69 protein-coding genes, 1 other RNA gene and 1 pseudogene (2 of these 71 running past the window's edge) are annotated in these 52,995 nt (G+C 57.7%); 50 read left to right on the top strand and 21 right to left on the bottom strand.

Annotated elements, in window-relative coordinates; translation table 11 throughout:
* The 5 genes from radC to KFS80_RS26885 all read right to left on the bottom strand — a co-directional run.
* A protein-coding gene (radC, locus tag KFS80_RS05255) for a RadC family protein (protein WP_125970718.1) crosses the window boundary here: on the bottom strand, nt 1-146 show its 5' end (the start). The gene continues 352 nt to the left of window position 1, outside the view; 146 of the gene's 498 nt are visible here — the first part of the coding sequence; it begins with the start codon at nt 144-146; the stop codon falls past the left edge of the window.
* A gap of 29 nt (nt 147-175) precedes the next feature.
* Nucleotides 176-1,084, bottom strand: a complete 909-nt coding sequence (locus KFS80_RS05250) for a recombination directionality factor (RefSeq protein WP_125970716.1) — start codon at nt 1,082-1,084, stop codon at nt 176-178.
* 86 nt (nt 1,085-1,170) lie between these two features.
* The gene (locus tag KFS80_RS05245; RefSeq protein WP_125970715.1) at nt 1,171-2,172 is read right to left on the bottom strand and encodes a YqaJ viral recombinase family nuclease; all 1,002 of its coding nucleotides are present in this window, start codon (nt 2,170-2,172) and stop codon (nt 1,171-1,173) included.
* A 79-nt stretch (nt 2,173-2,251) separates the two neighbouring features.
* A complete protein-coding gene (locus tag KFS80_RS05240; RefSeq protein ID WP_125970713.1) occupies nt 2,252-3,220 on the bottom strand; it encodes a DUF932 domain-containing protein in 969 nt (322 codons plus the stop codon).
* Nucleotides 3,221-3,315: 95 nt separating this feature from the next.
* Nucleotides 3,316-3,588: a hypothetical protein gene (locus KFS80_RS26885; protein ID WP_240661757.1), complete on the bottom strand. Its 273-nt coding sequence runs from the start codon at nt 3,586-3,588 to the stop codon at nt 3,316-3,318.
* A 245-nt stretch (nt 3,589-3,833) separates the two neighbouring features.
* Here KFS80_RS26885 and KFS80_RS05235 point away from each other — a divergent pair, with 245 nt between their 5' ends.
* Nucleotides 3,834-5,048: an SIR2 family protein gene (locus KFS80_RS05235; protein WP_125970710.1), complete on the top strand. Its 1,215-nt coding sequence runs from the start codon at nt 3,834-3,836 to the stop codon at nt 5,046-5,048.
* A complete protein-coding gene (locus KFS80_RS05230) occupies nt 5,045-6,850 on the top strand; it encodes an ATP-binding protein (protein WP_125970709.1) in 1,806 nt (601 codons plus the stop codon). Before KFS80_RS05235 ends, KFS80_RS05230 begins: the two co-directional genes overlap by 4 nt.
* A gap of 288 nt (nt 6,851-7,138) precedes the next feature.
* Here the strand turns inward: KFS80_RS05230 and KFS80_RS05225 are convergent, their stop codons facing one another.
* Nucleotides 7,139-8,395 carry an integrase domain-containing protein gene (locus tag KFS80_RS05225; RefSeq protein ID WP_125970978.1) on the bottom strand — a complete coding sequence of 419 codons (1,257 nt, stop codon included), beginning with the start codon at nt 8,393-8,395 and terminating at the stop codon, nt 7,139-7,141.
* Nucleotides 8,396-8,804: 409 nt separating this feature from the next.
* Here KFS80_RS05225 and KFS80_RS05220 point away from each other — a divergent pair, with 409 nt between their 5' ends.
* Nucleotides 8,805-9,443, top strand: a complete 639-nt coding sequence (locus KFS80_RS05220; protein ID WP_212544150.1) for a Clp protease/crotonase-like domain-containing protein — start codon at nt 8,805-8,807, stop codon at nt 9,441-9,443.
* 21 nt (nt 9,444-9,464) lie between these two features.
* A complete protein-coding gene (locus KFS80_RS05215) occupies nt 9,465-9,635 on the top strand; it encodes a hypothetical protein (RefSeq protein ID WP_212544149.1) in 171 nt (56 codons plus the stop codon).
* Nucleotides 9,636-9,676: 41 nt separating this feature from the next.
* Here the strand turns inward: KFS80_RS05215 and KFS80_RS05210 are convergent, their stop codons facing one another.
* The 6 genes from KFS80_RS05210 to KFS80_RS05185 all read right to left on the bottom strand — a co-directional run bounded on the left by KFS80_RS05210 (nt 9,677) and on the right by KFS80_RS05185 (nt 13,447).
* Complete coding sequence (locus KFS80_RS05210) at nt 9,677-10,852, bottom strand: Arm DNA-binding domain-containing protein (RefSeq protein ID WP_212544148.1); 1,176 nt, start codon at nt 10,850-10,852, stop codon at nt 9,677-9,679.
* Nucleotides 10,853-11,011: 159 nt separating this feature from the next.
* Nucleotides 11,012-11,272 (bottom strand): helix-turn-helix domain-containing protein, encoded by a 261-nt coding sequence (locus KFS80_RS05205; RefSeq protein ID WP_212544147.1) that lies wholly within the window; start codon nt 11,270-11,272, stop codon nt 11,012-11,014.
* The gene (locus tag KFS80_RS27140; protein WP_212544146.1) at nt 11,269-11,853 is read right to left on the bottom strand and encodes a hypothetical protein; all 585 of its coding nucleotides are present in this window, start codon (nt 11,851-11,853) and stop codon (nt 11,269-11,271) included. Before KFS80_RS27140 ends, KFS80_RS05205 begins: the two co-directional genes overlap by 4 nt.
* Nucleotides 11,846-12,058, bottom strand: a complete 213-nt coding sequence (locus KFS80_RS05195) for a hypothetical protein (RefSeq protein ID WP_212544145.1) — start codon at nt 12,056-12,058, stop codon at nt 11,846-11,848. The genes KFS80_RS27140 and KFS80_RS05195 overlap by 8 nt, the downstream gene beginning before the upstream one ends.
* Before the next feature lie 268 nt (nt 12,059-12,326).
* Nucleotides 12,327-12,740, bottom strand: coding sequence for an Arc family DNA-binding protein (locus tag KFS80_RS26875; protein ID WP_246541630.1), 414 nt, complete (start codon nt 12,738-12,740; stop codon nt 12,327-12,329).
* Between the two features lie 269 nt (nt 12,741-13,009).
* Nucleotides 13,010-13,447 carry a tellurite resistance TerB family protein gene (locus KFS80_RS05185; RefSeq protein ID WP_212544144.1) on the bottom strand — a complete coding sequence of 146 codons (438 nt, stop codon included), beginning with the start codon at nt 13,445-13,447 and terminating at the stop codon, nt 13,010-13,012.
* Here KFS80_RS05185 and KFS80_RS26870 point away from each other — a divergent pair.
* Both KFS80_RS26870 and KFS80_RS27395 read left to right on the top strand, forming a co-directional pair.
* Nucleotides 13,446-13,679: a hypothetical protein gene (locus KFS80_RS26870; protein WP_246541684.1), complete on the top strand. Its 234-nt coding sequence runs from the start codon at nt 13,446-13,448 to the stop codon at nt 13,677-13,679. The genes KFS80_RS05185 and KFS80_RS26870 overlap by 2 nt on opposite strands.
* A complete protein-coding gene (locus KFS80_RS27395) occupies nt 13,680-14,090 on the top strand; it encodes a hypothetical protein (RefSeq protein ID WP_476748419.1) in 411 nt (136 codons plus the stop codon).
* On the opposite strand, the gene KFS80_RS05175 is transcribed toward KFS80_RS27395, so the two are convergent.
* The gene (locus KFS80_RS05175; RefSeq protein WP_105225920.1) at nt 14,079-14,858 is read right to left on the bottom strand and encodes an XRE family transcriptional regulator; all 780 of its coding nucleotides are present in this window, start codon (nt 14,856-14,858) and stop codon (nt 14,079-14,081) included. The genes KFS80_RS27395 and KFS80_RS05175 overlap by 12 nt on opposite strands.
* Nucleotides 14,859-14,944: 86 nt before the next feature.
* Between KFS80_RS05175 and KFS80_RS27135 the strand changes: the two genes are divergently transcribed.
* From KFS80_RS27135 to KFS80_RS04985, 38 genes and pseudogenes are all read left to right on the top strand, one after another.
* On the top strand, nt 14,945-15,241 hold the full coding sequence (locus KFS80_RS27135; RefSeq protein ID WP_127648876.1) for a transcriptional regulator: 297 nt from the start codon (nt 14,945-14,947) through the stop codon (nt 15,239-15,241).
* Between the two features lie 207 nt (nt 15,242-15,448).
* Nucleotides 15,449-15,754 carry a hypothetical protein gene (locus KFS80_RS05165; protein ID WP_100831478.1) on the top strand — a complete coding sequence of 102 codons (306 nt, stop codon included), beginning with the start codon at nt 15,449-15,451 and terminating at the stop codon, nt 15,752-15,754.
* Nucleotides 15,751-16,044 carry a hypothetical protein gene (locus KFS80_RS05160; protein ID WP_010564168.1) on the top strand — a complete coding sequence of 98 codons (294 nt, stop codon included), beginning with the start codon at nt 15,751-15,753 and terminating at the stop codon, nt 16,042-16,044. The genes KFS80_RS05165 and KFS80_RS05160 overlap by 4 nt, the downstream gene beginning before the upstream one ends.
* The gene (locus KFS80_RS05155; protein ID WP_127648874.1) at nt 16,037-16,327 is read left to right on the top strand and encodes a hypothetical protein; all 291 of its coding nucleotides are present in this window, start codon (nt 16,037-16,039) and stop codon (nt 16,325-16,327) included. Before KFS80_RS05160 ends, KFS80_RS05155 begins: the two co-directional genes overlap by 8 nt.
* The gene (locus KFS80_RS05150; protein ID WP_212544143.1) at nt 16,324-17,067 is read left to right on the top strand and encodes a Rha family transcriptional regulator; all 744 of its coding nucleotides are present in this window, start codon (nt 16,324-16,326) and stop codon (nt 17,065-17,067) included. Before KFS80_RS05155 ends, KFS80_RS05150 begins: the two co-directional genes overlap by 4 nt.
* Nucleotides 17,064-17,657 carry a hypothetical protein gene (locus tag KFS80_RS05145; protein ID WP_212544142.1) on the top strand — a complete coding sequence of 198 codons (594 nt, stop codon included), beginning with the start codon at nt 17,064-17,066 and terminating at the stop codon, nt 17,655-17,657. Before KFS80_RS05150 ends, KFS80_RS05145 begins: the two co-directional genes overlap by 4 nt.
* Nucleotides 17,654-17,881: a hypothetical protein gene (locus KFS80_RS05140; RefSeq protein WP_212544141.1), complete on the top strand. Its 228-nt coding sequence runs from the start codon at nt 17,654-17,656 to the stop codon at nt 17,879-17,881. Before KFS80_RS05145 ends, KFS80_RS05140 begins: the two co-directional genes overlap by 4 nt.
* Nucleotides 17,878-18,630 carry a hypothetical protein gene (locus KFS80_RS05135; protein WP_212544140.1) on the top strand — a complete coding sequence of 251 codons (753 nt, stop codon included), beginning with the start codon at nt 17,878-17,880 and terminating at the stop codon, nt 18,628-18,630. The genes KFS80_RS05140 and KFS80_RS05135 overlap by 4 nt, the downstream gene beginning before the upstream one ends.
* A complete protein-coding gene (locus tag KFS80_RS05130; RefSeq protein ID WP_212544139.1) occupies nt 18,614-19,411 on the top strand; it encodes an ATP-binding protein in 798 nt (265 codons plus the stop codon). Before KFS80_RS05135 ends, KFS80_RS05130 begins: the two co-directional genes overlap by 17 nt.
* Complete coding sequence (locus KFS80_RS05125) at nt 19,408-20,802, top strand: replicative DNA helicase (protein ID WP_212544138.1); 1,395 nt, start codon at nt 19,408-19,410, stop codon at nt 20,800-20,802. Before KFS80_RS05130 ends, KFS80_RS05125 begins: the two co-directional genes overlap by 4 nt.
* Nucleotides 20,799-21,434 carry a hypothetical protein gene (locus tag KFS80_RS05120; RefSeq protein ID WP_246541627.1) on the top strand — a complete coding sequence of 212 codons (636 nt, stop codon included), beginning with the start codon at nt 20,799-20,801 and terminating at the stop codon, nt 21,432-21,434. The genes KFS80_RS05125 and KFS80_RS05120 overlap by 4 nt, the downstream gene beginning before the upstream one ends.
* The gene (locus KFS80_RS05115) at nt 21,431-21,715 is read left to right on the top strand and encodes a hypothetical protein (protein ID WP_160055691.1); all 285 of its coding nucleotides are present in this window, start codon (nt 21,431-21,433) and stop codon (nt 21,713-21,715) included. Before KFS80_RS05120 ends, KFS80_RS05115 begins: the two co-directional genes overlap by 4 nt.
* A complete protein-coding gene (locus KFS80_RS05110) occupies nt 21,712-22,101 on the top strand; it encodes an antiterminator Q family protein (RefSeq protein ID WP_212544137.1) in 390 nt (129 codons plus the stop codon). Before KFS80_RS05115 ends, KFS80_RS05110 begins: the two co-directional genes overlap by 4 nt.
* Before the next feature lie 341 nt (nt 22,102-22,442).
* A pseudogene (locus tag KFS80_RS05105) lies at nt 22,443-23,252 on the top strand (phage tail tip fiber protein); the annotation flags it as partial.
* Between the two features lie 341 nt (nt 23,253-23,593).
* Complete coding sequence (locus KFS80_RS05100; protein ID WP_115146270.1) at nt 23,594-23,968, top strand: putative holin; 375 nt, start codon at nt 23,594-23,596, stop codon at nt 23,966-23,968.
* A complete protein-coding gene (locus KFS80_RS05095; protein WP_212544136.1) occupies nt 23,961-24,245 on the top strand; it encodes a phage holin family protein in 285 nt (94 codons plus the stop codon). The genes KFS80_RS05100 and KFS80_RS05095 overlap by 8 nt, the downstream gene beginning before the upstream one ends.
* Nucleotides 24,246-24,304: 59 nt before the next feature.
* Entirely contained in the window at nt 24,305-24,535 is a 231-nt protein-coding gene (locus KFS80_RS05090) for an Acb2/Tad1 domain-containing protein (protein ID WP_004573849.1), read from the top strand.
* Between the two features lie 184 nt (nt 24,536-24,719).
* Nucleotides 24,720-25,034, top strand: coding sequence for an HNH endonuclease (locus KFS80_RS05085; protein ID WP_212544135.1), 315 nt, complete (start codon nt 24,720-24,722; stop codon nt 25,032-25,034).
* A 157-nt stretch (nt 25,035-25,191) separates the two neighbouring features.
* Nucleotides 25,192-25,668: a TerS protein gene (locus KFS80_RS05080; protein ID WP_127648860.1), complete on the top strand. Its 477-nt coding sequence runs from the start codon at nt 25,192-25,194 to the stop codon at nt 25,666-25,668.
* Nucleotides 25,668-27,209 (top strand): terminase large subunit, encoded by a 1,542-nt coding sequence (locus KFS80_RS05075; RefSeq protein WP_212544134.1) that lies wholly within the window; start codon nt 25,668-25,670, stop codon nt 27,207-27,209. The genes KFS80_RS05080 and KFS80_RS05075 overlap by 1 nt, the downstream gene beginning before the upstream one ends.
* A gap of 7 nt (nt 27,210-27,216) precedes the next feature.
* Nucleotides 27,217-28,428 (top strand): phage portal protein, encoded by a 1,212-nt coding sequence (locus KFS80_RS05070; RefSeq protein ID WP_212544133.1) that lies wholly within the window; start codon nt 27,217-27,219, stop codon nt 28,426-28,428.
* Nucleotides 28,412-29,056 carry an HK97 family phage prohead protease gene (locus KFS80_RS05065; protein ID WP_212544132.1) on the top strand — a complete coding sequence of 215 codons (645 nt, stop codon included), beginning with the start codon at nt 28,412-28,414 and terminating at the stop codon, nt 29,054-29,056. The genes KFS80_RS05070 and KFS80_RS05065 overlap by 17 nt, the downstream gene beginning before the upstream one ends.
* Nucleotides 29,053-30,258 carry a phage major capsid protein gene (locus KFS80_RS05060; protein ID WP_212544131.1) on the top strand — a complete coding sequence of 402 codons (1,206 nt, stop codon included), beginning with the start codon at nt 29,053-29,055 and terminating at the stop codon, nt 30,256-30,258. The genes KFS80_RS05065 and KFS80_RS05060 overlap by 4 nt, the downstream gene beginning before the upstream one ends.
* 57 nt (nt 30,259-30,315) lie before the next feature.
* A complete protein-coding gene (locus KFS80_RS05055) occupies nt 30,316-30,534 on the top strand; it encodes a DUF7302 family protein (RefSeq protein WP_212544130.1) in 219 nt (72 codons plus the stop codon).
* Nucleotides 30,535-30,834 (top strand): head-tail connector protein, encoded by a 300-nt coding sequence (locus KFS80_RS05050; protein ID WP_212544129.1) that lies wholly within the window; start codon nt 30,535-30,537, stop codon nt 30,832-30,834. It begins immediately after the preceding gene.
* Complete coding sequence (locus tag KFS80_RS05045; RefSeq protein WP_212544128.1) at nt 30,834-31,166, top strand: head-tail adaptor protein; 333 nt, start codon at nt 30,834-30,836, stop codon at nt 31,164-31,166. The genes KFS80_RS05050 and KFS80_RS05045 overlap by 1 nt, the downstream gene beginning before the upstream one ends.
* A 10-nt stretch (nt 31,167-31,176) precedes the next feature.
* Entirely contained in the window at nt 31,177-31,344 is a 168-nt protein-coding gene (locus KFS80_RS05040; protein ID WP_212544127.1) for a hypothetical protein, read from the top strand.
* A 3-nt stretch (nt 31,345-31,347) separates the two neighbouring features.
* Nucleotides 31,348-31,926 carry an HK97-gp10 family putative phage morphogenesis protein gene (locus KFS80_RS05035; RefSeq protein WP_212544126.1) on the top strand — a complete coding sequence of 193 codons (579 nt, stop codon included), beginning with the start codon at nt 31,348-31,350 and terminating at the stop codon, nt 31,924-31,926.
* Nucleotides 31,919-32,305, top strand: a complete 387-nt coding sequence (locus KFS80_RS05030; RefSeq protein ID WP_212544125.1) for a DUF3168 domain-containing protein — start codon at nt 31,919-31,921, stop codon at nt 32,303-32,305. The genes KFS80_RS05035 and KFS80_RS05030 overlap by 8 nt, the downstream gene beginning before the upstream one ends.
* A gap of 54 nt (nt 32,306-32,359) precedes the next feature.
* A complete protein-coding gene (locus tag KFS80_RS05025; RefSeq protein WP_212544124.1) occupies nt 32,360-32,860 on the top strand; it encodes a hypothetical protein in 501 nt (166 codons plus the stop codon).
* 38 nt (nt 32,861-32,898) lie between these two features.
* A complete protein-coding gene (locus KFS80_RS05020) occupies nt 32,899-33,228 on the top strand; it encodes a hypothetical protein (RefSeq protein WP_212544123.1) in 330 nt (109 codons plus the stop codon).
* Nucleotides 33,229-33,320: 92 nt separating this feature from the next.
* The gene (locus KFS80_RS05015) at nt 33,321-33,476 is read left to right on the top strand and encodes a hypothetical protein (protein WP_212544122.1); all 156 of its coding nucleotides are present in this window, start codon (nt 33,321-33,323) and stop codon (nt 33,474-33,476) included.
* A 54-nt stretch (nt 33,477-33,530) separates the two neighbouring features.
* Nucleotides 33,531-33,788 carry a hypothetical protein gene (locus KFS80_RS05010; RefSeq protein WP_212544121.1) on the top strand — a complete coding sequence of 86 codons (258 nt, stop codon included), beginning with the start codon at nt 33,531-33,533 and terminating at the stop codon, nt 33,786-33,788.
* Nucleotides 33,789-33,850: 62 nt separating this feature from the next.
* Nucleotides 33,851-37,258, top strand: a complete 3,408-nt coding sequence (locus KFS80_RS05005) for a phage tail tape measure protein (protein WP_212544120.1) — start codon at nt 33,851-33,853, stop codon at nt 37,256-37,258.
* Nucleotides 37,258-37,602 (top strand): phage tail protein, encoded by a 345-nt coding sequence (locus KFS80_RS05000; RefSeq protein WP_159245089.1) that lies wholly within the window; start codon nt 37,258-37,260, stop codon nt 37,600-37,602. The genes KFS80_RS05005 and KFS80_RS05000 overlap by 1 nt, the downstream gene beginning before the upstream one ends.
* Nucleotides 37,603-37,656: 54 nt before the next feature.
* A complete protein-coding gene (locus tag KFS80_RS04995; protein ID WP_212544119.1) occupies nt 37,657-38,358 on the top strand; it encodes a phage minor tail protein L in 702 nt (233 codons plus the stop codon).
* 3 nt (nt 38,359-38,361) lie between these two features.
* Complete coding sequence (locus KFS80_RS04990) at nt 38,362-39,144, top strand: C40 family peptidase (protein ID WP_212544118.1); 783 nt, start codon at nt 38,362-38,364, stop codon at nt 39,142-39,144.
* Complete coding sequence (locus KFS80_RS04985; RefSeq protein WP_212544117.1) at nt 39,141-39,728, top strand: tail assembly protein; 588 nt, start codon at nt 39,141-39,143, stop codon at nt 39,726-39,728. The genes KFS80_RS04990 and KFS80_RS04985 overlap by 4 nt, the downstream gene beginning before the upstream one ends.
* Nucleotides 39,729-39,759: 31 nt before the next feature.
* Here KFS80_RS04985 and KFS80_RS04980 read toward each other — a convergent pair whose 3' ends face one another.
* A complete protein-coding gene (locus KFS80_RS04980) occupies nt 39,760-40,110 on the bottom strand; it encodes a hypothetical protein (RefSeq protein WP_212544116.1) in 351 nt (116 codons plus the stop codon).
* 129 nt (nt 40,111-40,239) lie between these two features.
* On the opposite strand from KFS80_RS04980, the gene KFS80_RS04975 reads away from it, so the two are divergent.
* The 6 genes from KFS80_RS04975 to KFS80_RS04950 all read left to right on the top strand — a co-directional run bounded on the left by KFS80_RS04975 (nt 40,240) and on the right by KFS80_RS04950 (nt 47,237).
* Entirely contained in the window at nt 40,240-43,881 is a 3,642-nt protein-coding gene (locus tag KFS80_RS04975) for a TipJ family phage tail tip protein (protein WP_212544115.1), read from the top strand.
* Nucleotides 43,881-44,177, top strand: a complete 297-nt coding sequence (locus KFS80_RS04970; RefSeq protein WP_212544114.1) for a hypothetical protein — start codon at nt 43,881-43,883, stop codon at nt 44,175-44,177. Before KFS80_RS04975 ends, KFS80_RS04970 begins: the two co-directional genes overlap by 1 nt.
* 8 nt (nt 44,178-44,185) lie before the next feature.
* Nucleotides 44,186-44,911, top strand: coding sequence for a hypothetical protein (locus KFS80_RS04965; protein WP_212544113.1), 726 nt, complete (start codon nt 44,186-44,188; stop codon nt 44,909-44,911).
* A gap of 64 nt (nt 44,912-44,975) precedes the next feature.
* Nucleotides 44,976-46,262, top strand: a complete 1,287-nt coding sequence (locus KFS80_RS26855) for a phage tail fiber protein (protein ID WP_246541618.1) — start codon at nt 44,976-44,978, stop codon at nt 46,260-46,262.
* A gap of 43 nt (nt 46,263-46,305) precedes the next feature.
* On the top strand, nt 46,306-46,728 hold the full coding sequence (locus KFS80_RS04955; protein ID WP_212544112.1) for a cell wall hydrolase: 423 nt from the start codon (nt 46,306-46,308) through the stop codon (nt 46,726-46,728).
* On the top strand, nt 46,728-47,237 hold the full coding sequence (locus tag KFS80_RS04950) for a lysis system i-spanin subunit Rz (RefSeq protein ID WP_212544205.1): 510 nt from the start codon (nt 46,728-46,730) through the stop codon (nt 47,235-47,237). Before KFS80_RS04955 ends, KFS80_RS04950 begins: the two co-directional genes overlap by 1 nt.
* Here KFS80_RS04950 and KFS80_RS04945 read toward each other — a convergent pair whose 3' ends face one another.
* The 7 genes from KFS80_RS04945 to KFS80_RS04915 form a co-directional block, all read right to left on the bottom strand.
* A complete protein-coding gene (locus KFS80_RS04945) occupies nt 47,238-47,849 on the bottom strand; it encodes a hypothetical protein (protein WP_212544111.1) in 612 nt (203 codons plus the stop codon).
* A gap of 174 nt (nt 47,850-48,023) precedes the next feature.
* Nucleotides 48,024-48,420: a transfer-messenger RNA gene (ssrA, locus tag KFS80_RS04940) on the bottom strand.
* 96 nt (nt 48,421-48,516) lie between these two features.
* On the bottom strand, nt 48,517-48,792 hold the full coding sequence (locus KFS80_RS04935; RefSeq protein WP_212544110.1) for a hypothetical protein: 276 nt from the start codon (nt 48,790-48,792) through the stop codon (nt 48,517-48,519).
* A gap of 160 nt (nt 48,793-48,952) precedes the next feature.
* Entirely contained in the window at nt 48,953-49,231 is a 279-nt protein-coding gene (locus tag KFS80_RS04930) for a hypothetical protein (protein WP_053117007.1), read from the bottom strand.
* A gap of 130 nt (nt 49,232-49,361) precedes the next feature.
* Nucleotides 49,362-52,172 (bottom strand): FAD-binding and (Fe-S)-binding domain-containing protein, encoded by a 2,811-nt coding sequence (locus tag KFS80_RS04925; RefSeq protein ID WP_212544109.1) that lies wholly within the window; start codon nt 52,170-52,172, stop codon nt 49,362-49,364.
* Nucleotides 52,169-52,840 carry a LutC/YkgG family protein gene (locus KFS80_RS04920; protein ID WP_212544108.1) on the bottom strand — a complete coding sequence of 224 codons (672 nt, stop codon included), beginning with the start codon at nt 52,838-52,840 and terminating at the stop codon, nt 52,169-52,171. Before KFS80_RS04920 ends, KFS80_RS04925 begins: the two co-directional genes overlap by 4 nt.
* On the bottom strand, nt 52,840-52,995 hold the 3' end of the coding sequence (locus KFS80_RS04915) for a LutB/LldF family L-lactate oxidation iron-sulfur protein (RefSeq protein WP_212544107.1). The gene runs 1,299 nt beyond the window's last position; the window shows 156 of its 1,455 coding nt (coding positions 1,300-1,455); its start codon lies off the right edge, out of view — the gene reads right to left on this strand; it ends in the stop codon at nt 52,840-52,842. The genes KFS80_RS04920 and KFS80_RS04915 overlap by 1 nt, the downstream gene beginning before the upstream one ends.

Genomic DNA, 52,995 nt, shown 5'->3' with positions numbered 1-52,995 from the left:
GCTTTGGGAGTCGTGAGCGATCGCCCCCGATGCAGACGTTGACTGGCCAGTTGATGAGCCATCATCAGAATGTCGGCTTCGCTCACGGGTGATTCGACCAGATAGGTGCCAGTGGCTTCACCGGCTTTAAGCTTGTGCAATTTCATCTCTTGCTCCATGGGCCGGCTGGCCGGTTTTAGGCGTTAAGGGGTTGTTGCTGGCATTGGCTTTCAAGCTTTTCAGCCAGGCTGGGTTTGCTTGATTGCTGTTGTGTAGGTTTGGACGATGGCTTCTCAGCGCCGCCTTCGACTGAAAAGAACTCCTCAATCACCGCGCCGCTGTCTTCTTCGCTGTCCTCGAACGCGCCGTTGCCGAAGCCACGTCGTGCCGCCTCATCTAGGGCGGATTGATCGAAACCGGCGTTTTGCCGTTGTTCATCCAACTCATTAGCAACCCGCAGCGCTTCACTCATGTCGACGCCACTACGCACCGTCAGGTCTACGTAGAAGATCGGCGTGCCATGGCTCTGTCGGGTGGATTTTCCACGCAGGCGCAGCTCCAACGGCAGGCAGGCCAACCGATTGCCCGAAATAGCCTGGAAGTAATGAAGCCGAGCAGCCAGGGTGCGGATGCTGTTAAAGCCAGTGGTGCGGAACACGAAGCTGCCCAGTGGATCATCATCACCAATCAGCACATTCAGCCGGCCGTAAGGCTTACAGGCGCCACCCTTGGCCAATGGGCAGGCATCGGGCGATGGGCAGGGCAGTGATTGCATGCCGTCCTGAGTGACGCGCTTGCAGGTTTCGCCATTGCCCACGCACAGCGGCCTGCCAGACTGGCGATCAAACAGCGTGTAGTCGGCGCGGAAATTCAGCTCCGGTTCGTTGAACAGCAGGCGCACCGGGATACTACGTAGCTTGTCTTCTTGACCTTTACGCAACTCATCGTTGAGCGGGTGCAGCAGCCAGCCGTCCTTACCTTGCACCTGAGAAGTGATGGTGAACTGGTCATCCTTCTCCGGCAGGCGTTTGCCGTTCTTTTCGATGATCTTACCGATGGAAATTCGCCCGAGTACCGGCGGTGTAATAGCCAGACCTTTGAGCATGGTGGTTCTCCTGGAAATGAAAAAAGCCAGCCATGCAGTGCGAACTACATGGGCTGGCCAGGGGGGAATGGTTGAGTTTGGGAGAGTCAGCCAACCAGAAAGCGCCGACTGCCTTCCTTGAGCTTGGTGTAGCGAACCTGCAGGTAGGGCTTTTCTTCGAGCATTCGATCCACGTCGAGTACGGTACTGTCCTTGGATTTCTTCCAGCTGATAAAGCCGTGGCTGAACTCCGCTCGTCTAGCGTCGCCCATTGCCTGTTGCAGCATCTGCTTGAGCTGGGCTTCGCGCGTTTCCTTCTCGCTGATGGATTGGCGCACTGCCTTGAGCTCCAGATAGGCCGCAGCCAACCCAGCACGGTCACTGAAATCGACGGTCTGGCCGTTGTCCTCCGGATAGAGCGCACGCAGTGCTATTTCAGCCGACGCTGAGCCATCGGCAGGTGGTGGTGTATCGGTCTCCACGTAGTGCCAAAACTTGCGTTCCAGCTCGATCAGGCGGGCAATCATCTGCTCGTCCCGTTCGATGCGGTGGATCTCCAGCGTCTGACCACCGAGCAATACCGCCACATCCGCCGCTTGCTTGCCAGTGACCGCGAGCTGGTGCATTACCTGCAGTTGCACATACTCCGGTACACCTTCCTTCCAGAGACGTGCGCCGTTGATGCCGGCTGTCTTGCATTCGAGGATTTGCACATCGTCAGCACCGATTACCTCGCGGTCGATGTTGGCCAGCATCCAGGGCAGCTCCGGGTCCGGGTGCTGCAGTACGGCGTTGATGCGCCGTACGCGTTTGCTGGTCCGCTTGCTGTAATGCCAGGCCACGATGGGCTCCAGCACATTGCCCCAGTACATCGGGCTTTCTTCATCGTGCGGATCAGCCTTTGGCAGCATGGTGTCGCGACCGGTTTTTTCTAACCACAGTTCCAGCTGCGACTTGTAGGGGTTTAGTCCTACCGCAGCACCTGCATCCGAGCTGCCGATACCCTGTTTACGCACCATCAGCCAATCTTCACGCGGTAATTCCTTGGTACTGATTAAACGCAGCGCTGGGCGCGGCTTGCTGGCGCGGCTCAACGAAGTAGCTTTCATAGCGTTCACCTTGTGGACATAAAAACGCCCGATCAGCAACCAGGCTGATCGGGCGTTATGGGGTGGAGGAGGTAAGCGGTCAGGCGACCAGCTGCAAGGCAGTGTCCAGGGCGCGTTGTTTGATCTGCGCGCCCTGGCCGAACCAGGCAGAGTCCATGCGGTACTCATTGCTGCGAGCACGGCGTTCATGATCCACGTACTCGGTCACGGCATTGAGCAGGCCCCAGGCAGTGCCATTGGCTGACGCCAGCGTGGCGCCACGACCTTGGCTTTCATACAGCGCCTGCACTTTGCGTAGCGCACGTTCGTTGGGCAGTACTTCAGGCAACTTGCTGTTGGGGCTTACGTCGCACAACACTGTCATGAAGAAGCCCAATGCCTCATGCCACTGAACCTTGCGCTCAGACAAGGTCCGCATGCGGTACATAAACTCATCCCACTGCGAGACGGCGATGCCGAGCTGTTTCTTCACTGCTTTCGGATCGAAGCGAGTGTTGTGCGGCACTTTGATCGCGCGACTGGTACCGTCCAAGGCAATAGTCAGGGTGTTGTTGCAGACCACGCGCACAGTGGTCGGGGTTGCCGTGGTAGCCAGGGTGCCGTCGCAGGACGTTGCCAACAGCAGGTAGCCGTTGACCTGGTCGTTACCCTTGAGCGCTGCGCCCTGGCCAGTGCGCGCCAGCGCCCAGAACTTGCGTCCACCCTTGAGCACGCCAGCCGTTTCCAGCTCATAGCCTGAGACTTCGGTGAGATCCCGGTAGAACTCCAGCACCTCACGCGGCTGCACGGTGTGGTAGCGCTGGGAAACCACCGATAGCGGAGCCTTGGTGTCTGAACGGAAGAGCACCTTCTGCTCCGGGAAGGAATGGATAGCGCCCAGCGTGCCGATGCTGTCCGATTTGAAATGCACGGGGCTTTCCTGGATTTTCCAGTCCATGCCGGCCTCGCGTTGCCAGATTTCAATGGGTTGTTTCTGGGTTAGTTGATTGCCCAAGCCATGCCAGGGAGCAGCGCCAGCGTAGGCCATGGTTTCGACGAGATGAGCCATGTTCGAGATTCCTTTGGGTGCGCGCCGGCATAAAGCGCCGCGCATAGCGCAGCACTGGCCGAACGATATGGATAGAAAGGTGTGATGCGGCCAGGTCAGGTCGGCAGGTTGAAGCGATGACCGCAGAGCAGGCAGAGGTTATGGGCCAGGACGTGGCGGTCCAGTGACTCACCCAGCTGCGCTCCGAGCGCACAACCACCAACCCCACCGGCTAGGCCACCGAGGATGGCGCCTGACACTGAGCCGAGAGTGATGCCGACAGGCCCGGCGATAGCGCCGATGAGCGCACCAGCTTGACCACCTGCTAGAGCTGAGCTGATGCCGCGTGCGGCACCGCCTACGGTGCCGATGGCCGCCCCGATTTTCATGGCGTGATGGAAAGAAGCTACTTTGGGGGAGTGACAGCGAGGGCAGTGCAATGACATGGGGGCAAACCTCCTTGGTGGTGTGGTCAAGGCGATTATGTGTGGCTGAGATTTTTTTGAATCGAATGGCCTAGTCAGCCGGTGCATCGCCGCGCTCCATTGCGTGCAGAATACATTGCTATGCCTTGTCGACTGTCTCCTGGCACGATTTACTCATCTAGAACAACAGCCACAATGGGGAAGTGCCAGTGATTTCGATAGGCGACATCTACGATAAGGACGTCAATTTTCTGTTTGGATCGGGGGCTTCATCAGGGCTTTTGCCCACACTCCAGCTTCAACTGCGGAATGGCGACGGCAAGTACACACTGGAGGAGTTGGCAACTAAGTTTGAGCACGAAAAGGATCGGCGCCTTATCCCACTGTTCATGCACTACTACAACGAGTGCATCCGGCCTGCAGAGCAGCTCACCATCCAGATCGCGAACGCCACCGAAGAGGGGCGGAAAGTCATCGAAAACTATCGAACCTTCTTATCGACGGTCCTTGAGATGGTGAAGCGCCGAAAGGCGTTAGACCGTCGATGCAATGTCTTCACCACGAACTACGACGGGTGCTTCCCTCTTGTGGCAGATGAGTTGCTCAAAGAAGGCAACACTGACTTCGTACTCAACGACGGCGCGCGGGGTTTCACACGGCGGATCCTGCAGGCCAGGAACTTCGGATCTTACCTATGCCAGGCTGGTGTCTTTGGCCGCTACCAGAGCAGCATCCCTCAGATTAATCTAATTCATCTGCATGGGTCGGTGTACTGGAACAAGATGCACGAGGTCATCCAGATTCGCTACGACCTGTCGGACAGGCCTGCGCTGATGAATGCCGAAGCAGTGGCCCTGCTGCAACCGTTCTCCGCGACGTTAGCCAATCCCGATGCGACATTGGCGGACTTGAAGGCCCCCGGTTTCACCGATGAAGTGCTGAATGCGTTCTGGGAGGAGTACGAGCAAGCTCCCATCGTCAACCCGACTAAATGGAAGTTCCACGAGACGGTGTATGAGGAGCACTACTACCAGATGCTCCGACTGCTGAGCTACGAGCTTGAGAAACCGAACGCGGTGCTGATCACCTTCGGTTTTTCGTTCGCAGACGAGCACATCCTTAACTTGGTTATGCGCTCGCTGTCCAACCCGGGTCTTGAGGTGTTCATCTGCTGTTTCAGTCAGAACAGTTACGAGGTAATGCGCCACAAGTTCAAGGGTAATCGCAACGTCAAGTGTGTTGTGCTCGAAGACGGTGTGCTCGACTTCACTGCATTCAACGAGAAAATTTTGGTTTGGCCTGAAGCTGCAGGAGCGGCAACGGCAGCGCTGGCCGTGCATGCTGCTCCACTGCCGGCTCCCCGTGCCGCCGAGGATGCTGCACCCGAAGCAGGTACTGCGGATGATCTGGAGGATTTGATATGAGCCTCCGCGTTGGTGAAGTCATCGCTGTTCATGGCACCAAGATCATTTTGAGGATCGACGAACAGTCCAGTAAGGAGACACTCTTCCATGCTGGTGAGAAGTACAAGGGGGTGTCGATCCGGGAATACCTGTCAATTCAGCGGGGCTTTCGCGACATCATCTGTATGGTCGAGGGGGAGTACCTCGATGAAACCCGGATGGATACGCAGGATGGTAAGCCCACGTATGTCCGGAAAGTTGAGGCCAAGCCCATCGGATTCTTTGACAGAACAGGCTTCACGCAGGGCATCAAATACCTGCCAATGATTCAGGATCCGGCATTCCTGCTTTCGGAGGAGCGCATCCGATCGATTTTCGATCGTAAGGTCCAGAACGAATTCAAGATTGGTAGCATGCTCAAGGAGGAAATCGTTATAGGGCTTCCTTGGAAGCGCCTGTTCAATAGCCATATTGGCATCTTCGGAAACACCGGCAGTGGTAAGTCCAATACGCTGGCAAAGCTCTACACCGTCCTCTTCGATCAGAAGCTGCAGCTAATTGCGGGCAAGAGTCGCTTCATCATCCTCGACTTCAACGGAGAGTACGGAGGTGAGCAATTGGCGCCAGCAGCCCACAAGATGGTCTACCAGCTTTCGACACTGACTAACCCTGATGTTGATGATGTCAGCTCAAGGTTTCCGTTGGCACTGTCGGAGTTCTGGGATCTTGAGACGCTCTCTCTGTTGTTCCAGGCGACCCTCAATACGCAGCGCCCCTTCCTCAACCGGGTCATAGTGGGCAAGCAGAAGTATGGGGCGATACCGGCATCGCTAGCGGCCTATGCGAAGAGCAAGTTTCGCCAGTCGTTCTGCGCCGGTGAGGTCAAGCCCGCGACGCTGGATCTGATGCGCACGGTCGCTCGACGCATGAACAACCAAGCTGTTCAAAATTTGCTGGGTGATGTCACTTGGTATCGAAACGGGCGCTTCAACTACAGGGGAGCGTTCATAGATCCAAACGGCGACGCATACAGAGCGCACATTGAGCAGACCGTCGACACGCTTAATATCCAGGGCCTTGACGAGTTCGACCAGCTTGTCCTTCGCGTCAATCTGCAGCTGATGTCTGACCTGAACGCCGGTTATGTGCAGTTCGAGCACATCCAGCCGCTGCTCAAGCGCGTCGAGTCATCGCTTGCCAGTTTGCGAAGGGTTCTGGTAATCACGGATGTGCCGCAGATCGAGAAGCTACTTACTGTCATTTCGCTTCGCCGCTGCAACAACGAGGTCAAGAAGGTCTTACCGCTGCTTTTCGCTAAGCACTACTACAACGTGCACAAGTCCACTGTGGCCACTCCTCCTGACCGCACGGTCCACATCATCGTTGATGAGGCTCACAATATCTTGTCCGAACAGTCCAAACGCGAAAGCGAAAGCTGGAAGGACTATCGGCTTGAGCAGTTCGAGGAGATCATTAAAGAGGGGCGCAAGTTCGGCATGTTCGTTACGATCGCCAGCCAGCGCCCGGCCGACATCTCCCCGACCATCGTTTCGCAGCTGCACAACTTCTTCATCCACCGGCTGGTCAACGACAGAGATCTATTCCTCATTGATAACACAATCTCGACGTTAGACAGTATGTCGCGCAGCCTAATCCCTGGGCTATCTCAGGGGTGCTGCGTTGTAACGGGAACGGCTTTCGATCTGCCAATGGTGATCCAGGTGGACCGGCTGCCTAGCAACAAGCAGCCGGCAAGTGAGGACGTCGATCTCGAAAAGCTTTGGAGCGAACCAGCCCCCGAAGGGCCTGCGGCTTTAGACTGAACAATAGAGAGCTTTACTTGGGCTGGACGCGCTGTCCCGCTCTGCATTGCCTCATTCAATACGTCTCTGTGGCAGCTATAAGCTTTCGAAAAAGGGGGGCAGATTGATTTTTCGCTGGTCGTTTCTGACTCAAGCAGTGTAGAAGCGCGGGCGTCCGTGTTTCTACGTTAAGCTTGCAACAACAGCAGACAAATATTTTACGTAGAGGCGTAAAAGTCGCGCTGATTTTTGACTGCTGCTTTTATCGAAAAATCTTTTTTAACGGTCTCGGTCGATATTGGTCACTGATCAGCGTATCGATACGACTTTTTTGTCCCGGTTTTCCTTGATCGCTGACACCGACAAATTCCCAGTTGCAGCTTCCTGAATGTGCTCGCTCCACCAAGTCATCATCGGTCGTCTGCGCTCGATGTAGTCCGCCCTGTTGTAGGCGCTGCGAACCTCGTCCTTATCGACGTGGGCGAGCGCTACTTCAATCAACTCAGGATCCCAGCCGTGTTCGTTGAGAATAGTGCTAGCCATTGAGCGCATGCCATGGCTCACCAACCGACCTTCGAAGCCCATGCGCTTTAGCGCCATGTTGGCGGTCTGGCTGTTGCAATGGGTTCGAGGGTCCCGGTCTGCAGGAAATACATACTCCCGGTGTCCGCTGTATGGTTTGATTGCCTCCAGCAGCGCCAGTGCTTGATCTGTGAGCGGCACGATATGTATGCGGCGTTTCTTCATGCGCTCAGCAGGAATCGTCCAGATCTTCTTCTCGAAGTCGATGTCCGCCCAGCGGGTGGTGGCTGCCTCTGCTGGGCGGGTCATGGTGTTGAGTTGCCATTCGATAAGGCAGCGAGTGGTCCTTTTTATGCTGGCATTGGCAATTGCCACCATGAGTTCTTTCAGCTCATCGGGAGCAAGTGCCGCCATATTCTTCTTTTTCGGCTTCTTGAAGACGGATCGAATCCCACTAAGCGGGTTTGCGTGAATCAGTCCCGAATTGACCCCGTAGGTCATGATCTCGTTGAGTCGCTGTGATAGCCGTTTAACTGTTTCAAGACTGCCTTTGGTTTCGAGTGGCCGAAGCAGGTTGATGACTTGCGGTGCGCTGATGGCTGAGATCGGTGTGGTGCTCAAATCCGGAAAAACGTGCAACGTCAACGAGCGCCAGATGTCCTCGGCATAAGCTGGTGTCACTGCATCCCTCTTCAGTTCATACCAGGACGTCGCAACATTCTGAAATGTGTGCTCGGTTTCAGCTTGCTTTGCTTGCAGCACTGCATCTCGTTGATCTTTAGGATCGAGGCCTTGGGCAAGTACTTCCCTCGCTGCAATGGAACCCTTTCGTGCCTGCGCTAACGAGACTTCAGGGAAGGTACCTAAGCCCATGTTGATCCGCTTCTTCGTCACGGGGTGTCGATAGTTGAAGTTCCATAGCTTAGAGCCATTACTTCTCACTCGCATTTGAAGTCCGCCGCCGTCAAACAGGACGTAGTCCTTTTCAGAAGGCTTGGCAGATTTTATTTTGAGCTCAGAGAGGCGAGTAGCTTGTGCGCACATTGGCATTCCAGGATTGGATTTGGCATTCCAAAAATTAGCACTTATGGGCTTGGAATGCCATTTGGAATGCCAAAAGGGATGGCTGCTCATGGACGTCCGTGGACGCTGGTGGCGCTGAAAGCCCCGTATTTACTGGTTTTCAGGCACAAAAAAAGACGTCCGTGGACGTCTTTAGATGTTGTGTTGGTGGAGCCGGGGGGATTTGAACCCCCGTCTAAGCCTCGTAGCATGCGGCTTTCAGCTCAGAGGTTGGCATAAACCTGGCATTTATGAAATTGAGCAACCGTTCCGCTTTTAAACCCGGCGACTAAACGAATAGGTTGTGCTCGTTTAAATTCATAAATTATGTTGCTGGCACAATGAACCATCTATAGAATCGCGCATCCATTTCGCCGTGGTTGATAAAGCAGTGGACGCTCAAGTAGAACCCCAAGCAGCCGATACCCTACAGGCAGCTGACGATACGAATACGTTAAAGCTGATGCTTCCTGATGAAATTTCGGTTGCAAGCGTGGCGCCTATCCTGAACGCTCTGGCAGCAGCGGCGACAGGAGAGAAAATTGAGCTACATTTACGTCACAATGGCGGTGGCGACGTAGATCAGATGATCGAACTGATAAAAAATCTTCATGAGACAAAAGCGTCCGTTGAGATTACTTTCAGTAGATACGTGATGAGTGCCGCAGCCACTATTTGGTTGTGGTTTCGAGTGTGGCCTACTGCGAGAGTGCAATCACTTCCTCCTCGAAAGCCTGGCGTAGTCATGTATCACCGGCCTCGTCTTGGCGAAGGCTTGTACATCTGCTTTACAGATGAAATGGATGATGGGCACGTGCTGAAGGCCCATTTTGAGAAGAAATTCAAGCTCTTCGATTTGCTTTTCGAAGAGATGTATCTACGGATGCTTGCTTCGGGGAACGAAGGCCAACCGGCCGCAGTCCCAGAAGAGGCCAAGATCCATGAGCAGAATGGCTTGTCCTACCGCCATGCGATTTACAGGATGCGTGATTCGTATTACGGGAACCAAGACTGCTTGATTCCCGTCTAAGAAATACAACGGAGTGGAGAGATGAAAATGCTGGGGAATTCGTTGCGTAATCTCAGGCCTGCTACGGCCGACGAACGGAAAGCCAATCAAGAGAAGGCGATGCAGGTACTAGCCGGCTACAAGCAAGCCTCTCGTGAAATCCATGAGATCTGTACAGCGAAAGGTCTTGTCGAGCCCGTCGTGATCGCTTGAACGTAAAACCTCAAAAAAACCCCTCCAAGTGAGGGGTTTTTTCATTTTAGCTTTATCTTATTTTCGTTTTCTGTTTGGCTCCACATTAGCTCCGCCTTTTCGCCTGCCACAAGGTCTGCTGCTGGCATCCACCTGCCATAAACTCTCGCTATCATTGTCCAATCTGTGTGCCCCATCTGCTTGGCAACCCACATCGGATGTTCACCAGCCGACAGCATCATCGAGGCGTAGGTGTGGCGAGTCTGGTACGGCCGGCGGTACCGAACGCCAGCTTTCTTCATCGCCGGCACCCACATTGTCTTGCGGATCGGGCCGTCCCCCGCCCATCGTTCAAGCGTACGCGGGTTCTGAAACACCTCGGCATCTGCGAGGAACGTGTGCGCTTTCTGCGCTTTCAACGCTTCCATCGCCGGGCGAAGCAGTTTCACGCTCCGCCTACCTGCAGCAGTCTTGGTTGTCTCGGCCTTTCCTTTTCCGGCTTGGGTCATTGCACGACTCACCATGACCTCTTGCCGCAGCCAATCGATGTCGCCCCAGTCCAGCGCAACGAGCTCACTAGTGCGCAAGCCGGTCCATAAGGCGAACTGCATCATGTTGCGCGCCTGGCCGGTGAGGGCGCCCAGCACCGCCTGTTGCTCCTCGGGACTGAACGGATCGACATCGTCCTCTTTCGGCGGCGCAGCCTTGCGCGTATAGGTCCAACCCGCCAGTGGGTTCTGCTCGATCAATTCCTCCTCAGTCGCATCGTTTAGCGCGGAGCGGAGACAGCTCTGGATGTTGCTGAGCGTCTTGTTGCCCACCTCCAGTGTGTCCAGCCAGTCCCTCACCGCCTTGCGCTTCAGATCCACGAGCATAGTGTCGCCTAGCTCCGGGATCAGGCGGAGGGTGACCAGCTTTCGATAACCATCGAACGTGCTGCTCGCGACGTGCTTCTTCTTCGCCTCGAGCCATCTGGTCAAAAAGCCGTTCACGGTTTCGCGCGACGCCTCGGGCGCGAACTTCGCCGCCCGGGCCGAGCCAGGGAAGGTTACCGAGTAGTCGAAGGTGCCGATCGATATCGCATGCTCGATCGCAGCCTTGTGCTGCTCGGCCTTCTTCAGATTAGTGGCGGTGGGCTTGAGCGTGATCCGCTCGCGGCACCGGACGCCCCGATACATGAACGTGATTTCGATGCTCGAATCGGAGACTGCCCGAACTCCCCGCCCGCCTCTACCCATGACTCATATCCTTCTATGTCGAGAAGCGTCCGGCCATCCGGCGCTTTGATCCATATCTCACCGAGCCGCCAGATCCCGTCACGGATCTTTGAGCGGATCGCGTCTTCTGTGTAGCCAGACTCGCTGGCAAATTTCCTGACGGTCACGTAGCGCATAGCTTCACCGCTCTTCGTGTCGCGACACGTTTTCGTTATCCGTGAGTGGTGTCGCGACCTTCACATACAGCCCGCCGCGCTCAACGCAAAACGCTTCCTCCAGGCGCAGCACCGCCTTTAGCCTGGGCTGGCACTTGCCGGCCTCGTACTTGCAAATCATGGACGAAGTTGTCCCGACGTTTTCAGCAAGGTCGCGTTGGGTGGTGCCGGCCCGCGCTCTGAGTAGCGCCAGCTTTTCACCATCGAATATCGGCTTGGTAGTCATAAGCGGCCTCCTGCAATTGTTTTCATCAACGCACCGGTGCGCCCGTGAAGCTTGCCAGCGGCCTCGTTCAAGAACCGCTCGGTCGCGCTGGTGATCGCCTCATGATTGGCAAGGCCTCGCTGATCGGGATCGGTCACACGCGCAGCGTCGCGACGGCTGTACAGCCCTACTAAAACGTTACACCTGTAACGTTTGTAAGAATCCATTGACGTCCCAATAGAGTGGAGGTATCTACAGCTTCTGTTTTTGCGGTCAACAATCTCTCGTAAACAAGGAGTGCGACGAAAATGCCTCATCGCGGATCGATATTTTGGATGTGGGCGGATTGCGAGCTTCACCACAGAACGCACAGTGAGGTCTTGGATGGCGGAATCGTCATAGATGTCCAAGTCCGCCTTTCCCGCAAAGGTGCGACACAGTTGTTTGTCGGTGTTTACTCCAAAGAACTGGAGATTATTCACGAAGAGGCCTACACCGAACGCCCCGGCGAAACTATGACCACCGCACTTTTGTGGGGGGTGGGCAAGGCCAGGTGTTTGGCTGCGGAGGCTGTTGCTCCTCGTGATCATCGGCTTATCCATGCGAATGCTCCTGTGAGTCGGAGGCCACGCGCAACTTGAAGTTGATGCCGCAGGCCTTAGCCAGACGCCCCAGCTCGCTGACAGTGGTGCTGGGCTCTTGGAGAGCTTGACCGAAACGAACGAGGCGGGCGCCCAGGCTTGCAAACTCGTTACCCGCGGTGACGCTCTCACGGTCGCGTTCCAGGAAACTGTTCGGACTGGTCATAGCTTGAACCTCTCATCCTGTGGGAGCGGAGTGGCCACCGAATGCCTTTTCTCAGTCACTGAACTGGCCTGAGACGCCCGGCCTGCCTCACGCTCGGCAGTGCCGTTCTGTGGGAGCGAACTATCCGGCAAGCAGCTGATGCCGCCTAGATTGATGCTCGAGTAAATCCAGCAGGTTGCGCCGCGTTCCGCGTCGTGAAAGACACTGACCCCGTATGGCAAGCGCTCGGCGCTGGCTTGACCAGCGATCAGCAGTAGGGAGGCAATGATCATTCCGCGCATGGCGCGAACTCCTGCTCACCTGGGTTCTGGTGCATCGCAAGGTCGATCTCTGCGTCGAGATCTCGCTCCGTCAGCATGTTGCCCTGTCGATCTCGCGGCAGCAGATCCTGCCGAGGAGTGTTGAACGCGACGTCGCGCAACCATTCATAGCGACGAGCGTTTGCCGCCATTCGCACGCGCTCATCAATGTGAAGAGAGGGGTGGGCAGCATTTGCAAGAGCATCGAGCAACAGCTGCTGGCGCTTCTGGCCATCTGTGTACTGTCGAACGGCTTGAACAAACACGGCGTTCATGCTGCGGTCACTGGCAGTGGCAATTGCCTCAATCTCTCCGCGAAGTCCGTCAGGCAGGCGTGCGACAAATTTGTCGGCTGTTCTTGAATCGAATTCTTTAGTGCTCATGGATAAAAGCTCCTATGTTGATCTGCTTCCCAAAGCGCCTTCGTGGGAAGGCGCTTCAGTGAAACGCTACTGAACGACTCGCAACTCGCTGCGCGGTATCCATCCCGTCGGTGTTTCGATCAAGCAGCCAACGAAGGCTGCGTATCGAACGTGACGATCGGTTTGGAATCCATAGTAGGAACAGAGTCCGCGGTCGGCCAGGCTGGCACCTACCGCGCAAACCACCGCGATCACTGCTGCGGTAATCAGGCCGCGTTTCAGATAACTGCTCACGCGTCGATACCGAAGTCTTTCAGGCGCAAGCCCAGTTCCACGCCGATCTCGGCGAGAACCTTCATTTCTTCGGGACTGATATTTCCGTCACCCTCGGCCACGGTCAGCATGTTGACGAAGACCTCCTCGGCGTCAGCAGGGTTGTTCTTGATGTCTCGGATCTCACGCAGGATGTTCATGCGGCCGAGGCGGAAGCCAGCTTGCAACTGCTCGGTGAACAGGTTGACGGTGCTGGTGATCTCCGTGCCGAAGTGCTCCAGGGCTTTATTGGCGCGGATCTGGATGTCGATCTGCGCCGCCTCGTTCTTGCTGATCTCGCCGTCGGCAGCAGCCACCAGCAGGCAACCACCGACGATGGCCTGCATCAGGTCGCGGTTTTCCAGCTTTTTCACTGCGCGCTTGGCGCCAAACAGTTTCTTTCCGATACCGAACATGGGTGTTTCCTCTTCGTGGGTTGGGGTGGAGCTTTTTCAAGGCCGAGCGAATCCCGGCCGCGTTGTTGGCTTTCGCGAAAATCAGGTTGGGTTAAGCGGTGAGGGCGACCTCAATGCGGCGCACAGCCACGCGGGTTTCGATGCGGCGCTCACCTGGGCGGCGGATTCGGTTCAGATGATCGTCAGTAATGGCAGCATGACCAGTGAGGATTGCGCAGATCAGCACCACTAGATGGCGCGCAATGCCACGGCAGAAAAGCTCTGTAGGGATTGCCGAACGACTGGTGATACCGAGTTTGTGGAAAACACGCTCGATGGATTTTTTGACGGTGCCGGGGGCGCAGCCAACGACGCGAGCGATTTCCTTATTGGCCAAGCCTGCGCAGACAGCAAGGGCGGCACGCAGCTCTTGCTCAGCAAGTACGCCGGTGGTGCCTTGGAGCTTGCCGAAATTGATAACCGTGCTCATCTCTTTTATCCGTCACAATCGTTGCTGATGGACAAAAATATAAGCAGATTTATAGAAGTGATCAAGCAGTATTTTTATTATTTTTACCAGGTCGCTGATTTTCCTAACCGGCACGCGAAAAAAAACCCGGCGATCCGGGTTTTTCGGGAGTTTGTGGTTGAGCTAGTAAAATGATGCGCCCCAGAAGACGCGACCCATGATGCGGATGTTGGCGTCTTCCATCTCGCGCACCGAATACGTCTCATCGGGATGCTCATAGGTATTGTAGCTTTTCATGCGTACGCCGCCGCCTGGCAGTCGGTAGAGCGCCTTTACCCTGATCTGCCCTCCGTGGTCTATCACGTACATGCGACCGTCAACGACTTGAGTCTCGCGCAAGTGAGCAACAACGGTGCCGCCGTCCTGTAGAACGGGGGTCATTGAGTTACCAGAGATCGCTGCCGCCACAACGTGTTCGGGTAGCACGCCTTGTTTCGATAGTATTTCGGTGTTGAGGTCGAGATGAACCTTTACGCTAATCTCGACGACCGTCTTCGATGGGTCGCGAGGGTCGTCCAGCTCAATCAGATAGGGTATTTCCTCCGTCAGAAGAGAGTTGGAAGGCGCGTACCGGCTCGCACTCCTGAGCTCTTCAATCCTGTCTCGCAATGCAGAGTTGAGCGCTGCATCATCCTCGTGTTCGCCGCGGAGGATCTCCTCAAGCTCACTACTGAAGTAGGTCGCAACATCTTCTGGCGAAAGCATTTCGCCTTCCCCGGATGCTAGCCATGTGCTGTTCACGCCACATGCCCTGGCTATCTGAACCAGATAGGAAGATCGCAGTGTCTTCCCGGATTCGAGTTGGCTGATGGCTGTCTGCGCGATACCAACGGATTCGGCAAGCTGAGACTGGGTAAGTCCTGCTTTCTTCCGGGCAAGTTTGATTCGGTCGGATAGATTCATCCTCTGATCCTATAAAGATACTTATGGGGTTGCAAAGAAGTTTGCTTCTGTGCAGTCTATAAAAAGACTTATCAGAGGCCGGCCTCATGGCTCAAAAAATTAGCGAACTAATAAATCATTTCGGTAGCCAGTCGAAGACCGGGGATGCCCTCGGCGTGTCTCAAGCAACGGTTTCTTATTGGCTGTCCGGGTCGCAAAAGGTTAGCCCCGAAAAGGCAATGCTTGCCGAGATCGTAACCGGTGGCGCGATCAAGGCCTCTTCGCTCTGCGAGCTTATTGCTCAGGTCGAAGCTCGCCACAAGGTAGGTGAATCTTCCACTGAATTCCCGATCCGCGCACGTGGGCCTGATGGCTCTGTATGCGCATCCAGTACGTTCGCGTAGGTACTGTTTAGATGAACAGCATCGTTTGTGGACTTATGCGATTTCGTCGCTTGGCTGATCCTTAGCTGGCCAAACCCTAGCAGTAGGCCTGCACCTAATTCTGACTTTCTAAATCCCAGAAAGCAGAAAACCCGCTTGCCGGCGGGTTCTCGTAATCCACTCCTTGCCGGGAGTGGTTTGTATCTCATCGCTTGAAGGAGCGAGAAAATGTCACACCCAAAAAATAGCAACAAACCACCAAAGGCGCAAGCACTGCCGCGTCCGGACTACGAAAGCCAGCTCGCGAATTGCTCGCAGGATATGCAGGAGGCCGGCGCTTTTGTTTGGGCGCTGGGGGCCTTGCTTCGCGGCATTTACGCCCATGAAGTCGAGCAAGAGCTACTGCCAGCATCCGTTACCGACGGTCTCGCGGCAGGTCTTTCAATCATTGGCAGCAAGCTATCTGACAATGGCGAGGCTTGCCGCGATCTTCTCCGCCGCAACGGGGCTTTTGCCCAAGGTGGTGCCCAATGACCGCCCTCCACCAGACCGCCCTTGTCGTCGCCCACGGCGCTTTACTCGATCTCGAAACCGCCAAGACAGCACTTAACCAGTTGGAGAGCCTGCTGTTTTCCATGACCACTGGCTCGGCACATCCATCGCACGTAAGCAATCTGATCGAGATCGCCTGGAACCTTGTGGCGGATGCCGCCAATAACGCGTCGTGCAGCTACGAAACCATTAGCCGCCAGCTTGACGAACTCGCGCCACAAAACGCGGATACCGAAAACGTGGCGCGGGAAGTCGGAGATCAGCATGAATAACCTTCCGGCCGTATTGGAAATATATGGCGAATTGTTGGATGACGCCGTTGTCACCGCCGAGCAAATGGCTCGGATGAATGCCGCCCGCGCCACCTTCAACGAATTGCGCACGATCCTTTTGGCTCAGATCGTCCCAACGCTCGAAGGCGGCTGGAGCAACCCCCTCGCCACCGAGATCGAAAGCCGCTTGGAGTCGATCACTTTCGCTACTGGCAATTTTTTCTGGAAGGGCCGTCACGCAGGTTCTGCGCACGATGCCGTGCAAGTCAGGAGTTGCAAATGACCATCGTCATCATCAAAGACGGCGATGCCGTCACCACGACCCTGGCAATTGCCGAGGGCACACTCAGCGATCATGCAAGCGTCATCAAGCTTGTACGCACCTATCAGGCCGATCTGGAGGAGTTCGGACTTCTGGATTTCAAATCCGAAAGTACGGGAGGACGCCCGACTGAATACGCCTTCCTAAATGAACCCCAATCCACGCTACTGCTGACCTACATGCGCAACACGGACATTGTCCGGGCCTTCAAAAAGAAGCTGGTGCGCGAGTTTTGGGAGATGGTCCAGCAGCGCAATCGGCCAATGACCCAAGCCGAGATCACCGCAGCCAATGCAAACCACCTGGTGGCGGTCGAGCGTCAGCAGCGGGAGCAGCAGCTGGCGCTGGAGCGGATCGAGCGCCGCGTCGAGGACTTGAGCCAGACGACGGTGTGGGATCACTGCCCGCAGAACTGCCAGTCGCTGACCCGCATCAAGGAAACCATGCTGGCGCGCCACGGCCTGTCCGGCGCCGTCGTTGACTACGTGCTGAAGGCCTGGCCAAACCAACCGAACCCCGCAGGCATGGTCCGCAACGGCCACGAGGAAGCGCTGGGCTCGCAGTACCTGGTCTGGTCCAAGAGCCACGTCACCGCTGCTTTCCACCGGTTTGTTTCAGAATCCACGATGGTCACCGCCACCCAGGCGACCCACCCATATTTTGAGGGCCGGTTCCGCCTGGTCCAGAAGGCGCCCAAATGAACAAGGTATTGAATTTTCCGCCGCAGGTACTGCCCGTTGAGCATATCGACGAGGCCCTCTTCGAAAAAAACAATGACGCAGCCCTGTTGCTTAAGTGTTTCGAGGTCGTGAAGGACGTACTGGATGTGATCGCCGAGCCTGAGTACTCCATTGAAGACGGTGATGACACGCACATTGACCTCTACCGCGCCTATTACGCACTTAAGGTTTTATTCAGGCGCCGCACTGGACACGATGCTGCGCAAGTTGCGAAAGACCACTTCGAAGCAATGAGCCGGCATCTGCTGGCGGGTGAGCCGCGCCCCGAGAACAATATTCCCGTCGTCGTTTACCCGGCCGAATGTCTGCCAGACGATGCTTTCGACGGCCTGACCGATCAGCAGCTGACTTGCGCGGCGTTCAATTACAGCGACCGCGTTCGGCGCCTGCTCAATGAGCATTCTCCAACAGGTCTGGCGCTGGACGAGGCTCGCACCTTCTCAATTGACTCCACCACCGCACTTCGCCTGCTGGTGTTGCGCCTTTCGGGTGGCTCAGTAGAAGCCATGGCCGCGGGGTTAGCCCGCAAGCCAGGGGAGACGCTGCAATGAGCATCCTAAACCCTCACGCCCCCCCCCAGGACGCCCGCACAGCGCCGATAATCGTCGGGCCCTGGCCAACCTACGCCCACTTCAAGAATCTGCCCGAGCGCGAGCGATGGGTGATGTACAGCGGCGCCAAGGCCCATCGCGAGATGCTGGAGCAGGCGGGCTTCGTCATGAGTGAGAACTATGACGACTTCGTGCGCCGTGTAACACGGGAGCTCAACGTATGAGCATCATTCGTGCCCCTCGCCCTGAGGGAAACTTCTACTTGCTCAACAAGGCGATCAGCGAGGACCAGCGCCTGAGTTGGGGCGCTCGCGGAATGCTGGTGTTTCTCCTTGGCAAACCTGACCACTGGGAAGTGTCCACGCACCACCTGATCGGCCAGACTAAAGACTGCCTGGGCAAAGCATCAGGCCGTGATGCTGTTCGGGGGTTGATCCGCGAGTTGGAGCAGGCCGGTTACCTCCAAATCTTCCTTGAGCGCGCCGAAGGTGGCGAGTTCGGCGGACGGTCCTACACCGTATCGGAATCACCGGCGACGGATTATCCGGGCCCGGTTGAACCGTCGCCGGTAAATCCCCCCCTAGTAAGTATTGAAGGTAAGCAAGGACTGAATAAAGCAGCAAGTACTGAAAAACCTATGGTCGAAAATGGCCTGGCCGAAGCCTTTGAAGTGTTCTGGAAGCTGTACCCCAACAAGAAGTCGAAGAAGGATGCTCGCAAGGCATGGGAGAAGCTGAAGCCAAGCGCCGATCTTCGCCAAACCCTGATGACCGCCCTGGGCAACCACCGCATCTCCCGCGACTGGACCAAGGACGATGGGCAGTACGTGCCCATGGCTTCCACCTGGCTGAACGGTGAGCGCTGGACAGACGAGCTTGCACCGGCGCCTGCTGCAAAAGCCTCAGCCTTCAACAACCTACCCACCCACACCCCGGGTATGTACCAAGGAGGCGGCAATGGCCCAGCGTTCTAACTTCCGTCGCCAACCTGAAATGCGCTCGTTCGCCGGTGAATGCCCTATCCACGGCGTGGTGGATCGCTCCGAGGTTGAGCAGTTCGATGGATCGATGCTGACCCGTCCATGCAAGCAGTGCCAGTTCCACGGCCTGCGCGTAGCGCCACAGGGCAGCGAAGAGCATTCGCAGGCGCTGGCCAACCTGCAAGCCGAAAGCGTCAACAGCGCGCTGGTAGGCTCTGGCATAACGCCTCGCTTTGCCGATAGCACCTTCGCGACCTACCGCGCCACCACGCCGGCCATGACTCAAGCGCTCGAAACGTGCCAGGGGTATTCCGAAAACTTCGGCGAGCACTTCCAGGCCGGCCGCAATCTGCTGCTGTGCGGCAACGTCGGCAACGGCAAGACGCACCTGGCCAGCGGCATCGTCCAGTATGTCATTCGCCAGCACCGGGCCGTGGCGGTGATCACCACCGCCGCCGAGATAATCCGGGTGTTCAAACGCTCGATGACCAGAGACGCCGGGTACACCGAGGGCGACGTGATCAACGAGCTGGCGAGCTTTGACCTGCTGGTGATCGATGAGGTCGGCGCCCAGGCCGGCACTCACTACGAGCTGTCCGTTCTGCATGAGGTGCTGGATCGCCGCTACAACCTGATCCGCCCGACAGTGGTGGTGTCAAACCTGAACGCCCAGGGCTTGAGCCAGTACATCGGTGAACGCGCCCTCGATCGCCTGCGCGAGAACAGGGCGCTGTTGGTCGGCTTCACCTGGGCTTCGGCACGGGGTCGCGTATGAACGATGAGGACAAGTACTACCGTCTCGAGGCCGAGCATGGCGTGTTGGGCGCGATCATGATCGCCTCGCTCAATGAAAGCGCCGGAATGCTGGACGAAATCGTCTCGCAGATGAAGTCGGGAGACTTCTGGCACCAGGACAACGCAGCGCTTTTTGATGTCATTTACGACTGTCATGCGCAGAGGATGCCCGTCGATGCGGTGACGCTGGGGGGGATCCAACGTTATCTGCCAAGCGGGAAGACCACGCTGGAGTACACCATCGATCTTTGCCGTAACGTGCCGTCGGCAGCCAACTGGAAGAGTTACGCCCAGCAGGTCAGAAAGTGGGCGCTGGTCCGGCAGTTTCGTGACCTAGGCCGAATCGTCGACAAAGGCGTCTACGACGATTTGCCTGCGGATGAAATCCTCGACCAGTGCAGCTTAGCGCTGGCTGACCTGCGGGATTTGCAAGCATCTGGCAAGGCCGGCTACAAGCGGATGAGCGACGTGCTGCCGGCTGTGCTGGATCACATGGATGACGTGCTCAACGACAAAGCGCCCCCGAAACTCTCAACGGGGCTGGCGGATCTCGACAATCTGATTGGTTTCCTGCGCCAAAAGTCGATGGTGGTGATCGGTGGTCGGCCAGGTGGCGGCAAGACAATGCTCGGCCTGCAGATCATGAATCACATCGCCACCCGCGGGCGCGGCGTTGGTCTTGTGGTCAGCCTTGAGATGCCGGGCGAGCAATTGACGCTTCGGACGATCGCCAGCCTGGGCGGTGTGGACCTGCGCCGCATGGACGAGGTCAAGTGCCTGGAACAGGAAGAATGGAACCGCATCGGCCTTGCAGCGGGGAAGATCAAAGAGGCTGAGCTCTATCTGCTGGATACCCCGGGCCTGACCATGCCGGCCATCCGCGCCGAGGCGTTGAAGCTTAAGCGGGAGGTTGGACTCGATATCCTGATGATCGACTACGTGCAGATTGTCGGCACTGACGGCAAGTCGCAGAACCGTGCTGACGCGGTGGCCAAAGTGTCGATCGCCATCATGAACCTAAGTCGGGAGCTGGCGATTCCGATCCTGGTGCTGGCGCAACTGAACCGCGGCCCGGCCAATCGGCCCGGAAAAAAGCCACAGGCCAGCGATCTCAAAGAGAGCGGCCAGATTGAGCAAGACGCGGACGCGGTGATCCTGGTGCATTACGACCGGGATTCTGAAATGGGTCAGCAGGGCGTCACTGAGCTGATTCTCGACAAGGGCCGCCAGGCGGAAGCCGGCTCTTGCCTTGTGCAACGGCAAGGTCAGTTTGGCCGCTTCGTCAACTTCGCGGGCCGCGAGCCCACCCAGGAAGAGGTGGAGATCAACCGCCCCTTCTCCGAACAGTACAAGGGGAGGAAAAAAGCATGATCGAGCTGAAACAGATGTTCCGTCGATTGACCGGCTTTAGATTTGAAAATCTAACCAGTTCGCTGCAACGCCCGCCCGAGACAGCGCGCACGGCCATTGACGAAGCAACCAACTGCGAGGTTTCAAAAACGCCAATGCTGGAACCGGGCAAGGCATGCGCCCTCCCGAAAGGTGCGGTAGTGGTGAAGGCGCCCAAATACCCGGAAGCCGAGCGCATTGCTGCCGCGATCCGTGACTTTCCGGACGACTGGGTTTGGAAGATGAAGGGTTATGAGCTCGGGCACATGCCTACCGGCTTCATTCTGTGGGTGGCGAACCAAGACTATGGGCTCGCTGAGGTCTACAGCACGGGTGGAAAGGGGGACTTCACCAAGCCCGAACAGGCAATCATCTGGCCGGCTGTCGAAGGGTGGCTGGCGCAACACAAGATCGGATTCACCGGACGCCTACCGAAGGCAACAATCATCGGTCGCGATTCCACCTACTGGTGCTTCGTCAAAGACAAGCCTTGGGTGGGCATAGGCTGCTCGCCATCGGACGCATACCGGACGTGGAGCTTCGCTGTCTCCGCCCAAGCGCGCAACAACATCAATCCCAGCGAATACTTGAAAGTTCGGAGTGCCACCCTATGAGCAACGTAACGGCGGCACTGCCGCGCAAAAGCTTGACCCCAGTCGAGTGCCAGTTCCTGAAACAGGGCAATCGCCTGCTGCTGGAAAAGACCAATGGCCGGATCGGCTCTGCGGCGTTCATGGACATCATTGCCGACTGGCACGCATCCCGCGCCAACCTGGGCTTCGAGGACTTCGCCCGGCGCTGGATCACTGAAGGCAACGCAAAAAACAAGATCGCTGACAAGCTGCTGCGGGAGCTGTTCGGCATGGATGAGCCAAACCCGAGGAAGGCAGCATGAAAAAACGAACGTACGTGGGTAAGGCACTGGGCGATACCGAGTGGCTGCTGGAACAGTGGGGCTTCTGGCGCATGGATGGTATGGGTGTGCCGAGCTATGTGTCGCCGCTGTATGCGCTGATTCGAGACAACACGCCGTGCACTGGCGGGGTGAAGGAGTACAGCCTGACCGATGACCTAGCGCTGATCGTCGACGGCGCGGTGGCCCGCCTGATCAATCGAGATTCGCAAATGGGCGACTTCATCTGGCTTTACTTCGGAGCCAAGTGGCCTGCTCTGCGAATTGCCCGGGCTGCCGGCATCGGCGAAGCTAAGGCGCGGGAAGTGATCAAGGCCGGTGTGGCTTGGGTTGACTGCGCTCTGGAGCGAGTTCGAGAGGCTGCGTAAAAAGTCTTTCCACGCGGATAAACACCTGTTTTCATGGCACCGTGTTCAGCTTTTCAAGCGCGACACAAGAGAGAAAGCCCGGCCATTGCGTCGGGCTTTGTTGTTTCTGCGGATGACTCGCGCCGGCAGCGGCGCTAAGTCGGTAGAGGCGTGGATCAAAGCCGTGCGCTCCCTGATCGACTACGCGATGAGAGTCTGGGGTACGTGACCCAGCGAGCCAGACCACCAAGCCGGAGATCAGCACCGGCCATCTGCACCAATTTCAACTCGTGCAAAATTTGCACTAGTTCATTCTCAAGCCTCGCCACTGTGCGGGGCTTTTTCGTTTCTGGAGCACGGTAATGTCCAAGCACGTCACGATTGAGGAGTTTCTGAAGCAGATCGCCGACAACACCGCGTCGATCAGACAAGAATCCACTGTCCGCGCTGGCGCCGCTGAGGCGATCGCTTCATACATTGGCGCGATGAGCACCAACCTGCCCAACAGCATCGAGAGCCACGACTATGTGCCGGGTGTCTCCGGCTGGAAGATTGATAAGAAGACCGGAGATTTCGAAATCAACACTTGCACCCTGGGTGCGGTGGGTAGTTCGCCAGAACGCCAAACTATTTCGGTCGAGGTGTGCAGCTACAGCAAGTACGACCTGCCCAAGAATGCCGCCAACCTGGTTCAGTTCATGGATGCCGAGCTGCAAAAGGTGCCGGAGGAATACCGGCACGCGGCTGAGTTTGAAGAGTTCGATGCGAGCTATGGCAGCTCGCGCCTGTTCCTCAGCTACTCGCGACTCGAAACCGAAGAAGAGTTGGCCGATCGCCTAGAGAAGGCGAAGGTGGCCGGCACGCGAATCAGCATCAAGAACGGGTTGATGACCGTCAGCCATGACGGCGCTATTCGCTTCCGGATTGGCAACCTCGCCGCACCAGAGCCTGAGCATGGCCCTGTTGAGCAGCCTGCGAAGCCTTTCACAGTTGTCGATGGTACGACCTACTTGAGCGAGTCGTTCATCAAGGACGGCACGATCACCAGCGGCAAAATCGCAAGTAATTGGTCGGTGAAGATGCAGGCCACGGCGAATGGTCAATACGTTGCGGCCGGCATCGGCCTCGGTCTTCCCTCGCAGTTCCTGGTCAGCGCTGATCGGTTCGCGCTGGATATCAAGCGTCGATTCTCCGAGGCGGTTCTGTCGGCGTTTTCGCAAACTCTCAATGACACCGAGCTGGGCAAGGAGCTGGCTGAAGAAATCGGCGAGATTCACCCTCGCGGCAAACTCGGCGAGCTCGAAGACAAGGTGGATGCGCTTCGCAAGGATATCGATCAGCTCAACCTCGAGCGGATCGGTGAGAAAGGCAATGCAGACGGGGCAAGCATTCTCCTTGATCGCCGCCTCGCATCAATTGAACACCGCTTGGCCAACCTCGAATCGAACCGCTTCCGCCGGCCGCACGCCAACTGATCCCAGGACGGGACAACAATCAAATCAGGAGCAAACCAATGGCCGAACCGAGTGCCGGCGTACTGGCGGCGACGGCTGTTGTGGGAGTCACCACTGCAAGCCTGATTCCCGGAGTGGATGTGAATGCGGTGGTAGGTGGCTTTGCCGGTGCCATGTTCTTCGTGGTGTTCGCCCGAGACCTTACCCCGCTGTCGAGGCTTGGCTATTTCATCGCCTCATGGGTTGCCGGCTACTACGTGGCCAGCGAGATCATCGGCCGAGAGTGGGCCAAGACATCAGGGCTTGTCGCCTTCTTCGGCGCCCTGTTCTGCGTGGCCGTCTGCATCAGCCTGCTGGAATGGGTGAGCGGCGGCAAAATGCCCGGTTGGCTGCAATGGTTCGCCGATCGTATCGGAGGACGTCCCAATGGTTGATCCATGGACTTTGATTGCAGGCGCGCTCTGTGGCGCGATCTGCCTGCGCATTGCCGTCTACCGCCGTGAGGGTGCCAGGTATCGCGCCGGCGTTTCATGGCTGGCTTACCTGCTGGCAGTCGGCACTGGTTGCGAGTCGCTGCAGATCACACTGGCAACGCTGACGGCCAAGCCTGCGCCATCGGTATCGCCGTTCCTGATGATGGTGTTGGTTGTACTGCTGGTGTTGGTCTATCGCGCTCGGGGCAACGTGGCCCGCATCCTTCGGATGGACTGAGTCGCGACACGTTTTCACATAACTCAAATTGTGTCGCGACACGCGACGAGGAGAGCAACATGGACAACCAGCACAAGAAGATCACCGGCTACCGCGATCTGACTCAGTCCGAAATCGACGGCATGAACTCGATCAAGGCTCTGGAAGCCGACGCTGGCGAACTGTTCAAACAGATCGGGCAGATTGAAGGAGTTGACCCGCGACTGCTGGCGCTGGCCAAGACCAACTTGCAGCAGGGCTTCATGTGGTTCGTTCGCTCGATCGCCAAGCCCGCTGACCCATTCAGCTGATGGGCAGCTACGGGGATATCCCGCCACCGCCAACGACGGAGTGGCGAGGAAGAAAGGCACCACCATCACCACCGCCGATGCGAGTCCAGAGCGCTTCACTGGCTCCAAGTATTGGTTCGCTGTTGGTGGTACTGGTGTTCATCGCTGGTGTAGCGGTAGGCGCCAAGATGACAGGAGGCTGGTAGTGGCTAATACCTCACCGTGGCACCACCTGTACAAGACCAAGCGCTGGTATCGACTGCGTTGGCACCAGTTGCAGGCAGAGCCAACCTGTCGCTTGTGTCGAGCAATGGGCGTTGTCGAAGCGGCCAACACCGTCGACCACGTCAAGCCTCACAAGGGCGACGAGAATCTGTTCTTTGATGCGTCGAACCTGCAGAGCTTGTGCAAGCTCTGCCATGACAGCGCGAAGCAGAGGCAAGAGAAGACCGGCATCCTGCCAGGGCACGACGTGTCAGGCATCCCGGTCGACCCGAACCACCACTGGAACCGCGATTGAGCGAATCCATCACGGGATCGGTTGAAGCACGTCAGTGCCCCTAGGGGGAGGTCAAAATATGAGGTTTTTCGCCACATAGTACCGCCCTCGACTCTCTTCTACATCTCTAACCCGGAAAACGCCGCCAAAACACAACGCGGCACGATTGAGAAAATCTATGACAGCCAAGCGCACCCGCTCCGATAGCGCGACATCGGCGGTTGCTGCTATGCAGGCCGCAGCCGCCGGGCCGCTTAAGCCACCAAGTTTCGTCAACATCCGCAAAGCCGACAAGCCATTTTGGGATTCCATTGTGCGCGCGCGCACGCGAGAGAGTTGGACAGATTCCGATCTGGTGCTGGCCGGTAACCTTGCCAGATGTCTATCTGACATCGAGCGCCTGCAGAAAGAGATCGATATCGAGGGTGATGTTCTGACCAATGATCGCGGTACTCAGGTGATCAATCCCAAGCACAACCTTCTGGAGACTTTGAGCCGTCGCGCCGTGGCGTTGAGCCGGACACTGCAAGTGCATGCCCAGGCCACTCAAGGCGAATCGCGCGACCAAGGCAAGAAGGCGACCAAGCAACGAGCAGCCGAGAAGGTGTTGGCGAATCAGGACGACGATGATCTGATCCCCAGAGCGATGCACTGATGTCGGCCCGGCGCAGAACGCGCGGCGAAAAAGTCATCGCATTCATCGAGAAATATTGTCGTGTCCCGGAAGGCAAGCACGTTGGGCAGCCGCTGGTGCTGGATGACTTCCAAAAGGATTTCATCCTGGCCATCTACGACAACTCGGCCGGTACCAGCACAGCTTATTTGAGCATTGCCCGAAAGAACGGAAAGACCGGCCTGATCGCCGGGATCCTTCTGGCCCATTTGGTTGGTCCCGAGGCCGTGCTCAATACGCAGATCGTCTCCGGCGCAATGAGCCGAGATCAAGCTGGGGTCGTGTTCAAGCTGGCTGTGAAGATGATCCAGTTGAACCCGGATCTGAAAGAAATCATCCACATCGTCCCGAGCAGCAAACAACTCATCGGGCTTCCGCTCAATGTTGAGTTCCGTGCGCTTGCGGCGGAGGGCAAGACAGCGCACGGGCTGTCGCCAGTACTGGCGATCCTTGATGAGGTAGGCCAAGTTCGAGGCCCCCAGAGCGATTTCATCGACGCGATAACAACCGCTCAGGGTGCTCATGATTCGCCACTGCTAATCGCAATCAGTACACAAGCCGCGCAAGACAGTGACCTGTTCAGCATCTGGCTCGACGACGCCGAGCGCTCGCAAGACCCGCACATTGTCAGTCGCGTTTATCAGGCGCCGAAGGACTGCAAGCTCACCGATAGGGAAGCGTGGCGCGCGGCCAACCCGGCATTGGGGACGTTCCGCTCCCTGGAAGATTTGCAGAAACAGGCCGACAGGGCGAGCCGAATGCCGGCGTCCGAGAACACTTTCCGCAACCTCTGCCTGAATCAGCGAGTGTCGACGGTTTCAGTATTCGTTTCCAAAGGAGTGTGGGAGTCATGCGGAGGCGACCCGGATTCACCCGACGGCCTTGATCTCTACGGCGGCCTGGATCTGTCATTCAGGACTGACCTTACCGCGCTTGTCCTGATCGGGAAGCGTGACGGGGATTGGTGTGCTTGGCCGTTTTTCTGGACTCCGGAAGTTGGTTTGGCGGATCGCGCGAAACGCGATCGGGCGGCGTATGAGGTTTGGGCTCGAGAGGGATTGCTGATCACCACGCCGGGCGCCACGGTCGACTACGCGTTTGTTGCTGCAGACATCGCGCGAATCCTTGGCGAGCTGGGCGGCGACTTGGTGTCGCTCGCTTTCGACCGGTACCGCATCGATCTTTTCAAGCGGGACGCTGAGGCGCAGGGCGTGTCGTTGCCGCTGATCGAGTACGGCCAAGGCTTCAAGGATATGGCACCGGCTATTGACGCGCTGGAGTCCGAGCTGCTGAACGGGCGGGTTCGGCACGGCATGCACCCAGTGCTGACGATGTGCGCGGCCAACGCGGTGATTCAGAAAGATCCGGCTGGCGGCCGCAAGTTTGCAAAGGACAAAGCTACCGGTCGCATCGACGGAATGTCAGCGCTCGCCATGGCGTTCGGCGCCACCCTAGGCGTTCCGCAAGAGAGCAAGGGCAGCATCGACGATTACCTCCAAAACGGATTTTCCGGACTTCTATAGGTTCAATATGGCGTCTCGCTGGTACAACCCAATGAGCTGGAGTTTCTTTGGCTTCAACGATCCCAAGACGGGCGAATACGTTGAAGTCCAAACGGACATCGGCGGCCAGACACGTTCTGGAGCAGTCATCACCCCCAAGAAAGCCATGGCAATTCCCATTGTCTGGTCTTGCATCAAGATACTCAGTGAGACGGTTTCAGGGTTGCCGTTGAAGTTGTTCGAGGATCAGCCCGCCGGGCGGATTCTTGTGAAGGAAAACAAGCGTGCGTTACGGATTTTGGCCAAGCCAAACCCGTACATGACGATGTTGAACTTCATCAAGGCAGCCGTAGTGAACATGGCCCTGCGCGGTAACGGGTACGCCCTGATCGAGCGAGCCGACAACGGGGAATTCATCGGTCTGGTGCCGGTCGGTGCGGATGCGGTCGAAATCGATACCGAGGATGATCTCCTGTACTGGGTGACCCTCAACGGGAAGCGCTTCCCGGTCTCGCCTCAGAACATGCTGCATTTCAAGTTATTCAGCGCTGACGGAATCTGCGGCCTCTCGCCGGTTGAGTTTCACAAGGAAGCCATGGGCCTGGCCAAGGCGGCACAGGACTGGTCAGCCCGCTTTATGCGAAAGGGCGGCTTCACCGGCGGCTACGTCATTTACGAGAACTTCCTTACGTCTGAGCAGCGCGACCAGGTGCTGAACAAATTTCCGAAGATCCGCGACGGAGACGTCGAGGACATCGGGAAAATGGGGCTGCTTGAAGGCGGGCCGACCATCGTGCCTGCTGGTATGACCCAGAAGGACAGTCAGTTCATCGAGTCCCAGCAGTTCCAGGAAGAAGCGCTCGCCGGCATCTGGGGCGTTCCGTTGTACCTGGCCAACCGCGCCGGGAAGACGTCAATCATGGGTTCGAACTTGGAGCAACAAACCAGCGGCTTCATCACGTTCGGCTTGAGCCCCTACATCAAGGCTATCGAAGACGAGATCAACGACAAGCTGTTCGCAGGAACTGCCTTGTTCGTCGAGTTCATCGTCGAGGGGCTGCTGCGCGCGGATAGCGCCGGCCGGGCCACTTATTACAAAGGCGCTCTTGGCGGTTCCGGAGGCTCTGGCTGGATGACCATCAATGAGGTTCGCCGCAAAGAAAACCTTCCTCCACTGGCTGGCGAAGAATACGACCGGGTCACCCGGTGGGAGATGCAGACCAATGTTCAGCAAGATTGAAGTGCCCTTTGAAGTAAAGGCCAGTGATGACGCCGGTAACTTCGAGGGATATGCAGCGGTGTTCAACAATGTTGACCTGGGCGATGACGTCATCCTCCCGGGCGCATTCACCAAGGTAAAGACCACTCGCGGCGGCCGCCTGAAGCTGGCGCTGTTTCACGACCTCACTCGACTGGTGGGTTCCGCAGACTTTACCCAAGACAGCCACGGACTTTACGTCAAAGGCAAAGTCAACTTGGCAGTGAGTTATGCCCGCGACGCTTACGAGCTGATGAAAGAGGGCACGCTCGACAGCATGTCGATCGGCTTCAACACGATCCTTGCGGCATACGAAGAGCGGGAAGGCCGCACCATCCGCATCATCAAGCAGGCAGAACTCTGGGAAGCATCATTGGTGCCTTTCGGGATGAACCCAGAGGCGCAAGTCACCGACGTCAAGTCGGACATCAGAATTTTTGAGAAGGCCCTGCGCGATCGCATGGGCCTTTCTCAGAAGGAGGCGGCAGCAGTCGCCTCGCTCGGCTACTCCGCAGTGCACCGCGATGGTGGAACTGCGGCCACGGCGATCGTGGAAGGGCTGAAATCACTCTCCACCACTTTTGATAATTTTTTTAAGGTGTCGCCATGACCGATCCAATCCAAGAAGTAAAAGCCACGCTCGAAACCCAACTGAAGGAAGGTTTTAGTGGCCTGCAAAAGAAGTACGACGCTGTGGCCGATGAGATGCAAAAAGGCAACACCGTCACCACCGAGATGAAATCGCAGATCGAAAAGCAGAAGGGCGAAATCGAGCGTGTCATCGAGCAGGTTCAGAAGCTGGAAGAGAAGGGTATCAAGCTGCGCAGCCAGCCCGGCGAGGCCAAGAGCTTTATCGACCTGGTGAAAAACGACGATGCCTACAAATCGTTGCAGACGAAGAGCGTTTCCCTGGCTGATATCGAAGTGACCAAGTCCGACATGGCCAGCATGAAGGAAATGAAGGTCACCAGCGCCGGCATCGTTGCGCCGAACTATGATCCGGTCATTCAACCTGGTATCCGCCAGGAGCTTCGCATCCGCGATCTGTTGACCACCGTTCCGGTGTCCGGCCAGAACTACACCTACTTCAAAGAGAACCTGCACACCCGCGGCGCCGCCCCAGTGGCGGAAGGTGGCTTGAAGCCAACCAGCAATGTGACTTTCACGACCCAAACCGACCGGGTCAAAAAGATCGCTGTCTGGATGCCCGTGACCGACGAGGCGTTGGACGACGTTCCGCAGTTGATGGCCTACCTGCAAGAGCTGCTGCGCTACGACCTGAAGCTCGAGGAAGAGCGCCAGATCCTGAAGGGCGATGGCACCGGTGAGAACCTGAACGGCCTGATGACTCAGGCCACCGTGTACGACGCGGCGCTGACCAAGGCTGGCGATACCGCAATCGATCTGGTGCGCCGCGCGATCTACCAGGTTCGCAAGCAGTCGATGCTCTCCGCCGACGGCGTTGTGATGACCGAACTCGACTGGATGAACATCGAACTTCAAAAGGACGGCGAGAACCGCTACCTGTTCGCGAACCTGCAAGGTCTGGTTACACCGGTGCTCTGGGGCCGCCCAGTGGTGACTTCCGACAGTGTCGACGAGGGCGATGCTGACACTGGCGGCGAGTTCCTGGTGGCGAACTTCGCGCGCTCGTCGGTGCTGTTCGATCGCATGTCGTTCCTGTTCAAGATGGGCCTGATCAATGATCAGTTCATCAAGAACGAACGCGCGCTGCTGGTTGAGGAGCGCCTCGGCCTGGGCGTGCGCCGGCGTGAAGGCTTGGTCAAAGGCCGCTTCACCGTCGCGGCCTAAACCCAGCACCGTTCGATGGCCGGCCCCTGTGCCGGCCTTTTCGTTTCAGGAGACAACATGAAAATCAAAGCATTGTGGGGATTCGCCGGTAACGCGACGTTGCTGGGTGCCGACTCGAGTTCGGTGAGGGCTGGCCAAGTGTTCGACGAAGTCGATGATGAATACGGCCATACCCTGATTGGCAAGGGGCTGGCGGAGGAAGTCGACGGTGATGGCAAGACGAAGACTTTCGCGCCCAAGCAATCGAAGGCAGCGGGCCCGAAAGAGAACAAGTAGATGATCGATCTGGCGCGCGTGAAGCTCCACCTACGAGTGGACGGCGATGACGAGGATTCGCTCATCACCGGTTACGTTGAGGCCGCGAAGGCGCACGTGGCCATGCACTGTGACCGTGAGTTGGTCGAAGGGACGCCGGCCGGGCCAGAGCAGATGGGGTTTACCCCGGACGTCGAGCAGGCGGTACTGCTGCTCGTTGGCCACTGGTACGCCAACCGCGAGGCCGTGGTGATCGGCACTATCTCATCGGCTGTTCCTCTGGCCGTTGACCGACTTCTCTGGCCCAGGAAGCGTTTCTGATGAGAGCAGGCCCAATGCGTCACCGGTGCGCCATCCATAAAGAGGTGCGCACCCCAAACGGTTCCGGTGGCTTCAAAGTCGTTTGGACTGAAGTTGGAAAACTGTGGGCTGAGATAACGCTGCCGACTGGACGCATTGCGCCGGTGGCTGAGCAGCTGAAAGTTGTGGTCACCGCCGAGATTCGCGTCCGTCCAAGGGCTGATGCCGTCGCGGGAAATCGCATCGTGCACACGGCGAAAGGAATCACCACGACTTATCTGATTGGCGCTGCGCTGATCGACAACGAGCACAGCATGCTCCGGCTGCTCTGCTCAAACGTCCCCAACCCTTGAGGCTGAATTTATGAAAGTTATTGCACTGGGCGCCTTGTCGGGCGCCACTGGCGATCGGGAAAAAGGCGAAGAGTTCGTGGTCGACGCCAAGCTCGGCACCGACCTCATTCAGCGCGGGCTGGTGACCCAAGTGGCCGAGGCTGCTCCGGCAGATAAACCGGCCAAGGCCAAGGAGTAACCCATGGCTGCTCGCCGGTCGCGCATGTCTGGCGATTTCAAGTTGCGCAAAACCTTGCGCAACATCCACGCCACGATGGATAACGAGCTGGTCGGCGTGATGCGAGAAGGCGCCGACCAGATCCTGGCAACGATGAGGCAACTCATCCCGAAGGACACGGGCGCCGCTGCTGCTGCTTTGAAGGTGTTCGTTTCAAAGAGCGGCCTGAACGCCGAGATCGGCATCCGGGGCAAGCGTGACACTCAGCGTTTCTTCTACCTCCGCTTCTTGGAGTACGGAACGAAGGGCTACAGCGGCACGTTGTACCGACGAGCTGACAAAAACGCGGTTGGGGGTGAGCACACCAACAACCGCGACAAGTCGAAGATGTCCGGACGCCGAAACGCACTGCGCGCGCGCGACACGAAGAACAAGTCTGACGGCTCCACGTTCTACGGCAAGTACCCGGACATTCCAGCCCGGCCGGCTCATCCATGGTTGCGACCAGCCAAGGACGTGAACCGCGAATTCGTGCTGGCCAACATCCGCGCCGCGGTATCCAGGACGCTGCGCAAAGCCAGCATGGGAGCGGGCAATGAGTGATCCGTCTGTTGCTCTGCAGGAAGCGGTGTTCGCCAGGCTCGAAGCTGAGGTTTCATGCCCGGTCTACGACGGCGCGCCGATGGACACCGATATGCCGTATGTCTCGATCGACCGCGAGATCTCGACTAACGCCTCCCCGATTGCCGGCCGAAAGCGCGAGCAACGGCTGATCTACCTTTCAGTCTGGTCAGACGCGCACGGCCAGGCCGAGGTAAAGCGGATCATCGGCGAGGTCGTTTCAGCACTGGACGAGCGCCGCCTGCCTCTGGCTGTTGGCCGGGCAGTATCGGTCAGGGTTGAGCAAGCAGATGCGCAGCGTGACGCCGACGGCGTGACGTACCAGGGATCGATCACGGTCCGCGTCATCACCACCCATTAAACCCAACACCGGCCGCACCGCGGCTTTATCCAATGTGCCTTTGGAGGATTACCCATGGCCGATGACAACCTCAACACAGCCGCCGGCTGCCGATTCTCGCTGGGCACCAAGTCCGGCGCCACGACCGAAACGGATTACAAAGCTGACACCTACGTCGAAGTGGGCGAGATCGAAGACCTCGGCGAGTTCGGCGACACCTTCAGCTCGGTGACCTTCACCTCGCTGCGCGACGGTCGGGTACGCAAGTACAAGGGCACCGCGGACGCCGGCGACATGACGCTGACCGTAGGCCTCGACAATGGCGACGCCGGCCAGGCTGCGCTGAAGGTGGCGCACAAGGACCGCAGCAAGGGCGATTACAACATCAAGATCACCCTGAACGACGGCGACTCGGACGCAACGCCAGCGGTGCTGCCGACCACCTTCTACATGCGCGGCAAGGTCATGAACAACACCGTCGCCGCTGGCGCCGCTGACAACGTGGTTCGCCGCAACGTCACGATCGGCATCAACTCCGACATCCTCGAAATCCTCCCGGCCGCCGTTGCGCCGTAATCTGAGGGGCTTCGGCCCCGCTTCCAAGGATCTGACACATGAGCAAAACCCTTTACGGTACCGTTGAAGTCGAGCTGGATGGTGAGACCTACACACTGAAACCCACGCTTGAGGCCGTTCGCGCGATCGAGGCGCACTTCGGTGGACTGCGTGGCGCGTCGCAGGCAATCAATGCACTGAGCGTCGACGGGTGCGCGGTGATCATCGCCGGCGGCGCTGGCTTGAAGGGCAAGGCCGCAGAGGCTGTCGCCGAACAGGTCTGGCAGGCTGGCGTTCTGGAAGTATCTGTGCAGCTCAACGCTTACCTGGTGGCGCTGTACAACCCGCGCGGTACTGCTCCGGGAAAGGAGAAGCCGGCGGCGGCGTAAGTGCTGTCGAGGATGGCAGCTACGTCGACCGGCTGTATGCAGTAGCCACGGGCTGGCTCGGCTGGTCGCCGGATCTGGCGTGGTGCACGCCTATGCCGGAGCTGTTCCTGGCCATGGACGCCAAACTCGAATGGACGCATATGACCAACCCCTTCGGCGGAAAGCCTGGCGGGAAGAAAGAGAAGCCGAAGCCATCGACCGTTGCGGCGAAGTTGCGACAGGCGCTGACAGGGCGGCAGGCTGCATGATTTGGTATCAAGAGCTTATTTGATAGGCTATCGGTTTGAATGGAGGCAAACCTGATGCAAGTTCTGATTGTCTTGCTGCTCTTAGTGATAGCCGTTGCGTTGGCGCCAGGCTTTTTCCTTGGACTTGCTGCGCTGGTGTTGTCCGCTGGCAACGTGGTTCTATTTTCGCTGACTTCGGTCGTGATCATTCTGGTGGCCGTCTACGTTTGGGAAAGGCGCTCGAATGATCCAGCCAGACTACAGGCGAAGGAGGAGCGCCGGATCCGAAAGATCACCGATGCAGCCAACAGGAAGAATTCCAATCAGCGATGACTTCCAAATTCATTACTTGATAGAACCCGCCACGGCGGGTTTTTTATTGCCTGGAGAAAAGCATGGCAGATACCGACGTACACGGAATGCTTGTTCGCATTGAGGCCACCACGGCGCAGTTGCGTCAGGAGATGGCTCGGGCGGATTCCACCGTCGGTCAGTCTGCTGGCAAGATCGACAAGAGCTTAGGGCGTATCGATACAGCGTTTGATCGCGCGGGAGAGAGCGCCCAGAGCGCCGCGGGTGTGATCAAGAACGCCTTGGCAATCGCGGTAGGTGCTGCGTCGGTTGGCAAGATTATTGAAACTGCCGACTCCTTCAGCCAGATGTCCGATCGGATCGGCATGGCGACCGGCAGCGTCAATGAATACAACCTGGTACAGGATCGCCTTCTCGAAACTTCCAAGCGTACCTATCGGCCACTGGCTGAAGCCCAAGAACTTTACATCCGAACGGCGGACAGTCTGAAGTCGATGGGTTACAACACCAGCCAAGCGCTGGACGTGATGGACAGCTTCAGTTTCCTTTTGGTAACGAACTCTGCATCGGCCGACAAAGCCAGCTCGGCAATTGATGCTTATTCGAAAGCACTTCAAACCGGCAAGGTCGAGGCTGATGGGTGGCAGGCAATCCTCGCCGCTATGCCGACCGTGGTCGATACGATTGCTAAGTCTACCGGGAAGACAGCGGAAGAGATTCGCAGTTTGGGTGCCCAGGGTAAGCTGGCACTCGACATACTCACCGAGGGATTGCAGAAGTCGGCTCACGCCAACGGCTTGCTGGCTGACAGCATGGGTGTAGCTGTGCGCGATGCAATGCAAAACCTCAATAACGCGTTTTCGGTGTACGTGGGCCGGCTGAACGAGACGACTGATGGCACTGGAGTTCTGGCCAAAGGTATCGGCGCGCTTGGGGATAATTTCGAAATTCTTGCGGACATCGCTGGTGTTGTCGCTGTCGGTGCTCTGGCGGGCTATCTACGTCAACTCGCTGGATCTGCAGCAGCCTCCATTTCCGCGACCAGGGCTGCCGTTGCTGATGCGGTCGCGCGCAAGGCCCAAGCAGCCGCTGTTCTGCTTGCGGCTCAAGCCGACCAACAAAAAGCACAAACTTCCGTTTTCCTTGCAGAGAAAGAGGCAATCGCCGCGCGAGGCACAGCCGTGCAAGCGCAGATGTCGCTGCAGCTCGCCGAAGCAAGGATGGTGGAAACCCGGGCAACCAATGCAGTAGCCGCAGCTCAAGCTGCCGCAAGTCGTGCCTCTCTCGGAGTAATGGGAGTCCTTGGCGGACCTGCGGGTATCGCGGTGTTGGCGATTGGAGCCGCCACTGCGTTTCTCACGCTGCGTGACAACACAAGCGTACTTGAGAAGAAGCTCGGCGACCTCGGCGACCCCATTGATAAGCTGGTTGAGAGATTCAACAAGCTCAACAGGGCAACGCAGTCTGTCACGCTCAGGGAGTTGAAAGCGTCCATCGAGGAAGCCGAGGGCGACCTGACTACGGCTGCCGGATCAATTGCTTTTGAGTTTCAGAGCAGTCTGACAAATGCCGGTCTCGCTGGCGCTTCCGGCTTCATGGGAGGGATCGCTCCGCTACCTGCCGAGTTTCAGTCGGCAATGGACATCATTAAAAAGGCATCGAGTGATCAGTCTGCTGGAATGGTTGTTGACTGGAAGGCTGTGGCTGAACAAGTCCGTGAAATTCCCGGTGTAACTGCCGAGATGGTCGACGCCTTGGAAGAGAGCGGCGGTGCAGCAGCGGAAAAGGCCGCGCTGATTGCGCAGTTGAAAACCGCACTGGCCGAGCTCACCGGCGAGACGGACGCCAATACCCGGGCGGAGCGTGAAAATGCTGCGGCCCGGGCTGGCGCAAACGAAGCCGGGCAAAAGTATCTGGACCAGTTGCTTAAGCAACTTGCATCGGCTCAGGACAAGACCAGCTTGGAAGCGGCAAATCGGTATATCGCCGAGAACAGTCTGCTCACAAAAGAAATGGTCGTTGCCATCCGCTCAGCGGCAGCGGCGAAGGACGCCCAGAAAGCATCCGATGATGCTGCCGCCAAAGCCGCGCGGAAGAACGCTACCGAGGGTACCTCTGCCGCCAAGCAACAGCTCAAATCGTTCGAGTCTGCCGAAGAAGGCTACAAGCGCCAGATCGACCTGATCAACACCACCGGTGATAAGCAGAAGGACGCCACCGAGGCTCAGAAACTTTCGTTCGAACTCCAGGAAGGAAAGCTGGGCAAGCTCAGCGAAGCGCAAAAGAAGCGGCTGATGGGAATGGCCGCCGAGCTCGACGCGCTCAACAAGCTGAAGAAGGCCAACGAGGACGACCTGAAGCTGACCGCGTTCAAGAACGCGCAGGCGCTGACAACTCGTACGTCAAAGGACGGCTACGAACAGGAACTCGCCGGCGCCGGCATGGGCGACAAGGCGCGTGATCGAATGCGCGCCGACCTGGCAATGCGCCAAAAGTATGCGGCTGATGTCAACGAACTGGTAAAGCAGCGCAACAGTGGGGAAATAACCCCTCAGCTGTACAGGGATGAAACGGCGGTGTTGCAGGCCGAGTACGACAAGCGATTGCAGTATCAGCAGGACTTCTACGCGGCCACTGACGAGCAGCAAGCCAATTGGATGAATGGCGTCAACGAGGCCTGGGCGAACTACGCGGACGCTGCCAGGGACTACTCGCAGATCGCTGCCGATGTGACCTCTACCGCGCTGAGCACGGGGACCAGTGAACTGGGCACCTTCTTCTCTGACGTGGCGAGCGGTGCTGAAGACGTGGGCGATGCGCTGGGGGATATGGTCGGCAATTTCGCGAAGTCGATGCTGAAGGCGCTGGGTGACATGGCGGCTCAGTGGTTGATCTATCAGGGTGTGCAAATGCTGGTCGGTAAAACCACGCAGGCCAGTGCCGCAGGCACGCTCGGCGCGAACGCCGCGGCCATGTCGTTGCAGGCTGGTCTGAATGCTTACGCCGCGACAGCCGCAATCCCGATCATCGGCCCGGCCGCTGCGCCAGCGGCGATGGCCACAGCCCTGACCGTAACGGGTCCGCTTGCATCCGCCGTTGGCATGACCGCAATGGCTGGCGCTGGCTTCATGGAGGGCGGCTACACCGGCGACGGCCGGCGAGACGAGATCGCCGGCCCGGTTCACCGTGGCGAATACGTGTTCAACGCAGACGCGACAGCGCGTATTGGAGTGGGCACCCTGGAAGCATTGAGCAACGGGAAGGCCGCTTTGGTCGGGCAATCCGGTTCGAGCGCGGGTAGTGGTTCGCCCGCGTCGGCGCCGGCGCCCATCATTTTCAACGCACCAGTGACCGTTCAGGCTCAGCCAGGCATGAGCAATCAGGAAGCACAGGCGCAGGGCGATTCGATTGGAGCTGCGCTTGAAGCTCGGATGGGACAGTTTCTTGATCGGGAGATGCGCCAAGGCGGGCGCCTCTGGAGGCGAGGCTGATGGCCGAGGAATTTATCTACGATGTCGAGGTGGGCGCCGATGGTGATGTCTCCCAGCGGACATGGGAAAACGAGTTTGGCGACGGTTACGTGCAGGCCGGCGGCATCGGCATCAACACGAAAAGCCAGGTCTGGAATCTCACGCACACCGGCTCGATGGAGCAGGGGGAGGAGCTGCCGCTGATCTGGGCTTTCCTCGATCGGCACGAAGGCTACAAGTCGTTCCTCTGGACGCCGCCAGGTGGCGTCCGGGGTCGGTACCGGTGCAACGGATACAAACCCCGCTCTGTTGGCCCCGGATTATTCACTCTCACTTTCGCCTTCAAGCAGGTCTACACCCCCTGACTGAAAGCAATGACTGACCCCTCCCCGTGCGGGGTTTGTTGTTTCTGGAGTCCCATGAATTACAACGCCGATATTCAAAAGCTCGAGCCGGGCAACCAGATCCGGCTGTTCGAGCTCGACGCTACACGCCTGGGCGCCAACCTCTGGCGGTTCCACGGTCATGCACAGGAAGGCGACATTGTCTGGCAGGGGCAGCTCTACTCGCCGCTGCAGATCACGGCCAAAGGTTTTGATATTCGTGGGGACGGGCGGCCCGCGGCGCCGACGTTGCAAATTGCCAACGAGCTTGGCGGCGTGCGCGGCGCGATCGCTGCGCTGTGCTTGCAGTACCGCGACCTCGCCGGCGCGAAGTTCACGGTCATCGAGACTTTCCGCCACTACCTGGACGCTGCCAACTTCGCCGACGGCAACCCCACCGCAAGCAATCAGAGCCGGAAAAACATCTGGTACATCGAGCAGAAAACCGAGGAGACGCTCGACTCGCTGACGTTCTCGATGTCCAGTCCTACCGACATGGAAGGGCAGATGTTGCCTTCCCAGCAGATCACCAAGCTTTGCCGGTGGGCGTGTCGTGGCGGTTACCGCGGTGAGGCCTGCGCCTACACCGGTGCCGCGATGTTCACCAAGAAAAACGAACCCACCGACAACCCCGCGCTCGACCAGTGCGGCGGTTGGTGGAGCAGCTGCAAGCTGCGCGGCAACACGCGTCGCTTCGGCGGCTCCATGGGGGCAAGCCTTATCGCAAGTTCGAGGTAACCAATGCGCATCAATCAAAAGCTGCAGGACGAAATCCGTGCCCATGCGGAGCGCGCTTACCCGGGCGAGGCTTGCGGGCTGCTGGTGAAGACCGAGACCGGCCGCCGGTACGTGCCGTGCACGAATCGCGCGAAGTCGGAGCGGGAGAATTTTCAGATCGACGAGCGCGACCAGGCTGCCGCCGAGGATCTGGGCGAGGTGCTGGCGATCATCCATAGCCACCCGGACAAGGCGCCCATGCCGAGCATGGCGGACCGGGTCAGCTGTGAGCTGCACGAACTGCCGTGGGGCATCGTCGGCTGGCCGGGCGGGGAGTTCGAATGGTTCAAGCCGTCGGGATTCGAAGCGCCGTTGCTGGGCCGCGATTTCTCCCACGGCCTTCTGGACTGTTGGGGCGCCTGCCGCGATTGGTATGCGCGCGAGGGCGGATTGCAGCTTCCGAATTTCGAACGCCACGACCTTTGGTGGGAAGACGAGAACGGGCCGAGCCTGTACGAGGATAACTTCAAGGCCGCCGGCTTTTACGAAGTTGAAGAGGCGCGCCGCGGCGACATGCTGGTGCTGCAGGTGCCGACGATCGGGCGACCGTGTTTCCACCCAAACCATGCCGCCATCTATCTCGGTGACAACCCGCACTTTGCCAGCGAGCAAGCGCCGGCGCTCGGCGGGTCAGGCCCATTCATTTATCACCACATGGCTGGCCGGCTCTCCAGCCGAGAGGTTTACGGGTGGTCCATGGCCAACCGCGTAAAACTGATCCTGAGGCACAGGGACTACCGACCATGACCATGACGACCATCAAACTTGGCGGCGTTCTGGGCAAGCGCTTCGGTCGCGAGTATCGGCTGGATCTCTTCGGGTTCCGGGACGCGATGAGCGCGCTCTGCCAGATGAAGCCAGGCTTCGAGAAGTTTTTGCGCACCGCCGAGGAACGAGGTCTGGTGTTTGCCGTGTTCCTCGACGAACGAAACATTGGCGAAGAGGAGCTCGACTTGCGCGGTGCTGGCGCCAAAGTGATCCGCATCATGCCAATCATTCAGGGCAGCAAGTCGGCCGGAGTGTTCCAGACGATCTTGGGTGTGGCGCTGATCGTGGCCGGCCTGTTCACCGGCGGCACCACTTCGGCACTTGGCATGGGGCTGCTCGCCACCGGTGCTGCGGTTGGCCTGGGTGGCGTGGTGCAGATGCTGTCGCCGACGACCAAAGCCAACACCACCGACAAGAACGAAGACGGCAACAATCCAAGCTATGGCTTCGGCTCGGCGGTGACCACCATCGCCCAAGGAAACCCCTATCCGCTTTTGTACGGCGAGCGAGAGATTGGGGGTGCCGTGGAGTCCGGCGGAATCTACACCCAAGATAATGTTTGAAAATGGCTTTACTAGAGTTTTTGAAAAGTGGTTAAGGCTTAGATAATTTAAACTTGGCTCTAATGGAGTTGCTTTGTTCTTTGCTTGCTAGATTGAAGCCGAGTTTCATTGCAAATATCTTTGCTTGTTCCGTTGAGACTTCAATGAATTCGTTTTGATGCATTAATATTTCTGCTGGAATAGTGTCTGGCTCTACATGTATCCCCATTTTGTTTAGTTCTTCGAGCTCCTCGAACCACTTGATTATTCTTCTGGCCAAATCTAAGGATGAAGCTTTGGCTACCACCGATCCCAGGTGGGTTATGTGAAACGTCGAGGCATTCGACTCATCTGTTGCCGCGCCATTAGCGTCGCGCGGATCTATTTCGTAAGTTGCAGGCATTCTTAACTCCGTGTTTTCAATTTTGGAATATGGTTTTACTTGCGATATTGCCGGTAAATCTCACTCTATTAATTAGCGCGCTGTAAGTCTTCAACTCCGCCGCAGCGGATAAAACTATCTAGGAGCTAAATGACTACTCTCTCAGAAAGGCGCCGGCGTGTCACGGGCAGTAAGGGCGGTCAGTCCAAGCCAAAGCAGCCGAGCATTGCCTCCAACAGCGTTCCGTCGTTGGCCACTGCCCGGCTGGTCTATATCTGGAGCTGGGGGCCGATTGTCGGCCCGGTCGACGGCCTGCGCTCTGTGCGGCTCGACGGTACGCCCATTCAGGCACAAGACGGCACGATCAATTATCCCGGCGTGAAATGGCAGTTCCGCTCTGGCGAGCTTCACCAAGAGCGCCTGTCCGGTGTCACCGAGTCCAGCAATGAAATAGCTGTCGGCCAAGAGCTGCGTACGTCGACGCCTTGGCTGTACAGCATCAACAATTCTGTGATCGACGCCGCGCGCGTCCGGCTGAGCTGGCCGACGCTTCAATCTCAGGACGCCAGCGGCAACATCAACGGCGTGCGGATCGACTACGCAATCGATGTTTCTACCGACAACGGTCCCTACGTTACGGTGCTGACCTCGTTCGTCGATCGCAAGAACGTCACCAAATACGAGCGCTCCCACCGGATCGAACTGCCGGACGGCAACCGCTGGACACTTCGCGCCCGCCGCCTGACGCCAGAGGCCAATAGTTCGCTGGTGCAGGACAGCATGTTCATCGAGGCTGTTGCCGAACTGGTCGATAGTGATCAGGAATACCCGCTCACGTCGGTTGGTTGCATTGAGTACGACGCCCAGCAATTCGGCGGCGATATAGCAAAAATCGCCGTGCTGATGCGCGGCCGCATCGTTCGCGTGCCTGCGAACTATGACCCGGTGACGCGAACGTATGCCACCGCCGGCGCCGGTACCAGCGGCGGAATCTGGGACGGCACCTTCAAAGAGGCCTACACCAACAACCCTGCCTGGGTTTTCTACGACCTGGTGCTGCATCCGTATTACGGCCTCGGCGAGCGCATCGACGCCACTATGGTTGATCGTTGGTCGCTGTACCGGATCGCGCAGTACTGCGACCAGATGGTGCCAGACGGGAAGGGCGGGCAGGAACCGCGTTTCACCTGCAACCTGTATTTCCAAAAGCAGGCCGAAGCCTATGCGGTGCTGCAGGACTTGGCTTCGATTTTTCACGGGATGGCCTACTGGGACGGTAGCCAAATCGTCGTCAATGCGGATATGCCCGGCGACCCCGTGTTCAGCTACAGCCCTTCGCAGATCCTCAACAACGGCGCCATCAAATACGACGGCACCCGCTGGCGCGATCGGCACACAACCGCGATGGTGTCCTGGGACAACCCGGCGCAGGGCTTCGAAACCGACAAGGAGCCGGTATTCGATAACGAAGCAATGAGTGAGCTCGGCTCCGTTCGCGAACTCAGCGTCGACGCGTTTGGATGCACGTCTCTTGGCCAGGCGCAGCGCGCGGGTCAGTGGGCGCTGGTCACTGAGCAGCTGCAGACTCGCGGGGGAACATTCCGCGTTGGTCTTGACGGCGGCATCCCCAAACCCGGACAGATCATTTCCGTCGGCGATCCGATGCTGGCGGGGCGGGCGAACGGTGGGCGGGTATCTTCGGCGGCCGGGCGCGTAATCACCCTCGATCGCGATGTAACGATCCCGACTGGCGCGAGGCTCTTCGTCAACCTGCCCAGTGGTAAGTCCGAAGCGCGGGTAATCAGCTCGGTCAACGGCCGGGCCGTCACTGTGGCCGCGAATTACAGCGAAGTGCCAGAGCCGGAATGCGGCTGGGTGATCGACTTCGACGACCTGAAAGTCATGCAGTTCTACGTGCGCAACGTCACTCGCCCTGAGTGGCACCAGTACCAGCTCGAGGTCATCCAGCATGAGCCGAGCAAGTTCCCGTTCATCGACAACGGCGCCGTCGTTGATACCCGCCCAATCAGCGGAATTCCGATTGGCACGCAGGAAGCCCCGGCGCGAGTGCTGATCAGCCAAAACGTTGTGGTTGAGCAGGGCATTGCCGTCACCAGCATGAGCATCGCATGGGACGCCGCACCAGGCGCGGTGGGTTATGACGTCGAATGGCGGTGGGGCGCTCGAGAGTGGATCAAGGTTCCGCGCACCGGTGAACTGATGGTAGATGTTCGCGGGATCTATTCGGGGCAGTACCTGGCGCGGGTTCGCGCGGTCAGCGCCATGAATGTCTCGTCGGTGCCGACCAACTCGGTGCTGACGGACCTGCTGGGCAAAACCGGCTTGCCGCCGGCGGTGTCGTTCCTGCGTACCGTCAGCAAGGTCTACGGCATCGGCCTTGAGTGGGGGTTTCCACCTGGTGCGGAAGATACTCAGCGCACCGAGATTTGGAGCAGCAAGACCAACGACCTCGCCGCTTCTGTGAAACTGGCCGATTTCGCCTACCCGCAGGCGAAGCACGAAATGCAAAACATCGTACCCGGTACCAGCCTGTTTTTCTGGGCGCGGCTGGTGGATCGCACGGGGAACGTGGGGCCGTGGTATCCAGCGGTCAATGGCGTGAACGGCCAACCCAGTATTGATCAGGCTGAGTACGAAAAATATTTTCTAGGGAAAATCCAAGCATCGGCTCTTGGCGAACAGCTGTTTGCTGAGATCGGAAAAATATCCGGCGATGGCGCGGGCTCCGTCAATGAGCGGCTGGAGCAGGCCAAGCAAGAACTGGAGAACCTGATAGGCGAGATAACCGACGCATTGGTTTACGATCCGGCGAAGCCCTACGGTAAAGGGGAAATTGTTCGTCTTGAGGGGCGCTTGTTCTCGGCAGTCAAGGCGGTTCCGGTAGGCGCCTCGCCGCCGAATGCTGAGTTCTGGTATGACATGGGCACTATTGCTGAAACATCAAACGCCATGGCTTTGCAGATTCAGCAGCACACAACACAGATCAAAACCATTGACGGTAAAGTCACCGCCCAGGCTTCGACGACGCAAGCCCTACAGGCAGCGTGGAGAGAGGATGACGGAACTGGGGCGATGACCCAAGCGCTCAAGGCATACCAAAGCACTGCCAGTATCGTGACGAATGAAAAGGTAGTAGCTGAGGAGAAATTGTCATCAGCTACGCGCTTTACGTCAATTGATGCGGCGGTTGGTAAGAACGCTGCGAATCTTTCTTCGCTTGAATCGGCATTTGCGACGGACAAGGAGGCTACCGCTCAGAAGATTGAAACCATCACGGTCACTGCCAATGGCGCAACAGCGAAAGCGGAAACCGCTACGACGGCTGTCTCTGGTCTGAATGGAAAGGTGTCGTCGCTTACGACAATCAAGACGTCTACAACAGTGGGTGGGCGTACTGTCATGGCAGGGCTGGCCATCGGCGTGGACGGTCAGCAGCAAGAGTCGCAGATACTCGCGTTCGCCCAGCGCTTTGCGATTCTGGATGAAGTCAGCGGCCAGATGATTTCACCGTTCATAGTCCAGGGCGGCCAAGTGTTCATGAACACGGCCATCATCAGTCAGGCTTTTATCAAGGAACTGGTGCTCGGAATGACGCTTCGGTCGGCGGCGCTGAATTCCCAAGGACTGCCGCTGCTGGAAATCAACATTCCCGCCGGTACATTCACGCTTCGCGGACAATCCAGCACCGGTTACACGCTGTTGAACAACAACGGTATTTACGTATATGACCTGAACTACATCGAGCGCGCGGCGCTCGGGAAGATGACGTGATGGACTATTACGGCGCAAGAACGAAAAACGGCGCAGGAGTCGTGACCCTAGAAACGTCGACGATGACCATTCGTTCAATTGTGACGAGGCAAGTCACCGTGCCGCCGATAACCAGTGACTTCACCAGTTATATCAGCATGCCGGAGATCACCGCACAGTCATTTGTCTGCGTAACGCTCCCTAACCCTACAAACGAAAACGCTGTGTTACCGGCCGTATTCTGGTCGGCAGGACAGCTTAGGGTTCGGAGGGGGGCTGGCGTGGTGCTCAACGTTTTAATCCTGACCTATCAGTAGGAGCAGTCATGGACTATGGCTTTAGGTCTCGCAATGGTCTGAACTTCTTTCAAATCGATAGCGACAATAAAGTGCTGAACGTTGCTGCGTCCGGCACTTACACCATCGGAAAGCCGCCGACTGCGCCGGTAACGATTACCCGAGCAGTCATCACTTATCCGACGCCCATAACAACTGTGGACGCGCCTCATGTGTTTCTCAATCCAAACAATCAGGGCATGTATCACTCATTAGTGCAAATGGGCGCGGCGGGTGCTTGGACGGGTTTCTACTTCGACCTTCACTTGATGGCACCCTTCAATGGTTCTGACTGTAGCGGTCGTTGGCTTGTCGCAACATTCAGATCAACCTCGACGCCGAGTGAATACGACTTGCGTCTGCGCAATGCGAATAATGAGCAAATATTCGTTGGGGCGGACAACCTTTTGGTGATGACAGGCTTTCCAATCAATGAAGGCTGGACACTTGATAGTCGGGGAGGGCAGGTCTCAGGGATTTACTGGAGCGGCTGTCAGATGCAATGGACTGGCTCATACGACGACTATTTTCTCGCCTCAACACTACTTGGCGGGAAGATCTACAACGGCAACACAACACTTGCGACCCCCTGTGGTTTTCACGCGGGTGTTAGATCAACACTCAATGGCTATGTCGGAGCGCTAGTTAGTTCAGAGGGCGGCACCGCAAAGAACGGTAGAACGACTTTTGCCGCAAGACCGATGCGCCCGCTTTGATTAGACATCAAACGATCAGCCCGCCAAGTGCGGGTTTTTTATTGATCCATATTAGGAAAACCATATGCCTTGGCTTAGAGGCGGAACAGTTTCTGTTACCAACGGAACAACCACAGTTATTGGCACCAACACTGACTTCGCGGCCACTTCGCGAATCGGCGATGCATTTGTCGGGCCTGACGGGGTTAACTACGAGATTGGTAATGTCGCAAGCGCAAGCGTGATATCAATTATTCCTGCATACAAAGGCGCGACAGCCAGCGGGGTGGCATACGCGATCATGCCGGTTCAGGGGTATCCCCAGGCACTTGCGGACTCATTCAACAATATCAGTCTGAAATGGGGAGCCAAGCTCGAAAGCTTGGGAGCAACAGGCAATTACGAAGTATTACCCGTTAATAAAGGTGGTACCGGCGCAACCGATCCTGCTGGTGCGCGCGCGGGTATCGGCGCTGCAAAGTCTGGCGCCAACAGCGACATCACGTCGATGATTGGCTTGACCACTGCTTTAAGCGTGGCTCAAGGGGGAACCGGCGGAAACTCACAAGCCACTGCTCGAGCAGGCTTAGGCTTGGGATCCGCCGCCACTGCCACGCTTGGTAATAACGCCGGCAATGCAATGCCTGTTGGTGCTTTTGGGCTTGGTGGGGAAGCCCTCGCGTTTGCCAATATCGACGCGCTGACGACTACCGAATTTAAGTCGATTGTGAACCCTGCCGGAACGCAGCCGGGATTTCCTTACGGCACAAGCTTGACGATTTCCTACAACGCCCAGACTTTTAGCCAGTTTGCGATGAGCATCTTGGGGACGGAGCTGGCGTACCGTTACTACAACTCCACAACTGTTGGCTTCTCCCCTTGGGTAAAGCTCTATCACACGGGGAATACGACTCGAGGATCGGGCGGCGCTTTATCGGCGGCTTCGCCGATCATACGGATTGCGAACGTCACTGATAGCCACCGTCGTGATCTTCAGGAGCAGACCTTTGAGCCGGCGGGGGCGTGGGGTGTGGCGAACAATGAGGCTCGCGGTGTGAATGTCGAACGCCTCGGCGTCGGTGAGTATCGAATCACCGGTAGTCTCGGCTTGGCAATTGAAGGTTGGCGCACTCAAGACCCATGTTCGCCGGACGGCGGCGGGACGCTCGGCATCACTGAGAGCGAACAAGACACCGACGGTACCGTGACCATCCGACTATTTAAGCAGCGCTGGACGCTGTCCGACGACGGCGAGATGCTTCCCGGTCGCGGTGCGCCGCTGGATGTGCCGCTCAACAGTTGGATCGACGTCCGCTTGGAAATGCCGCAGCCAGATTATCAGCCGCCGCCGAACGATCCTGTAAACGAATAACAGCCCGCCATTGAGCGGGCATTTTTTTGCCTGGAGAAAAGTTATGAGTGCTACCGAGAAAGATCGCGACGTCCTTGCACGCACTTTGTGGGGGGAGGCTCGCGGCGAGAGTCTGGCCGGGCAGATCGCTGTGGCGTGGACAGTGCGTAACCGCGTCCTCGACGGGAAAGAAAAGTCGTGGTGGGGGGAGGGGTATGCGGGCGTGTGCCAGAAGCCATATCAGTTCAGCTGCTGGAATAAGACCGATCCGAACTACCAGTTTTTGATCGGTGTGAAGCAGATCCCGTTTCGCGAGCTGGCGCAGGCGCGGATTGCCGCAGACCAAGTGATCGACGGCAAGGTAGCCGATCCCACCGGCGGCGCCACGCACTATTACGCTTCCAGTATCAAGGCGCCGTCCTGGTCGCTGAAGGCAAAGCAGACCCTGAAGTTGGGCGGCCACGTCTTCTTCAAGGATGTGCCGTGATCGCCGTGCCGTGGAGAGCAGTCGGTGCGCTGGCGCTGGTGTTGGTCAGCGCCGGCAGCACTTGGCAGTTCCAAGACTGGCGCTATGGAAGTCAGTTGGCTGATCAAGCCCGCCTGCACGGCGATACCCTCAACCAACTGACGCTGGCTGCTGTCGCTGCACAACAGGCCGAGCAGGACAAGCGTCTCGCGCTCGAGCAAAGCTTGGCGACCAGTGAACAAGCCCACTATAGGAAAATGGCCGATGCCCAACGTGATCAGGATCGCCTGCGCGATCGCCTTGCCACTGCTGATGTGCGCCTGTCAGTCCTCCTCGATGCGACCGACGTTGCCAACGGCTGCAACGTGTCAGCCTCCACCGGCGCCGGCGGCGTGGATCATGGAACCCTACGAGCCAGACTTGACCCGGCGCATGCTCAACGAATTATCGCCATCACCGACAAAGGCGACCGGGGATTGATTGCCCTGCAGGCGTGCCAGTCCTACATTAGGGCGCTCATCGTTCGATAGCTATATCTTCATCGTTGCCCAATAGTCGATATTCTGACTACCAATCTTTTTCACGAGCCGATCGTAGATTTCGGTTCTGATTCCACCCTTCTCACCCATAACCTTTGAGTTCACTGCATACGATTGGAGCGCTATTTTCATGAAGCCGTTGGAGCTCAGGGACTTCAGATGCATTAGAGTTTTGTGATCAGCAAAAACCTCAGCACCCACAAGATCCATCGTCCGCCGGGCAGTGTTGAAATTTTTTTGTTTGCTGAAGTCCAGCGCGTGCATAAGTTCGTGATGAAGAGAGTTGTATCTCCAGAGCCACACCAGATCTTCCTGCGTCCCCTCTGGTAGGCAATTTTCGTTGATGAAAACAGCGCTACGACCCATGCCGGACAAGAGAAAATTTATGGTGATCCCGCCCGCTCCCTCTATTCCGTAAGTTTTCAAATCGGCGGAATCGTCATTGAAATACAGCTTTTCGTCGTACCGAACATTGAAGATATCTAATAGGTCTGTGCGCTCACTCATCTGGTTAGGAGGTACTAAATACACGTCCGAGGTGAGACCGCCAAATCGATTTTTGAGCTTCGTGTAAGCCCCCTCAAAGACTTCAACTCCTAGCATTCTTCATCCTCCTTGCGCCTGCGCCTCTTTTTAGGAACCGATGCCATCCCTTGGGCCCACTGCCCTGGTGAGGGAGGCTGTCATTAAGCTGGCATAACCGAGCCAAAACCACCCATTCAGGCACAAAAAAGGCACTTGCGATAAACGCTAAGTGCCTGATTTGTAACGCTTATTTGGTGGAGCCGGGGGGATTTGAACCCCCGTCCGCCAGTACTCCGCTGTCGGTACTACATGCGTAGCCGTTTCTATTAAGTTAACCCTCAGCGACCCGAAGGGCAGGGTGCTTTGGGCGAGTTGTGTAAGTTTTAGCCGCTTCGTCCACAACGTACTGCACGGCGATTCTGTTCTATATGACAATCACTTTGGGTTTACAGACATCCCCTGGTGATTGCTGGACCCGAAGGTACCAGAAGCTCAGGGCTAAGGCTGCTTACGCAGCGAGAGCGAATTCCTGGCCGTAGTTTTCGTCATTGGCAACTATAAGTAGTTGCAACAGTGGATTTACGACTTCTGTTACCAAGTCGGCATGCACCTAAAGTTTCGCAACCGGCGTCGAATCCTAAACGGCCCCGAACTCATTGCTCAGTACATCTGTTTGAGCAACAAGCCTGTGCAGTGTACGTCAATCGGCCGGGAAGGCCAACCCGAAGGTTGGCTTCCTGGTGTGTCAGTTACGCGTTGGATTGCGGATCTGCATTTTCGTGATCATGCCGTTGGTAATTTCAACGCATTTGCCATCGTCCCCGGCAGCCTGCGCCTTCATGGCGTCTTCCTGGGCGGTCTTGACGTTGCTCAGCGAGGTTTCCGGAATGGAAGGCTGGCTGGTGACAAAGTCTTTGATAACTTGAAGATTCCCGGCACACAGGTCTTTATCCGCCGCAAACACCGGCGACGCCAGAAGTGCACCAGCGATGAACAATCCAGCAATTGCAGAATGCTTCATGGGTATCTCCTTGAACGGTAGGTCTCGGTGCTGCCGGACGGTCTGGCGGCGATGCCGAGGTCATAACAGGCTACGTTAGCGTAGGGCCTGTTCAATCGACCGCCGCGCTACGCAGGAATTCGGTTTTTTTTACATCTGGTATCAAAACGCCTGCTCACGATCACTTCTTGGTGTCACCCGAGGTTTTCTGGATTTCCAGTATCGTTTGCTGGGTTTCCGCGACGCAGTCGTCAATCTTGCCTTGGGCCTTGAGGGCCTGGGCTTTCGCCACACTGGCGGAGACGCGCGCGTTCAGCTCCGATGAAGTCTGATACTCCGATTTCGCATTATTGATGGTTTGCAGATTGGCTTCGCACAGGCTGTCTGGTCCGGCGGCAAACGAAGTCGACGCCATCACCGAGGCAGTAACGAACAGACCGAGCAGTACAGAACGTTTCATGTGTATCTCCTTGCGCTGAGGGATCCAGACTTCGCTGACCCTGAGTGCCGGTCACCGAAAGAAGGAACGGCCCCGAGTGTTCGGGGCCTGTTCTGTGGACTGCGGTCTTGCGCAAGGGTTCTGATTTTCTTCAGCAGGCCTTCGCCTGAGTGACCCGATCGACCAGGTAAACCAGGCCGTGATAGTCGATGCCGCCGTGTTGCGTCAGGCCGATTTCGCAGGTGCGGCTGGTGGATATTCCTTCACTGCAATGCTGCACCGCGTCCTTCAAAGTGCGTAGCGAATGGCTGTTCAACTCCGGCGTGGTGAAGCCCTTGTCGCCAGCAAATCCGCAGCAATGAATGCCTTCCGGAATCACCACGGTTTTGCTGCATTTGCGCGCCAGATCGATCAACGCTTGGCTTTCACCCAGGTGCTGGGTGCTGCAGGTCACATGCACGGCAATCGGTGCGTCTTGCGGGGTGAAATCCAGTCGATCGAGAAGATGCGTACGAATGAAGCGCACCGGGTCGTACAGATCGAGACGGGTTTCTCCTACGTCCTGCACCAGGCGCAACGTGCATGGGCTGGTGTCGCAATAAATCGGATCGAGACCGCCGCGACTGGCGTGGAGCAGGGCGCTGATCAACTCCTGACGCTTGTGTTCGGCTTGCTCGGCGTAGCCTTTTGAGGCGAAGGGCTGACCGCAGCAGAGGTTGTCCTGATTGTCCGGGAAGACCACTTGGTAACCGGCCTTTTCCAGCAGACCACGGGTTTTGTCGTAGAGCGACATCTGCTCTTTATCCCCCGCCGCAGGCCCCATGACCCGCGAGACACACGCGGCCAGATACACCACACGCGGGCGTTCGTCCGACACACTCGGGCTGAAGCGAATGGCTTTCTCCGGTTGCGGCATCGCATTTGTCCACAACGGCACCTGGCCTTTGGACAGGCGCGTCAGCGTTGCCGACAGTTTCGCCAGACGCGGCGCGCCGAGCATCATCCGCGCACCATTAGCGACATGCAGAGTGAAGCGTGCGCCCTGCAGAGTCTTGGCGAAATTTCCTTCAATCCAGTCAGCCGTTTTCTGATGCGTTGCGTGTCGGCCACGGAGCTTTTTCACCAGCTCGCCGGTATTGATGCCTACAGGACAACGTTGTGCGCAGAGACCGGTGGCGGCGCAGGTTTCGATGCCTTGGTATTCGTAGGCTTGTTCCAGTTCGGTGGTGTCGACGCCGGCACGTTTTTTCGCCTGAATATCGCGCCAGATCACGATGCGTTGGCGCGGGCTCAGGGTCAGTCCTTTCGACGGGCAGACCGGTTCGCAGAAGCCGCACTCGATGCACTTATCCACAATCTCATCGGCCGCCGGCAGTGGCTTCAAGTGCTTGAGATGGATCTGCGGATCTTCGCTGAGCACCACGTCCGGGTTGAGAATTCCGTTCGGGTCGAGCAGACGTTTCAGTTGCCACATCAGTTGGTAAGCGTCGCTGCCCCATTCCAGTTCCACGAACGGCGCCATGTTGCGCCCGGTGCCGTGCTCGGCTTTCAGCGAGCCGCCGAACTCCACAGCGACCAGTTGCGCGACGTCATCCATGAACGCTTGATAGCGTGCGACTTCTTCCGGATTGTTGAAGCCTTGAGTGAAGACAAAGTGCAGATTACCTTCCAGCGCGTGTCCGAAAAGGATCGCTTCGTCGTAGGAATGTTTGTCGAACAACTCGATCAAGCGATTCACGCCGATGGCCAATTGTTCGACCGGGAACGTCACGTCTTCGATGATCACCGTGGTGCCGGTTTTACGTACGGCGCCGACGGCAGGGAAGGTGTCTTTGCGAATGGCCCAGAGCTTGGCGTTCTCGGCGGGGTCTTCGGTGAAGTCGACCTGCTTCTCCACCGGGAAACCACCGAGCGACGCCATGATTTGCGCCAGTTGTTCCTGTAGGAGTGCAGAGGTCGCCGCGCGGGATTCGATCAGTAGCGCGCAGGCATTGTTCGACAGTTGTTGTACGAAAGCGGGCATACCCGGTTTGTCTTGCACCGAGCGCAGACTGCGGCGATCCAGCAGTTCTACGGCGGACACCGGTTGGCTTTTCAGCACGGTAACCGCGTTGCAGCAGGTTTGCACATCGGGGAAGACGATCAGCGCCGAGGCCTTGTTCGGGTGATCGATTACCGTGTCGTACGTCACCGCGCTGATGAAACCGAGCGTGCCTTCGGAGCCGACCAGCAAGTGGCTCAAGATATCCACAGGCTCATCGAAATCCACCAGGGCGTTGAGTGACAGGCCGGTGGTATTTTTCAGACGGTATTTGTGGCGAATTCGTGCAGCGAGTTCGGCGTTGGCGCGGGTCTCGCGGCCTAAAGTCGCCAAGCGTTCAAGCAGTTCGCCGTGGCTGGCGTGGAATGCCGCGACACTCGCCGCGTCTTCGGTATCGAGCCGTGTGCCATCGGCCAGCACCAGACGAATGCCGGCCAGCGTGTGATAGGTGTTTTGCGCGGTGCCGCAGCACATACCGCTGGCGTTGTTGGCGACGATGCCGCCGATTTTACAGGCATTGATCGACGCCGGATCCGGGCCGATCTTGCGTCCGAACGGCGCCAGCCACGCATTGGCTTGCGCACCGATCACGCCCGGTTGCAGACGGATTTGTTTGCCTTGGCCACGGATCTCGCGAGCGTTCCAGTTATCCCCAAGCACAATCAACACGGAATCGCTGATTGCCTGCCCGGACAGACTGGTACCCGCCGCGCGGAACGTCACCGGGACATGGTCACGTTGAGCCAACTTCAGCAGCGCCACGACCTCGTCTTCAGATTCAACGCGGATCACCAACTGCGGAATCAGCCGATAAAAACTCGCATCGGTGCCGAAGGCCAGCGTCGATAACGGATCATCAAACCGGCGCTCGGCCGGAATCAGTTGCTGCGCATCACGCAGGAAATTCACTGGAAGCGTCATTGGTCCTCCAGGATCAGCACCACGAGGTCTTTCGGGCCGTGGGCGCCGTAGGCCAGCACTTGTTCAATGTCGGCGGTTTTCGACGGGCCGGACACGAGTAATGCGTTAGTCGGCATGCCTTGCGCCCACTCGAATTCCTGTTGCACCTGATAGAAGTTGTCGCGGATTTCGCTGGCCTTGAGCAGCGCGAAATGCACCGGTGGTACCAGACTCATCAGCCGTGGTTCTTCGCGGGTTGGCCACAGGATCAGACTGCCAGTGGCGGCGATAGCGCCGAGGGTGCCAGTGAGGCTGGCCGGGGTGTCGTTGAACAGCTCGGCTTTCCATTCTTCCATTGGACGGTCGTAGGATTTCAGCGTCGGCAGGTCAGGTTTGTTCGCCCAGTGTTGTGTGATTTTCTGCCCGTGGGCGGTAGTCGGTGCAATCAACAGGCTCGGTAGCTGACGATCGCGCAGCAATTGCGCGAGCAGCGCCGGCCATTCTTCGCCCGAAGTCATGTGAATTTCGGTGTGCACCGCTTCCATCAGTTTGCGCAGTTGCGGGATGCGTTGTTCGGCGCTGTAGGTGTAAGGCCGCGTCACCAGATCGACATCGAAGTCGTCGGCAATCGGCGTGGCGCCGGTCAGACTTTTCCGCAGTTTGCCGAGGATATTTTGCTTGGCGCTCATCAGCGATCTCCCTGTTTGGCCAGATGCTCGCGGGCCATGTCGTGCAGTGAGCGGGCGGCGGGTTTTGGTGCGCTGTGGTTTTGTGTCCACGGGCCGACGTTGCTTGGCGTCAGCGCCCGCAGGCGCGTGGCGAAGAATCCGAACAATCGATACAA

It is taken from the genome of Pseudomonas rustica, from assembly GCF_018336155.1.
In the GTDB taxonomy this organism is placed as follows: domain Bacteria; phylum Pseudomonadota; class Gammaproteobacteria; order Pseudomonadales; family Pseudomonadaceae; genus Aquipseudomonas; species Aquipseudomonas rustica.
The sequence above is the reverse complement of the archived record's forward strand: the minus strand, read 5'-3'. Positions and strand labels throughout refer to the sequence as shown.

Coding starts and splice junctions, on each gene's coding strand:
- KFS80_RS05215 (WP_212544149.1), top strand. CDS start 9,465: ATGAAAATGCTGGGGAATTCGTTGCGTAATCTCAGGCCTGCTACGGCC.
- KFS80_RS05065 (WP_212544132.1), top strand. CDS start 28,412: ATGTTCAGCAAGATTGAAGTGCCCTTTGAAGTAAAGGCCAGTGATGAC.
- KFS80_RS05035 (WP_212544126.1), top strand. CDS start 31,348: ATGGCTGCTCGCCGGTCGCGCATGTCTGGCGATTTCAAGTTGCGCAAA.
- KFS80_RS05205 (WP_212544147.1), bottom strand. CDS start 11,272: ATGACTACCAAGCCGATATTCGATGGTGAAAAGCTGGCGCTACTCAGA.
- KFS80_RS05225 (WP_125970978.1), bottom strand. CDS start 8,395: ATGTGCGCACAAGCTACTCGCCTCTCTGAGCTCAAAATAAAATCTGCC.
- KFS80_RS27395 (WP_476748419.1), top strand. CDS start 13,680: ATGGCGCGCAATGCCACGGCAGAAAAGCTCTGTAGGGATTGCCGAACG.
- KFS80_RS05045 (WP_212544128.1), top strand. CDS start 30,834: ATGAGAGCAGGCCCAATGCGTCACCGGTGCGCCATCCATAAAGAGGTG.
- KFS80_RS04955 (WP_212544112.1), top strand. CDS start 46,306: ATGAGTGCTACCGAGAAAGATCGCGACGTCCTTGCACGCACTTTGTGG.
- KFS80_RS05140 (WP_212544141.1), top strand. CDS start 17,654: ATGAGCATCCTAAACCCTCACGCCCCCCCCCAGGACGCCCGCACAGCG.
- KFS80_RS05250 (WP_125970716.1), bottom strand. CDS start 1,084: ATGCTCAAAGGTCTGGCTATTACACCGCCGGTACTCGGGCGAATTTCC.
- KFS80_RS05125 (WP_212544138.1), top strand. CDS start 19,408: ATGAACGATGAGGACAAGTACTACCGTCTCGAGGCCGAGCATGGCGTG.
- KFS80_RS05080 (WP_127648860.1), top strand. CDS start 25,192: ATGACAGCCAAGCGCACCCGCTCCGATAGCGCGACATCGGCGGTTGCT.
- KFS80_RS05155 (WP_127648874.1), top strand. CDS start 16,037: ATGAATAACCTTCCGGCCGTATTGGAAATATATGGCGAATTGTTGGAT.
- KFS80_RS26855 (WP_246541618.1), top strand. CDS start 44,976: ATGCCTTGGCTTAGAGGCGGAACAGTTTCTGTTACCAACGGAACAACC.
- KFS80_RS05090 (WP_004573849.1), top strand. CDS start 24,305: ATGGACAACCAGCACAAGAAGATCACCGGCTACCGCGATCTGACTCAG.
- KFS80_RS05195 (WP_212544145.1), bottom strand. CDS start 12,058: ATGACCAGTCCGAACAGTTTCCTGGAACGCGACCGTGAGAGCGTCACC.
- KFS80_RS04925 (WP_212544109.1), bottom strand. CDS start 52,172: ATGACGCTTCCAGTGAATTTCCTGCGTGATGCGCAGCAACTGATTCCG.
- KFS80_RS05240 (WP_125970713.1), bottom strand. CDS start 3,220: ATGGCTCATCTCGTCGAAACCATGGCCTACGCTGGCGCTGCTCCCTGG.
- KFS80_RS05110 (WP_212544137.1), top strand. CDS start 21,712: ATGAAAAAACGAACGTACGTGGGTAAGGCACTGGGCGATACCGAGTGG.
- KFS80_RS05030 (WP_212544125.1), top strand. CDS start 31,919: ATGAGTGATCCGTCTGTTGCTCTGCAGGAAGCGGTGTTCGCCAGGCTC.
- KFS80_RS05075 (WP_212544134.1), top strand. CDS start 25,668: ATGTCGGCCCGGCGCAGAACGCGCGGCGAAAAAGTCATCGCATTCATC.
- KFS80_RS05245 (WP_125970715.1), bottom strand. CDS start 2,172: ATGAAAGCTACTTCGTTGAGCCGCGCCAGCAAGCCGCGCCCAGCGCTG.
- KFS80_RS27140 (WP_212544146.1), bottom strand. CDS start 11,853: ATGGATAAGCCGATGATCACGAGGAGCAACAGCCTCCGCAGCCAAACA.
- KFS80_RS04935 (WP_212544110.1), bottom strand. CDS start 48,792: ATGAAGCATTCTGCAATTGCTGGATTGTTCATCGCTGGTGCACTTCTG.
- KFS80_RS04930 (WP_053117007.1), bottom strand. CDS start 49,231: ATGAAACGTTCTGTACTGCTCGGTCTGTTCGTTACTGCCTCGGTGATG.
- KFS80_RS05175 (WP_105225920.1), bottom strand. CDS start 14,858: ATGAATCTATCCGACCGAATCAAACTTGCCCGGAAGAAAGCAGGACTT.
- KFS80_RS05000 (WP_159245089.1), top strand. CDS start 37,258: ATGGCCGAGGAATTTATCTACGATGTCGAGGTGGGCGCCGATGGTGAT.
- KFS80_RS05130 (WP_212544139.1), top strand. CDS start 18,614: ATGGCCCAGCGTTCTAACTTCCGTCGCCAACCTGAAATGCGCTCGTTC.
- KFS80_RS05165 (WP_100831478.1), top strand. CDS start 15,449: ATGTCACACCCAAAAAATAGCAACAAACCACCAAAGGCGCAAGCACTG.
- KFS80_RS05095 (WP_212544136.1), top strand. CDS start 23,961: ATGGTTGATCCATGGACTTTGATTGCAGGCGCGCTCTGTGGCGCGATC.
- KFS80_RS05115 (WP_160055691.1), top strand. CDS start 21,431: ATGAGCAACGTAACGGCGGCACTGCCGCGCAAAAGCTTGACCCCAGTC.
- KFS80_RS05150 (WP_212544143.1), top strand. CDS start 16,324: ATGACCATCGTCATCATCAAAGACGGCGATGCCGTCACCACGACCCTG.
- KFS80_RS05040 (WP_212544127.1), top strand. CDS start 31,177: ATGAAAGTTATTGCACTGGGCGCCTTGTCGGGCGCCACTGGCGATCGG.
- KFS80_RS04920 (WP_212544108.1), bottom strand. CDS start 52,840: ATGAGCGCCAAGCAAAATATCCTCGGCAAACTGCGGAAAAGTCTGACC.
- KFS80_RS27135 (WP_127648876.1), top strand. CDS start 14,945: ATGGCTCAAAAAATTAGCGAACTAATAAATCATTTCGGTAGCCAGTCG.
- KFS80_RS05185 (WP_212544144.1), bottom strand. CDS start 13,447: ATGTTCGGTATCGGAAAGAAACTGTTTGGCGCCAAGCGCGCAGTGAAA.
- KFS80_RS05025 (WP_212544124.1), top strand. CDS start 32,360: ATGGCCGATGACAACCTCAACACAGCCGCCGGCTGCCGATTCTCGCTG.
- KFS80_RS05120 (WP_246541627.1), top strand. CDS start 20,799: ATGATCGAGCTGAAACAGATGTTCCGTCGATTGACCGGCTTTAGATTT.
- KFS80_RS04945 (WP_212544111.1), bottom strand. CDS start 47,849: ATGCTAGGAGTTGAAGTCTTTGAGGGGGCTTACACGAAGCTCAAAAAT.
- KFS80_RS05010 (WP_212544121.1), top strand. CDS start 33,531: ATGCAAGTTCTGATTGTCTTGCTGCTCTTAGTGATAGCCGTTGCGTTG.
- KFS80_RS05160 (WP_010564168.1), top strand. CDS start 15,751: ATGACCGCCCTCCACCAGACCGCCCTTGTCGTCGCCCACGGCGCTTTA.
- KFS80_RS05230 (WP_125970709.1), top strand. CDS start 5,045: ATGAGCCTCCGCGTTGGTGAAGTCATCGCTGTTCATGGCACCAAGATC.
- KFS80_RS04965 (WP_212544113.1), top strand. CDS start 44,186: ATGGACTATGGCTTTAGGTCTCGCAATGGTCTGAACTTCTTTCAAATC.
- KFS80_RS26870 (WP_246541684.1), top strand. CDS start 13,446: ATGGGTGTTTCCTCTTCGTGGGTTGGGGTGGAGCTTTTTCAAGGCCGA.
- KFS80_RS05015 (WP_212544122.1), top strand. CDS start 33,321: ATGCCGGAGCTGTTCCTGGCCATGGACGCCAAACTCGAATGGACGCAT.
- KFS80_RS05005 (WP_212544120.1), top strand. CDS start 33,851: ATGGCAGATACCGACGTACACGGAATGCTTGTTCGCATTGAGGCCACC.
- KFS80_RS05145 (WP_212544142.1), top strand. CDS start 17,064: ATGAACAAGGTATTGAATTTTCCGCCGCAGGTACTGCCCGTTGAGCAT.
- KFS80_RS04985 (WP_212544117.1), top strand. CDS start 39,141: ATGACCATGACGACCATCAAACTTGGCGGCGTTCTGGGCAAGCGCTTC.
- KFS80_RS05210 (WP_212544148.1), bottom strand. CDS start 10,852: ATGGGTAGAGGCGGGCGGGGAGTTCGGGCAGTCTCCGATTCGAGCATC.
- KFS80_RS26885 (WP_240661757.1), bottom strand. CDS start 3,588: ATGAAAATCGGGGCGGCCATCGGCACCGTAGGCGGTGCCGCACGCGGC.
- KFS80_RS26875 (WP_246541630.1), bottom strand. CDS start 12,740: ATGAGCACTAAAGAATTCGATTCAAGAACAGCCGACAAATTTGTCGCA.
- KFS80_RS05020 (WP_212544123.1), top strand. CDS start 32,899: ATGAGCAAAACCCTTTACGGTACCGTTGAAGTCGAGCTGGATGGTGAG.
- KFS80_RS04995 (WP_212544119.1), top strand. CDS start 37,657: ATGAATTACAACGCCGATATTCAAAAGCTCGAGCCGGGCAACCAGATC.
- KFS80_RS05070 (WP_212544133.1), top strand. CDS start 27,217: ATGGCGTCTCGCTGGTACAACCCAATGAGCTGGAGTTTCTTTGGCTTC.
- KFS80_RS04970 (WP_212544114.1), top strand. CDS start 43,881: ATGGACTATTACGGCGCAAGAACGAAAAACGGCGCAGGAGTCGTGACC.
- KFS80_RS05100 (WP_115146270.1), top strand. CDS start 23,594: ATGGCCGAACCGAGTGCCGGCGTACTGGCGGCGACGGCTGTTGTGGGA.
- KFS80_RS05055 (WP_212544130.1), top strand. CDS start 30,316: ATGAAAATCAAAGCATTGTGGGGATTCGCCGGTAACGCGACGTTGCTG.
- KFS80_RS05050 (WP_212544129.1), top strand. CDS start 30,535: ATGATCGATCTGGCGCGCGTGAAGCTCCACCTACGAGTGGACGGCGAT.
- KFS80_RS05135 (WP_212544140.1), top strand. CDS start 17,878: ATGAGCATCATTCGTGCCCCTCGCCCTGAGGGAAACTTCTACTTGCTC.
- KFS80_RS04990 (WP_212544118.1), top strand. CDS start 38,362: ATGCGCATCAATCAAAAGCTGCAGGACGAAATCCGTGCCCATGCGGAG.
- KFS80_RS04980 (WP_212544116.1), bottom strand. CDS start 40,110: ATGCCTGCAACTTACGAAATAGATCCGCGCGACGCTAATGGCGCGGCA.
- KFS80_RS04975 (WP_212544115.1), top strand. CDS start 40,240: ATGACTACTCTCTCAGAAAGGCGCCGGCGTGTCACGGGCAGTAAGGGC.
- KFS80_RS05060 (WP_212544131.1), top strand. CDS start 29,053: ATGACCGATCCAATCCAAGAAGTAAAAGCCACGCTCGAAACCCAACTG.